General features: G+C 68.9%; 52 protein-coding genes (1 of these 52 running past the window's edge). 21 read left to right on the top strand and 31 right to left on the bottom strand.

What is annotated here, in order from left to right:
• From KHC28_RS22600 to KHC28_RS22580, 5 genes are all read left to right on the top strand, one after another.
• A protein-coding gene (locus KHC28_RS22600; protein WP_214010607.1) for an acetamidase/formamidase family protein crosses the window boundary here: on the top strand, positions 1-694 show its 3' portion. The gene continues 260 nt to the left of window position 1, outside the view; the window shows 694 of its 954 coding nt (coding positions 261-954); its start codon lies off the left edge, out of view; its stop codon occupies positions 692-694.
• A gap of 10 nt (positions 695-704) precedes the next feature.
• A complete protein-coding gene (locus KHC28_RS22595) occupies positions 705-1871 on the top strand; it encodes an LLM class flavin-dependent oxidoreductase (protein WP_214010606.1) in 1167 nt (388 codons plus the stop codon).
• A gap of 12 nt (positions 1872-1883) precedes the next feature.
• Positions 1884-2390, top strand: a complete 507-nt coding sequence (locus tag KHC28_RS22590; protein ID WP_214010605.1) for a hypothetical protein — start codon at positions 1884-1886, stop codon at positions 2388-2390.
• A gap of 26 nt (positions 2391-2416) precedes the next feature.
• A complete protein-coding gene (locus KHC28_RS22585) occupies positions 2417-3979 on the top strand; it encodes a GMC family oxidoreductase (RefSeq protein WP_214010604.1) in 1563 nt (520 codons plus the stop codon).
• Between the two features lie 89 nt (positions 3980-4068).
• Positions 4069-4788, top strand: a complete 720-nt coding sequence (locus tag KHC28_RS22580; protein ID WP_214010603.1) for a phosphoribosyltransferase — start codon at positions 4069-4071, stop codon at positions 4786-4788.
• Here the strand turns inward: KHC28_RS22580 and KHC28_RS22575 are convergent.
• On the bottom strand, positions 4785-7085 hold the full coding sequence (locus KHC28_RS22575; RefSeq protein ID WP_214010602.1) for a xanthine dehydrogenase family protein molybdopterin-binding subunit: 2301 nt from the start codon (positions 7083-7085) through the stop codon (positions 4785-4787). The genes KHC28_RS22580 and KHC28_RS22575 overlap by 4 nt on opposite strands.
• Positions 7086-7253: 168 nt before the next feature.
• Between KHC28_RS22575 and KHC28_RS22570 the strand changes: the two genes are divergently transcribed.
• The 3 genes from KHC28_RS22570 to KHC28_RS22560 are packed head-to-tail and all read left to right on the top strand — an operon-like array spanning position 7254 to position 11640.
• Positions 7254-9650 carry a xanthine dehydrogenase family protein molybdopterin-binding subunit gene (locus KHC28_RS22570; protein ID WP_214010893.1) on the top strand — a complete coding sequence of 799 codons (2397 nt, stop codon included), beginning with the start codon at positions 7254-7256 and terminating at the stop codon, positions 9648-9650.
• Positions 9647-10465, top strand: a complete 819-nt coding sequence (locus KHC28_RS22565; protein ID WP_214010601.1) for an FAD binding domain-containing protein — start codon at positions 9647-9649, stop codon at positions 10463-10465. The genes KHC28_RS22570 and KHC28_RS22565 overlap by 4 nt, the downstream gene beginning before the upstream one ends.
• Positions 10462-11640 carry a xanthine dehydrogenase family Fe-S subunit gene (locus KHC28_RS22560; RefSeq protein ID WP_214010600.1) on the top strand — a complete coding sequence of 393 codons (1179 nt, stop codon included), beginning with the start codon at positions 10462-10464 and terminating at the stop codon, positions 11638-11640. The genes KHC28_RS22565 and KHC28_RS22560 overlap by 4 nt, the downstream gene beginning before the upstream one ends.
• Positions 11641-11647: 7 nt before the next feature.
• On the opposite strand, the gene KHC28_RS22555 is transcribed toward KHC28_RS22560, so the two are convergent.
• From KHC28_RS22555 to pxpB, 3 genes are all read right to left on the bottom strand, one after another.
• Entirely contained in the window at positions 11648-12400 is a 753-nt protein-coding gene (locus KHC28_RS22555) for a GntR family transcriptional regulator (protein WP_214010599.1), read from the bottom strand.
• Positions 12401-12495: 95 nt separating this feature from the next.
• Positions 12496-13548 carry a 5-oxoprolinase subunit C family protein gene (locus tag KHC28_RS22550; RefSeq protein ID WP_214010598.1) on the bottom strand — a complete coding sequence of 351 codons (1053 nt, stop codon included), beginning with the start codon at positions 13546-13548 and terminating at the stop codon, positions 12496-12498.
• A complete protein-coding gene (gene pxpB / locus KHC28_RS22545) occupies positions 13545-14303 on the bottom strand; it encodes a 5-oxoprolinase subunit PxpB (protein WP_214010597.1) in 759 nt (252 codons plus the stop codon). The genes KHC28_RS22550 and pxpB overlap by 4 nt, the downstream gene beginning before the upstream one ends.
• Positions 14304-14466: 163 nt before the next feature.
• On the opposite strand from pxpB, the gene KHC28_RS22540 reads away from it, so the two are divergent.
• Both KHC28_RS22540 and cofH read left to right on the top strand, forming a co-directional pair.
• Positions 14467-15243 carry a LamB/YcsF family protein gene (locus KHC28_RS22540; RefSeq protein ID WP_214010596.1) on the top strand — a complete coding sequence of 259 codons (777 nt, stop codon included), beginning with the start codon at positions 14467-14469 and terminating at the stop codon, positions 15241-15243.
• Positions 15244-15248: 5 nt separating this feature from the next.
• On the top strand, positions 15249-17723 hold the full coding sequence (gene cofH, locus KHC28_RS22535; RefSeq protein ID WP_214010595.1) for a 5-amino-6-(D-ribitylamino)uracil--L-tyrosine 4-hydroxyphenyl transferase CofH: 2475 nt from the start codon (positions 15249-15251) through the stop codon (positions 17721-17723).
• Positions 17724-17790: 67 nt separating this feature from the next.
• Here the strand turns inward: cofH and KHC28_RS22530 are convergent, their stop codons facing one another.
• The 10 genes from KHC28_RS22530 to KHC28_RS22485 all read right to left on the bottom strand — a co-directional run bounded on the left by KHC28_RS22530 (position 17791) and on the right by KHC28_RS22485 (position 27487).
• Positions 17791-18180, bottom strand: a complete 390-nt coding sequence (locus KHC28_RS22530; RefSeq protein WP_214010594.1) for a hypothetical protein — start codon at positions 18178-18180, stop codon at positions 17791-17793.
• Between the two features lie 313 nt (positions 18181-18493).
• Entirely contained in the window at positions 18494-19438 is a 945-nt protein-coding gene (locus KHC28_RS22525; RefSeq protein WP_214010593.1) for an LLM class flavin-dependent oxidoreductase, read from the bottom strand.
• Between the two features lie 33 nt (positions 19439-19471).
• Positions 19472-20284, bottom strand: a complete 813-nt coding sequence (locus tag KHC28_RS22520; protein WP_214010592.1) for a CoA-transferase subunit beta — start codon at positions 20282-20284, stop codon at positions 19472-19474.
• A complete protein-coding gene (locus KHC28_RS22515) occupies positions 20274-21251 on the bottom strand; it encodes a CoA transferase subunit A (RefSeq protein WP_214010591.1) in 978 nt (325 codons plus the stop codon). The genes KHC28_RS22520 and KHC28_RS22515 overlap by 11 nt, the downstream gene beginning before the upstream one ends.
• A gap of 3 nt (positions 21252-21254) precedes the next feature.
• Entirely contained in the window at positions 21255-22748 is a 1494-nt protein-coding gene (locus tag KHC28_RS22510) for a pyridoxal-phosphate dependent enzyme (RefSeq protein WP_214010590.1), read from the bottom strand.
• Positions 22749-22849: 101 nt separating this feature from the next.
• Positions 22850-23566 carry an ABC transporter ATP-binding protein gene (locus KHC28_RS22505; RefSeq protein ID WP_214010589.1) on the bottom strand — a complete coding sequence of 239 codons (717 nt, stop codon included), beginning with the start codon at positions 23564-23566 and terminating at the stop codon, positions 22850-22852.
• Positions 23559-24332: an ABC transporter ATP-binding protein gene (locus KHC28_RS22500; protein WP_214010588.1), complete on the bottom strand. Its 774-nt coding sequence runs from the start codon at positions 24330-24332 to the stop codon at positions 23559-23561. The genes KHC28_RS22505 and KHC28_RS22500 overlap by 8 nt, the downstream gene beginning before the upstream one ends.
• The gene (locus tag KHC28_RS22495; protein WP_214010587.1) at positions 24329-25276 is read right to left on the bottom strand and encodes a branched-chain amino acid ABC transporter permease; all 948 of its coding nucleotides are present in this window, start codon (positions 25274-25276) and stop codon (positions 24329-24331) included. The genes KHC28_RS22500 and KHC28_RS22495 overlap by 4 nt, the downstream gene beginning before the upstream one ends.
• The gene (locus tag KHC28_RS22490; protein ID WP_214010586.1) at positions 25273-26136 is read right to left on the bottom strand and encodes a branched-chain amino acid ABC transporter permease; all 864 of its coding nucleotides are present in this window, start codon (positions 26134-26136) and stop codon (positions 25273-25275) included. Before KHC28_RS22490 ends, KHC28_RS22495 begins: the two co-directional genes overlap by 4 nt.
• 115 nt (positions 26137-26251) lie before the next feature.
• Positions 26252-27487 carry an amino acid ABC transporter substrate-binding protein gene (locus KHC28_RS22485; RefSeq protein ID WP_214010585.1) on the bottom strand — a complete coding sequence of 412 codons (1236 nt, stop codon included), beginning with the start codon at positions 27485-27487 and terminating at the stop codon, positions 26252-26254.
• Between the two features lie 421 nt (positions 27488-27908).
• Here KHC28_RS22485 and KHC28_RS22480 point away from each other — a divergent pair, with 421 nt between their 5' ends.
• The 4 genes from KHC28_RS22480 to KHC28_RS22465 all read left to right on the top strand — a co-directional run bounded on the left by KHC28_RS22480 (position 27909) and on the right by KHC28_RS22465 (position 30203).
• Positions 27909-28385 carry an SRPBCC family protein gene (locus KHC28_RS22480; RefSeq protein WP_214010584.1) on the top strand — a complete coding sequence of 159 codons (477 nt, stop codon included), beginning with the start codon at positions 27909-27911 and terminating at the stop codon, positions 28383-28385.
• Between the two features lie 105 nt (positions 28386-28490).
• A complete protein-coding gene (locus KHC28_RS22475; protein ID WP_214010583.1) occupies positions 28491-28988 on the top strand; it encodes a (2Fe-2S)-binding protein in 498 nt (165 codons plus the stop codon).
• A gap of 10 nt (positions 28989-28998) precedes the next feature.
• A complete protein-coding gene (locus KHC28_RS22470; RefSeq protein WP_214010582.1) occupies positions 28999-29820 on the top strand; it encodes an FAD binding domain-containing protein in 822 nt (273 codons plus the stop codon).
• A gap of 32 nt (positions 29821-29852) precedes the next feature.
• Positions 29853-30203, top strand: coding sequence for an ArsC family reductase (locus tag KHC28_RS22465; protein ID WP_214010581.1), 351 nt, complete (start codon positions 29853-29855; stop codon positions 30201-30203).
• 74 nt (positions 30204-30277) lie between these two features.
• Here KHC28_RS22465 and KHC28_RS22460 read toward each other — a convergent pair whose 3' ends face one another.
• Positions 30278-30568 carry a putative quinol monooxygenase gene (locus tag KHC28_RS22460; protein ID WP_214010580.1) on the bottom strand — a complete coding sequence of 97 codons (291 nt, stop codon included), beginning with the start codon at positions 30566-30568 and terminating at the stop codon, positions 30278-30280.
• 202 nt (positions 30569-30770) lie between these two features.
• Here KHC28_RS22460 and KHC28_RS22455 point away from each other — a divergent pair, with 202 nt between their 5' ends.
• Entirely contained in the window at positions 30771-32381 is a 1611-nt protein-coding gene (locus KHC28_RS22455; protein ID WP_214010579.1) for a peptide chain release factor 3, read from the top strand.
• On the opposite strand, the gene KHC28_RS22450 is transcribed toward KHC28_RS22455, so the two are convergent.
• From KHC28_RS22450 to KHC28_RS22440, 3 genes are all read right to left on the bottom strand, one after another.
• The gene (locus KHC28_RS22450) at positions 32353-33543 is read right to left on the bottom strand and encodes a GGDEF domain-containing protein (RefSeq protein ID WP_214010578.1); all 1191 of its coding nucleotides are present in this window, start codon (positions 33541-33543) and stop codon (positions 32353-32355) included. The genes KHC28_RS22455 and KHC28_RS22450 overlap by 29 nt on opposite strands.
• 85 nt (positions 33544-33628) lie before the next feature.
• Positions 33629-34069, bottom strand: coding sequence for a L,D-transpeptidase (locus KHC28_RS22445; protein ID WP_214010577.1), 441 nt, complete (start codon positions 34067-34069; stop codon positions 33629-33631).
• Positions 34070-34196: 127 nt separating this feature from the next.
• Entirely contained in the window at positions 34197-36893 is a 2697-nt protein-coding gene (locus tag KHC28_RS22440; RefSeq protein ID WP_214010576.1) for a tetratricopeptide repeat protein, read from the bottom strand.
• A 607-nt stretch (positions 36894-37500) separates the two neighbouring features.
• On the opposite strand from KHC28_RS22440, the gene KHC28_RS22435 reads away from it, so the two are divergent.
• From KHC28_RS22435 to der, 5 genes are all read left to right on the top strand, one after another.
• Complete coding sequence (locus KHC28_RS22435) at positions 37501-38073, top strand: NnrU family protein (protein WP_214010575.1); 573 nt, start codon at positions 37501-37503, stop codon at positions 38071-38073.
• A gap of 60 nt (positions 38074-38133) precedes the next feature.
• Positions 38134-38955: a 3-methyl-2-oxobutanoate hydroxymethyltransferase gene (gene panB / locus KHC28_RS22430; protein ID WP_214010574.1), complete on the top strand. Its 822-nt coding sequence runs from the start codon at positions 38134-38136 to the stop codon at positions 38953-38955.
• A gap of 145 nt (positions 38956-39100) precedes the next feature.
• Positions 39101-39808: a tetratricopeptide repeat protein gene (locus tag KHC28_RS22425; protein WP_214010573.1), complete on the top strand. Its 708-nt coding sequence runs from the start codon at positions 39101-39103 to the stop codon at positions 39806-39808.
• A 21-nt stretch (positions 39809-39829) separates the two neighbouring features.
• Complete coding sequence (locus tag KHC28_RS22420; RefSeq protein WP_214010572.1) at positions 39830-40135, top strand: hypothetical protein; 306 nt, start codon at positions 39830-39832, stop codon at positions 40133-40135.
• A gap of 99 nt (positions 40136-40234) precedes the next feature.
• Positions 40235-41584: a ribosome biogenesis GTPase Der gene (gene der / locus KHC28_RS22415; RefSeq protein ID WP_214010571.1), complete on the top strand. Its 1350-nt coding sequence runs from the start codon at positions 40235-40237 to the stop codon at positions 41582-41584.
• Between the two features lie 973 nt (positions 41585-42557).
• Here der and KHC28_RS22410 read toward each other — a convergent pair.
• On the bottom strand, positions 42558-43019 hold the full coding sequence (locus KHC28_RS22410; protein ID WP_214010570.1) for an Lrp/AsnC family transcriptional regulator: 462 nt from the start codon (positions 43017-43019) through the stop codon (positions 42558-42560).
• 115 nt (positions 43020-43134) lie between these two features.
• Between KHC28_RS22410 and KHC28_RS22405 the strand changes: the two genes are divergently transcribed.
• Positions 43135-44082, top strand: coding sequence for a DMT family transporter (locus KHC28_RS22405; RefSeq protein ID WP_214010569.1), 948 nt, complete (start codon positions 43135-43137; stop codon positions 44080-44082).
• Here the strand turns inward: KHC28_RS22405 and KHC28_RS22400 are convergent.
• From KHC28_RS22400 to rpsF, 12 genes are all read right to left on the bottom strand, one after another.
• On the bottom strand, positions 44057-44812 hold the full coding sequence (locus KHC28_RS22400) for an SDR family NAD(P)-dependent oxidoreductase (protein ID WP_214010568.1): 756 nt from the start codon (positions 44810-44812) through the stop codon (positions 44057-44059). The two genes, KHC28_RS22405 and KHC28_RS22400, sit on opposite strands and share 26 nt — an antisense overlap.
• Before the next feature lie 34 nt (positions 44813-44846).
• Positions 44847-45266 carry a VOC family protein gene (locus tag KHC28_RS22395; protein WP_214010567.1) on the bottom strand — a complete coding sequence of 140 codons (420 nt, stop codon included), beginning with the start codon at positions 45264-45266 and terminating at the stop codon, positions 44847-44849.
• A gap of 32 nt (positions 45267-45298) precedes the next feature.
• Positions 45299-46825 carry an amidophosphoribosyltransferase gene (purF, locus tag KHC28_RS22390; RefSeq protein ID WP_214010566.1) on the bottom strand — a complete coding sequence of 509 codons (1527 nt, stop codon included), beginning with the start codon at positions 46823-46825 and terminating at the stop codon, positions 45299-45301.
• Positions 46826-46994: 169 nt separating this feature from the next.
• Entirely contained in the window at positions 46995-47573 is a 579-nt protein-coding gene (locus KHC28_RS22385; protein ID WP_214010565.1) for a CvpA family protein, read from the bottom strand.
• Between the two features lie 205 nt (positions 47574-47778).
• Entirely contained in the window at positions 47779-49209 is a 1431-nt protein-coding gene (gene radA, locus KHC28_RS22380; RefSeq protein ID WP_214010564.1) for a DNA repair protein RadA, read from the bottom strand.
• A 79-nt stretch (positions 49210-49288) separates the two neighbouring features.
• Positions 49289-50404 (bottom strand): alanine racemase, encoded by a 1116-nt coding sequence (alr, locus tag KHC28_RS22375; protein WP_214010563.1) that lies wholly within the window; start codon positions 50402-50404, stop codon positions 49289-49291.
• A gap of 8 nt (positions 50405-50412) precedes the next feature.
• Positions 50413-51900 (bottom strand): replicative DNA helicase, encoded by a 1488-nt coding sequence (locus KHC28_RS22370; RefSeq protein ID WP_214010562.1) that lies wholly within the window; start codon positions 51898-51900, stop codon positions 50413-50415.
• Between the two features lie 150 nt (positions 51901-52050).
• A complete protein-coding gene (locus tag KHC28_RS22365) occupies positions 52051-53310 on the bottom strand; it encodes a cyclopropane fatty acid synthase (protein ID WP_214010561.1) in 1260 nt (419 codons plus the stop codon).
• 209 nt (positions 53311-53519) lie between these two features.
• Positions 53520-54086 carry a 50S ribosomal protein L9 gene (gene rplI, locus KHC28_RS22360; RefSeq protein WP_214010560.1) on the bottom strand — a complete coding sequence of 189 codons (567 nt, stop codon included), beginning with the start codon at positions 54084-54086 and terminating at the stop codon, positions 53520-53522.
• Positions 54087-54123: 37 nt separating this feature from the next.
• Positions 54124-55080, bottom strand: a complete 957-nt coding sequence (locus tag KHC28_RS22355) for a DUF2232 domain-containing protein (protein ID WP_214010559.1) — start codon at positions 55078-55080, stop codon at positions 54124-54126.
• A gap of 147 nt (positions 55081-55227) precedes the next feature.
• Positions 55228-55491, bottom strand: a complete 264-nt coding sequence (gene rpsR / locus KHC28_RS22350) for a 30S ribosomal protein S18 (RefSeq protein WP_213363885.1) — start codon at positions 55489-55491, stop codon at positions 55228-55230.
• Positions 55491-55961, bottom strand: a complete 471-nt coding sequence (rpsF, locus tag KHC28_RS22345) for a 30S ribosomal protein S6 (protein WP_214010558.1) — start codon at positions 55959-55961, stop codon at positions 55491-55493. Before rpsF ends, rpsR begins: the two co-directional genes overlap by 1 nt.
• Between the last annotated feature and the right edge of the window lie 316 nt (positions 55962-56277).

Here is a 56277-nt window from a genome sequence, read left to right as displayed (position 1 = left end):
GGGCGACGTGCTGGAAGTCCGGCTGTTGGACATCGCCTTTCGCGCGGACTGGGGCTGGAACATCCAGCTGCCTTTCCTCGGCACGCTGCCGGAGGATTTCCCCGAGCTGCGGCGCATGCACATCCCGCTCGACCGGGCCCGCAACATCGCCACCCTGCCTTGGGGGCAGGAATTGCCGCTCGAACCGTTCTTCGGCAATTTCGGCGTGGCGCCCAAGCTCGAATGGGGCCGGCTGTCCTCCACCGAGCCGCGGGTGTTCGGCGGCAACATGGACAACAAGGAACTGGGGGTGGGCACCACCACCTATTTCCCGGTCTTCGCGCCCGGCGCGCTGTTCTCGGCCGGCGACGGCCACGGCCGGCAGGGCGATGGCGAGGTGTGCATCACCGCCATCGAGACCGCGCTCACCGGCACCTTCGAATTCCATGTCCGCAAGGACATGAAACTCACCACGCCGCGCGCCGAGAAGGCCGATGAGTGGATCACCATGGGTTTCGATCCCGATCTCGACGACGCGGTGAAGGAAGCGCTGCGCGACATGATCGTGCTGATCTCCGAGCATTCCGGGCTTTCGGCGCAGGACGCCTATACGCTGTGCTCGCTCTGCGCCGATCTGCGCGTCACCCAGACGGTGGACGGCAACAAGGGCATCCACTGCGTGCTGCCCAAGAAATTCCTTCCCGCGCGGCGCTGAGGACCATCCGATGAAGAAGACGCGCTTCGGCATCTTCATGCCGCCGTGGAACTCGCCGCCGACGCAGAACATCACCACCTCGCTCCAGCGCAACATGGAGACGATCCAGTGGATCGACGCGCTCGGCTATGAGGAGGCGTGGGTCGGCGAGCACCATTCCGCCGGCAGCGAGATCATCGCCGACCCGATGGTGTTCCTCGCCCATGTCGGCGCGCTGACCAAGAACATCAAGCTCGGCACCGGCATCGTGCCGCTGCCCTATCACAACCCCTACCATGTCGCCGACCGGATGATCCTGATGGATCATTTGCTGCGCGGGCGCTTCATGGCCGGCTTCGGGCCGGGCGGGCTGCCGAGCGACGCCTCGATGTTCGGGCTCGACCCGCGCCAGCTGCGCCCGGCGCTCGACCACGATCTCGGCGTGCTGATGAAGCTGCTCACCTCGCTCGACCCGGTGAGCGCCGAGACCGACCGCTATAAGCTGGTCGACGCCTTCTGCCAGGTGGCGCCCTACAGCGACCCGGTGTTCGACGTCTGCGTCGCCGCCACCCGCTCGGAGGCCGGGCCGCGCATCGCCGGCAAGCACGGGCTGGGCCTGCTCTCCACCGGCGTGATCTCGCCGAAGGAAGGCATGCCGGCGCCGCCGCTGCACTGGGACGTCTATGCCGAGGAGGCGATCAAGCACGGCCATGTGCCGGATCCCTCGCGCTGGCGGCTCGTGGTCAATGTGCACGTCGCCGAGACCCGCGAGCAGGCGGTGGCCGACATGCGGCACGGCTTCGACGCCTTCTGCGAATACACCCAGAAGACCATCGCCATGCCTTCGATCACCGCGGTGGGCGACACGTTCGAGGAGCGCATCGCCTGGATGAACGAGACCGGCATCGGCGTCATCGGCACGCCGGACGACGCGGTCGCCTTCCTCAAGCGCCTCGCCGGGCGCGCCGGCGAGTTCGGCTGCTTCCTGATGCTGGCGCATGACTGGGCCAACCGCGAGGCGACGCTGCGCCATTACGAGCTGTTCGCCCGCCACGTCATCCCGCATTTCCAGCCGACCCGCGAGCGGCTGCTGATCGCCGAGGAGCGCTCGCGCGCCAGCCATGCCGCCGATCTCGTCAAGAATGCCGCCGCCATCAATGCCTGGCTGCCGCCGGGCGAGCAGCTGCCGGCGAACTGAGGAACCGTGCCGATGAGCGAAACCGCCCTGCCGACCGCCTACAAGGACCCGAAGATGCCGCCGCCGGTCGACGTGCCGGAGGGGCCGGAGTGGGTGGGCATGCTCAAGGTGTTCGACGCCCATGCCGCCGAGACGCTGGTCAGCGCGGCGCACACGCTCTACCCGCACCAGACGCTGCCCGAGCGGGTCTATCGCCGCACCATCGTTGCCTTCGACGCGCTGGCGGCCAAGATGCCGGCGGTGGCGCAGGGCTTCGCCGAATTCGTCGATCTGGTCGACGGCGCCATGCCGGTGCCGTTCCGCGAGCTGTCCGAGAGCTACCGCGTGAACACGCTGAAGGCCATCGAGGCGACGGCGGCCTTCCGGCTGGTGCAGCGCTCCACGGTGCGCTTCCTCTATGACGATCTCGAAGTGTGGCAGGCCTTCGGCTACGAGGGCGCCGCCGTGCAGCTCGGCGGCTATGTGAATCGCGGCTTCAACGATCTCGACTGGCTGCCCGAACCGCCTCCCGGCATCTGACGGCTCACCGCACACAGGTACGCATGATGACACAGTATGAGCTCGATGATTCCGGCGTCGTGGTGATCGTCGGTTCCGGCGCCGGCGGTGGCACGCTCGCCCATGAATTGACCAAGCGCGGCGTCAAGGTGGTGCTGCTGGAGGCCGGCAAGCACCTCACCCCGGACGATTTCGTCAATGACGAGTGGGGCGGCTACGAGATGCTGTCCTGGCTCGACAAGCGCACGGCGTCCGGCACCTGGCGCGCCGCCAAGGACCATCCGTTCTCCCCGAGCTGGAGCTGCCAGGTGGTGGGCGGCACCACCAGCCACTGGTCGGCCTGCTGCTACCGCTTCATCGAGGACGAGTTCCGCGCCAAGACGCTCTATGGCGAACTTCCCGGCACCAGCCTGATCGACTGGCCGTTCACCGTCGCCGACATCGAGCCCTATTATGAGCTCGCCGAGGCGAAGATGGGGGTGACGCGCACCAACGGCCTGCCCGGCCTGCCGGCCAACAACAATTTCAAGGTGATGTATGCCGGCGCCAAGGCGCTGGGGCTGAACATCTCCACCGGCCGGCACGCCATCAACTCCATCCCCTATGACGGCCGCCCGGCCACCATCCAGGACGGCTTCACCATCACCGGCGACAAGACCGGCTCGCGCTGGTCGACGCTGAATGTCGAGATCCCGCGCGCGCTCGCCACCGGCAAGCTGGAACTGCGCCCGCAGTCGCGCGTGACCTTCATCGAGCATGACGATGCCGGCAAGGCGTCCGCTGTCGTTTATGTCGACGCCGCCGGCGTGACGCATCGCCAGAAGGCGCGCGCGGTGGTGGTGGCGGGCAATTGCGTCGAGAGCTCGCGGCTGCTGCTGCACTCGAAGAGCGCGCGCTTCCCGGACGGCCTCGCCAATGGCTGGGGCCATGTCGGCCGGCACTATCTGCGCCACATCATCCAGACCGTGTGGTCGATCTTCGACAAGCCGGTTCACATGCACCGGGGCGAGATCATGGCCGGCATGATCGACGACTATGTCCGCCACGATCCCGCGCGCGGCTTCGCCGGCGGCTACTATATCGAGATGAACTCGATGGGCCTGCCGACCACCGCCGCCTTCCTGGAGCCCGGCTGGTGGGGCCGCGACTTCGTGTCGGTGATCGAGCAATACCGCAACATGGCCGGCATCTTCATGTCCGGCGAGGACATGCCGCAGCCCGGCAACCGCATTACCCTGACCGACGAGCTCGATGCCTTCGGCGTGCCGGTGGCCAACATCCACTATGACGACCACCCCAACGATTTGAAGCTGCGCTCGCACGGCTACAAGACGCTCTCCGCCATCCACGCGGCGGCGGGGGCGAAGCGCTCCATCGAGGCGCCGTCCTATCCGGCGAGCCACAATCTCGGCTCCAACCGCATGGCGGCCAAGGCCGAGGACGGCGTGCTCGACAGCAATGGCCGGGCGTGGGAGGTGCCGAACCTGTTCATCTCCGACGGCTCGACCTTCTCCACCGGCGGCGCCTGCAACCCGACGCTCACCATCGTGGCGCTGGCGATCCGCCAGGCCGACTTCATGGCGAAGCAGATGGCGGCCGGCGAGCTGTGAGGCGTCGGACGGCTGCCCTGCGGCCGGCGACGATGTAATGAGACCCACGGCCCCGGCACGCAGCCGGGGCCGTTTGCATGAGGCGCGACGTGTCCGAGACCTTCACCGAACCGACGCTGGATTACTGGCAGGAACTGACGCCGGACGTGCCGCCGCGCTTCTCGGCGACGGCGCCGCATCGCTTCGGCTATCCCGTGCGCCTCGCCGATGGCCGCGTGCTGGTGCTGCCGCTGCGCGCGCTGCCGGACGGCGCGCATGCCGTGGCCTCGCTGATCGCCAACCAGGCCTCGCATGCGGTGGTGAATGCGCTGGCGGACGCGATGGCGGAGGCCGCGCGGGACCTCGGCGCCGAAATGGTAGCCGGCCTGCCGACGCTCGGCCTCGCCTTCGCGGCGCTGGTGGCGGAGCGGCTGGGGCAAGCGCGCTACGTGCCGCTCGGCTATTCCCGGAAGTTCTGGTACCGCGACGAGCTGTCCGAGCCGGTGAGTTCGATCACCACGCCGGAGGCCGGCAAAAGGCTGCGGCTCGATCCCAACCTGTTGCCGTTGATCGAGGGCCGGCGGGTGCTTTTGGTGGACGACGCCATCTCCTCCGGTGGCACGGCGGTGGCGGCGTGCCGATTGCTCGCGCGGGCAGGGGCGCAGATCGCCGGCATGGCGGTGGCGATGAAGCAGACCAATCGCTGGGTGGAGGCGGTGGCGGCCGTGCTGCCAGCGGAGCGGGTGAGGGCGGCCTATGGCTGCCCGCTCTTCGCGCGCCGGGAGGGCGGCTGGTGGCCGGTGGAAGGCACGCTGCCGACGGTACCCTAGGCGGCCTTCGCCGCCTTCGCCGCCTCGATCGCGTCCCACACCCGGAACGGGGTGAGCGGCATGTCGAGTTCGGTGATGCCGAGCGGTGCGAGGGCGTCGATCACCGCGTTCACGAAGGCCGGCGGGGCGCCGATGGCGCCGGCCTCGCCCGCACCCTTGATGCCGAGCGGGTTGGTGGTGCAAGGCACGTTCTGCGTCGAGACGTCGAAGAACGGCACGTCCTCCGCGCGCGGAATGCCGTAATCCATGAACGAGCCGGAGAGCAGCTGGCCGGTGTCGGGATCGTAGACCACGCGTTCCAGCATCGCCTGGCCGAGCCCCTGCGCGATGCCGCCATGCACCTGGCCGGACAGCACCAGCGGGTTGAGCGTGCGGCCGAAATCGTCGACCACCGTATAGCGCTCGACCTTGATCGAGCCGGTGTCGGGATCGACCGCCACCTCGCAGATATGCGCGCCATTGGGGAAAGTGCCGATCATCTGCTCGAAATCGCCGACGCCGGTGAGGCCGCCGGCCTTCGCCGCCACCTCCAGAAGGCCGACATGGCGGTTGGTGCCGGGCACGTGAAAGGCGCCGTCCTCGAATTCCACCTCGCGGATGTCGCTGTCGAGCAGCTTTGCCGCCTGCTCATGCGCCTTGCCGATGAGGTCGCCATTGGCGAGGCGCAGCGCGCCGCCGCCATGCACCATGGAGCGCGAGGCCACCGTGCCGCCGGCCGAGGGCAGCGGCTGGTCGGTGTCGCCGGTCTTCACGGTGATGCGCTCGACATCGAGGCCCAGCGCCTCGGCGGTCATCTGCACATAGGTGGTCTCGTGGCCCTGGCCGGTGGACTGGGTGCCGACATGCACGGTCACCGCGCCGTCGACTGAGATCTCCACCACCGCGCCTTCCTTGCCGGGCACGCCGGTGCGCTCGATGTAGTAGCCGAGGCCGATTCCGCGCATCAGCCCGTCCGACTGCGCCCGGCGGGCGGGGAAGCCGGCCCAGTCGGCCGTCTGCATCGCGGTCTTCATCACCGCGGCGAAGTCGCCGGAATCATAGGTGACGCCGGCGCCGGTCTTGTGCGGCATCTCCCCGGGGGCGATCATGTTGAGCTCGCGCAGCACTTCCGGGGCGAGACCGAGTTCCCGCGCGGCCTTGTCGACGATGCGCTCGATGAGATAGGCGGCCTCCGGCCGGCCGGCGCCGCGATAGGCGTCCATCGGCGCGGTGTTGGTGTAGGCGATGCGCACATCGGTGGCGACGACGGGAATGCGGTAGACGCCCGGCGCCATGGGCGGGCCGGACAGCGTCGGGCAGTAGACGCCGAAGGCCGACAGCGCGCCGCCGCAGGGCGCCATGGTCTCCACCAGCAGCGCGGTGAAGCGGTTGTCGGCGCCAATGCCGAGCCGGGCGCGCGAGAGGTTGTCGCGGCCCTGCGTATCGGAGAGGAACGCCTCGGTGCGGCTCGACTGCCAGCGCACGGGACGGCCGAGCTTGCGGGCGGCGTAGAGCACGAGGCCCTGCTCGGGATAGGGGATCGCCTTCATGCCGAAGCCGCCGCCGACATCCGGGGTGATGACGCGCAGCTTGGTCGCCGGCTCGCCGAACAGCTGCTCGAACAGCCAGCCGCGAATCATGTGGCTGCCCTGCGAGCCCGTCACCAGCGTGAAGTCGCCGGTTTCGGCGTCAAAGAGGCCGATGGCGTTGCGCGGCTCCATCGAGGCGACAATGATGCGGTTGTTCACCACCTCCAGCTCGACGACGCGGTGCGAGGCCTCTAGTGCTGCCTGCGTGGCGGCGACGTCGCCATGCGCCCAGTGGAGCGCGACATTGCCGGGTGCTTCCGGGTGAAGCTGCGGCGCGTCCGCGGCAAAGGCCGCCACAGGGTCGATCGCCGCCGGCAGATCCTCGATGTCGAGCGCCACCGCCTCGGCGGCTTCCAGCGCCTCGATGGCGGTCTCGGCGACCACGAAGGCGACCGGCTGGCCGAGATAGGTGACCTTGCCCTGCGCCAGCGGGTGATAGGGCGGGGTGGGCATGCGCCCGCCCTCGACATTGTCGAGCACGATGACGGCGGGCAGCGTGCCGATATTGTCGGCCGCCAGATCCGCGCCGGTATAGACGGCGAGCACACCGGGCATCTCACGCGCCGCCTCGGCGTCGACGCCGTTGAGGATGCCGTGGGCGACCGGGGAGCGCACCACGAAGCCATAGGCCTCGCCGTCATAACGGATGTCGTCGGTGTAGCGGCCGGTGCCGGTGATGAAGCGCTGGTCCTCGACGCGCCGGAACGGCTGGCCCACACCGAATTTCATCGCGCTGATCCCCTTGTGTCGCGTCGATCCAGCTTAGAACGCCTCTGCGCTCTTGCCAATGATACTGTTTATGCAAAGATCAGCACATATCGTGTGATAATCTCGATAATCGAATAGGATAGTGCGCCAGATAGGGCGCTTCCATCAGGGGATCGATCGGTCGTGATCATGCAGGAATCGAGCCATGGGGCGCGGGAGGGGCGCGGGGTCGGCGCCTCGGTGCGCCGCAAGGAGGATGCGCGGCTGCTCGCCGGCCGCGGGCGGTTCGTCGGCGACATGCGCTTCCCCGGCCAGCTCGAAGCCGCCTTCCTGCGCGCCCCGCTCGCCCATGCGCGGATCCGGGCGATCCACATTCCCGCGCATCTGAAGGGCCGTGCCTTCACCCATGCCGACATGGTCGGCGTGAAGGACATCCTCGCCAAGACCGGCCTGCCGGGCTTCCGCGTCTCCACCCAGCCTTCGCTCGCCAGCGGCAAGGTGCGCTTCGCCGGCGAGCCGGTGGTGATGGTGCTCGCCGAGACCCGCGCCGAGGCGGAGGACCTCTGCGAGGAGATCCGCGTCGACTATGAGGAACTGCCGGCCAATCACGACATGCTGCGTGCCGCTCAGCCCGGCGCGGCACTGGTGCATGACGAGTGGCCGGACAATGTGTTCCTCGTCTCGCAGACCGACAAGTTCTTCGATGCCGAGAAGCTCGCGAGCGCTCCGGTGAAGGTGACGCGCGAGGTGCGTACCAGCCGGCAGTGCATGTCGCCGCTGGAGGGCAAGGGCTGCATCGCGGTGTTCGAGCGCTATCTCGAACAGCTCACTTTGTGGACGGCGACGCAGATGCCGCACATCGTGCGCTCCGGCCTCGCCGAATGCCTCGGGCTCGATACGCGCAAGATCCGCGTGGTGGCGCCCGATGTCGGCGGCGGCTTCGGCTGGAAGGGCCTGTTGCAGCCGGAGGAAGTGTGCTGCGCCTGGGCGGCTCTGAAGCTCGACCGGCCGGTCAAGTGGCTGGAGGACCGCCGCGAGCACCTGATCGCCGCCGCCAATTGCCGCGAGCATCACTATGTGATGACCGCCTATGCGGATACGGACGGCACGCTGCTCGGCTTCGAGGCGGTGGCGCATGTCGATGCCGGCGCCTATTCGGTCTACCCGTTCTCCGCCTGCCTGGAAGGCGCGCAGGTGGTGTCGAACCTGCCGGGGCCGTACAATTTGCCGGCCTATCGCTGCCGCACCTATTCGGTGTGCTCGAACAAGCCGCCCATCGTGCCCTATCGCGGCGTCGCCCGCACCGGCGTGTGCACGGCGATGGAGCTGATGATCGACGCGGTCGCCCGCGAGGCCGGGCTCGATCCCTACGACGTGCGCATGCGCAACCTCGTCCGCCCGGATCAGATGCCGTTCACCTCGATCACCGGCAAGGATTTCGACATGGGCGACTATCCCGAGAGCCTCAGGCGGGCGCGGGAGATGATCGGCCATGACGCGGTGCGGGCGCGCCAGCTCGCGGGCGAAAAGGACGGCCGGAAGATCGGCCTGGGCTACGCCACCTATTGCGAGCAGGGCGCGCACGGCACCTCGGTCTATCACGGCTGGGGCATCCCTATGGTGCCGGGCATCGAGAGCTGCGGCGCCCGACTGACGCCGGACGGCACGCTGGAGGTGCGCATCGGCGCGCAGAGCCACGGCCAGTCCATGGAGACCACCATGGCGCAGGTCGCCTGCGAGGTGCTGGGCATCGACCCCGAGCAGGTGAACGTCGTGCATGGCGACACGGCGCTGACGCCCTATTCCACCGGCACCTGGGGCTCGCGCTCGGCGGTGATGTCGGGCGGCGCGGTGGCGAGCGCCTGCGAGCGGCTCGGCGAGCGCATCAAGCGCATCGGCGCGCATCTGTTGCAGGCGCCGGAGGACGCGGTGGCGATCCGCGACGCGCAGGTGGTGGGGCCGCACGGCTCGGTGAGCTTCGCCGAGGTGGCGAAGACCTGGTATCTCGCGCCGCAGAACCTGCCGGCCGACATCCACCCGGACGGGCTGGACCTCGTTGCCGGCTACAAGCCGACGGTGGATACCGGCACTTTCTCCTATGCCAGCCACGCCGCCGTGGTGGCGGTGGAGCCGGAGACCGGCGAGGTGGAGATCCTCGACTACGTCATCGTCGAGGATGGCGGCGTGCTGCTCAACCCGATGGTGGTGGACGGCCAGATCTATGGCGGCACCGCGCAGGGCATCGGCACTGCGCTCTATGAAGAGATGACCTATGACGAGCATGGCCAGCCATTGGCCTCGACGCTCGCCGACTACCTGCTGCCCGGCGCTGGCGAGATGCCGAATGTGCGCATCGACCACATCCAGACGCCCTCGCCCAATACCCGCTTCGGCCAGAAGGGCATCGGCGAGGGCGGCGCCATCGCCCCGCCGGCGGCGCTGGGCAACGCCATCAACGACGCGCTGAAGGGTATGGGCGTCGAGCTCTCCATGTCGCCGATGACGCCGCGCCGGGTGCGGCAGGCCGTGACGCAGGCGCAGGTGACGCAGGCGAAGGCGACGCAGGCGGGGGAGGCGGTGTCGTGAAGGCGGCGCGTTTCGATTATCTGCGCCCCGCCACGGTGGCGGCGGCGGTGGCGGCGCTCGACGAGGATCACGGCGCCAAGCCGGTGGCCGGCGGCCAGAGCCTCGGGCCGATGCTGAATTTGCGTCTCGCGCGGCCTTCCTGCCTCGTCGATGTCGCGAAGATCCCCGAGCTGCGCCGGGTCGAGGAGCGGGCGGACGGCGTGCTCTATGGCGCCGCCATCACCCATGCCGAGTTCGAGGACAGCGCGGTGCCGGACCCGACGCCGGGCTTCCTCGCGCGGGTCGCGCACGGCATCGCCTATCGCGCGGTGCGCAATCGCGGCACGGTGGGCGGCAGCCTCGTCCATGCCGATCCCGCCGCCGACTGGCCGACGACGCTGACCGCGCTCGGCGCCCGCGTGGTGCTGGTCGGTCCAGACGGTAGCCGCGAGCTGGCGCTGGAGGATTTCCTGCTGGGGGCGTTCTCCACCGCGCTGATGGAGGGCGAGCTCGTCACCGGCGTCTTCGTGCCGCGTGCGTCGACCTCCGCGCGTTTCGGCTACCGCAAGTCCTGCCGCAAGGTCGGTGAGTTCGCCGAAGCCATGTGCGCGGTGCTGGCGGATGACGCGCGGGGCATCCACCGCCTTGTCGTCGGCGCCACCGAGGGGCGGCACATCGTCGTCACCGAGGCGAAAGCCGTCCTCGTCGACCCGTCGCTGCTCGACGTCCGGCTGGTCGCCGCCGGGCTCGATGCCGAGCCCGCCACGCTGCGCCTGCACCGGAAAGTCATCCGCCAGGCTATCGAGGCTCTGGAATCCGAAAGCCTGCCCGCATGATCCCGATCAAGCTCGAAGTGAACGGCCGCGCCATCGAGGCCAGCGTCGAGCCGCGCACGCACCTCGCCGATTTCCTGCGCGAGGAGATGCTGCTCACCGCCACCCATCTCGGCTGCGAGCACGGCGTGTGCGGCGCCTGCACGGTGCTGATCGACGGCGCACCGGCGCGCTCCTGCATCGCCTTCCCCGTGAGCCTCGACGGCGCCCGCATCACCACCGTCGAGGGACTGGCCGACGACGCGGTGGTCGGCGAGCTGCGCGAGGCCTTCATGGACGAGCACGGCCTGCAATGCGGCTTCTGTACCCCCGGCATGCTGGTGATGGCGCGCGACATCGTGCTGCGCCACCCGCATGCCGATGAGGACACCATCCGCCACGAGCTGGCGGGAAATCTCTGCCGCTGCACCGGCTATGTCGGCATCATCCGGGCCATCCGGAAGGTGGCCGCTTCCCGCGCGGAGGCCGTCGTGACGCGCGGCACGATGCTGGCGCCGCCGTCCTATGCCTCGCCGCTCGCTCTGCCGGTATCGCCGGCGCGGGTGGCAGTCGAGGCGACGTCGGTGCCGCCGGCGACCGCGGCGGCGGTTGCCGTGGAGGCGGTCGCCGATGACGAGCCGCTGCGCAATCCGGTCGAAATCCGCGAGAGCTTCGAGGTGCCGGCTCCGCGCGCGGAGGTGTGGGCCCTGTTTCAGTCGCCGGAGCAGGTGATCGCCTGCCTGCCGGGCGCGCGGCTGACCGCGCCGAGCGACGGGCGCTCGCTCGCCGCCGAGATGGTGGTGAAGCTCGGGCCGATGCAGGCGGCGTTCGGCGGCACCGGGCGCATCGCGCCGAACCCGGCCGACTGGTCCGGCAGCATCGACGGCCGCGGCGTCGACGCCCGCAGCGCCACGCAGGTACGGGCGCGGCTCGCCTATCGGCTCGCCGAGAACGCGGATGGTGCGGCGACGCGGGTGAGCGTCGACGTCGCCTATGTGCTGCAGGGGCCGCTGGCGCAGATGAGCCGTGGCGCCATCGCCCGCGACGTCGCGGCGCGGCTGACGCAGACTTTCGCCGCCAATCTCGCGTCGCGGCTCCGGGGCGAGGCGCCGGCGGCGTCGGCCGCCTCGCTCGATGCCGGCGCGCTGGCGTGGGGCCTGGTGAAGGGCTGGCTGGCGCGGCTGTTCGGGCGCGGGTGAGGGCGCGTCAGCGCAGCAGGTCGACGTCCAGCTGCACGCAGTCGCCGCGATAGATGATGTCGGCGACGTAGATCACCGTGTCGCGGTCGTCGGTGACGACGAGATGCGCCTCCACCGTCGGGAAGCCGATGCCGATGGCCAGCAGGTTGGCGACGCGCGGCTCCACCGTGCCGACGATGAAGGACTGGCGCGCCTTGTTCACCTTCAGCCCTTCCAGCGTGCTGATCACGCTGATGGTCGGCTCGCGGTCGAAGCGGGCGGGCGCGAGCTCGTAGAGCTCGGCGTCGAAATGCACCCGCGCGAAGGAATAGGGCTGGCCGCGCCGCGACTGCACGCTTTCCAGATAGCGGTACTGTGCCGCCGGCGTGCCGTCCTCGGGACGGATCTGCGGCGGCCCGGCCGGGGCGGCGCCGGTGACGAAGCGCGGCACGTTGGCGCCGATGATGCCGGCGATGGAATGCCATTTCAGGTCGAGCTTCAGCCAGCGCTTCTCTTCCACCGCGCCGGAGACGAAGGTGCCCTTGCCCTGGATGCGGCGCACCAGCCCCTCGCCCTGCAGCACCTCTACCGCCTGGCGGACGGTGACACGGGCGACCTGGAACTCGGCTTCCAGCTCCTGCAGCGTGGAGATCTTCTCGTTCGGCCCCCAGACGCCGTCTTCGATGCGGCGGCGGATCACGCCGGCGATCTGCAGATAGCGCGGCACCGGGCTGCGACGATAATCGGGATTGGCCAGCGCGGCCGCGTTGTCCTTCAGCATCGGCTCGTGTCGTACCCATCGCGGCCGCTTCAACCTGCGGCAGAATCAACGAATGATCTTATCTTCAGTATCACATAAACTTATTCGCACGCCTGTTACTCGGGATCGCACGCTGTCACCACCCCGGAAATGAGATTGGTCGCGTAAAGCGCCGCGAGATCGATCTCGGCGGCGGCGCGCACCGGGGTCAGCGAGGCGACGAGCGCGGCGATCTCGCGTTCCAGCGCCCGGCGCGCCTCCTCCGCCTCCGTGACGCTCACCGCCCTGAAGCGCAGCTCGGCACCCGGGGTGAGCCGGCCGGCGCGCGGCAGGTCGGCGGAGATCACCGTGGCGATCTTGGCGTAGCCGCCGACCGTCTGGTGATCGGCGAGCAGCACGATGGGCAGCCCCGAGCCGGGCACCTGGATGGCGCCGGTGGCGATGCCGTCGGAGGTGATGTCGGCCGAGGTGTGGAAGGCGAGCGGCGCGCCCTCGAGGCGGATGCCCATGCGATCCGCCTCGCGCGAGACGCGGTAGGTCGAGCCGAGGAAGGTGGCGAGACCGTCCTGCGTGAAGGCGTCGTCCTGAGGGCCGGGCACCACGCGCAGCATGCCGTCGAAGGCGAGCGATGGCGGGCGCGGCAGTTCGAGGCAGGGTCCTTCCGGCGCGCCGGTGCCGACCGGCAGCCGGTCGCCCGCCGTCAGCGCCCGGCCGCCCAGCCCGCCGAAGCCGCCCTTGAGGTCGGTGGCGCGGGAATTGAGCACTACGGGAACATCGAACCCGCCGGCCACCGCCAGCACCGCCGCGCCGCTGCCGCGCAGCGTGCCGATGCGCACGCCGGCGCCCTCGGGCACGTCGATGGCGCGCCAGGCAGGGTAGGAGCGGGTCTCGTCGCCGCGCGCGACCTCGCACGTGACTTGGATCGTCGCCTCGGCGCCGGCGAGCGCCAGGCGCACCGGCCCGCCCTCGACGGTGAAGGCGGGGCCGATGAGGCGGCATTCGAGCGCGGCGGCGCCCGGCTCGTTGCCGACCAGCGCATTGGCGAGGCGCAGCGCCACCATGTCGAGCGCGCCGCAGACCGGCACGCCATAGGCCTGCGCGCCGACGCGGCCGAGATCCTGCACCGTGGTCTGCGGGCCGGGCTGGGTGACGAGGAGGCGGGCGCTCATCGACCGGCCTCCTGCTCGGGCGCGTAGTCGCCGCGCGCGACCGCCGCGCGGATGGCGGCATGCTCGCCGGCCTCGACCGGGCGGAAGCGCACCCCGTCGCCGGGAGCGAACAAGGTGGGCGGCGTCATCGCATGGTCGAAGAAGCGCAGCGGCGTGTTGCCGATGAGCCGCCAGCCGCCGGGCGATTCGACCGGATAGACGCCGCTCATGCGCTGGGCGATGGCCACCGAGCCGGCCGGCACCCGCACGCGCGGGGTGGTGAGGCGCGGCAGCTCCAGTTCGGGCGGCAGCACGCCGAGATAGGCGAAGCCGGGCAGGAAGCCCTGCACATAGACGCGAAACAGCGTATCGGCATGGCGGGCGACCACCTCCGCCGGTGATAGGCCGGTGGCGCGGGCGACCTCGTCGAGGTCCGGCCCGGCCTCGCCGCCATAGAGGGTTGGGATGACCCACACCCGCTCCGGCGCGCTCACCACCGCCTCGCCGAGGTCGAGGCCGGCCATCGCCTCTTGAAGCGCGGCGGCGCCGGTGGCGAGCGGATCGTAATGCACCAGTAGCGAGCGGAAGCTCGGCACCGTCTCGACCACGCCGGGGAAGGTCGCCTCGCGGATCAGCGCCGCGGCGCGATGCACCCGGGCGTTCAGCACTGGGTCGATGCCGGTGCCGAACTCGATGGCGAAGGCGGTGTCGCCGACGCCGAGGAAGCGGGCGAGGCGGCCGAGACGGTTCTGATCCGGCGAGGGGGTCGCCACCATGGCACTCCGATGCTGCGGTCATCAGCTAGGGACGTCGCCTTGCGGCAATCATCCTAATGTTAGGATGTTTCATCTTGAAAGGCATGATTATTTAATGCCTTAATAGCGTAGCTGTCGAGAGGGCAGGGGCTCTCCATGGGCTCAATCGGTTAAGGAGGCGTCTTTGGCTACCCGCATCAACATCAACGCCGACATGGGCGAAGGCTACGGCCACTATGACATCGGCAACGACGCCGCCATCCTCAAGATCGTGCAGAGCGTGAACGTCGCCTGCGGCCTGCATGCCGGCGACGCCACGGTGATGCGCGACGTCTGCCTGAAGGCGAAGGAGAACGGCGTCTCCATCGGCGCGCATCCCGGCTTCAACGACATCTGGGGCTTCGGCCGCCGGCAGATCCGCATGAACGCCAACGACCTCGAATATCTCGTCGCCTACCAGCTCGGCGCGCTCGCCGGCATGGCGGCCTATGCCGGGACGAAGGTGACGCATGTGAAGCCGCACGGCGCGCTCAACAACATGGCCGCCATCGACAAGGACTACGCGCTGGCCATCGGCCGGGCGATCAAGACCGTCGATCCCAGCCTTTATTATCTCGCGCTGTCCAATTCCGAGATGGAGAAGGCGGCGCTGGCGCTCGACATTCCGCTGTCGCGCGAGGCGTTCATCGACCGGCTCTATGACGACGAGGGCAACCTGCTCACCCGCACCGACCCGCGCGCGGTGATCAAGGACCCGCAGGTGGCGGCCGAGCGCACGGTGCGCATGGTGCTCGACGGCGAAATCATTTCGGTGAACGGCAAGAAGATGCCGACGAAATTCGATTCGCTGTGCGTACATGGTGACGAGCCGACCGCGATCGTGGTGGCCGGCGCGGTGCGCGATGCGCTGAAGGCGGCGGGGGTCGAACTGCTCACCCTGCCGGAAGTGATGGAAGGCTGACGATCATGGACGACGCGGCGGCGCGGTGGGACGAACTTGCCCGGCAGGTGCTGGGGACAGGCGGCCTCGACCGCGACGCCGCGCTGGCGCTGGCGGGAGAAGGCGACACCGCCGGGCTGATGCGCGCGGCCGCCTCGGTGCGCGACGCCGGCTTCGGCAGCGTGGTCACCGTGTCGCGCAAGGTGTTCATCCCGCTCACCCAGCTGTGCCGTGACGTCTGCCATTACTGCACCTTCGCGCATCCGCCGCGCAGGGGGCAGCGCGCCTTCCTCACCCCCGAGGAGGTGCTGGAGATCGCCCGCGCTGGCGCGCGCGTCGGTTGCGACGAGGCGCTGTTCACCCTCGGCGACAAGCCGGAGCTGCGCTACAAGGTGGTGCGCGAGGAACTGGCGGCGCTCGGCTACGCCACGACGCTCGACTACCTCGCCGCCATGGCCGAGCTGGTGCTGAAGGAAACCGGCCTGCTGCCGCACCTCAATGCCGGCGTGCTGACGGTCGAGGACCTGCGCATGCTGCGCAAGGTTTCCGCCTCGCAGGGCATGATGATCGAGACCACCTCCGAGCGTCTGTCGGCGCGCGGCGGCCCGCATTTCGGCTCGCCGGACAAGCTGCCCGCCGCTCGGCTGGCGACGCTCGAGGCCGCCGGCGGGGCGCAGGTACCGTTCACCACCGGCCTGCTGATCGGCATCGGCGAGACGCGGGCCGAGCGGGTGGAGGCGCTGCTCTCCATCCGCGATTCGCATGCCCGCCACGGCCATGTGCAGGAAGTCATCATCCAGAACTTCCGGGCCAAGGCCGGCACGCGGATGGCCGAGGCGCCGGAGCCGAGCCTCGACGAGCATCTGTGGACCATCGCGCTCGCCCGGCTGATTCTCGGCGCGTCGATCTCGATCCAGGCGCCGCCGAATTTGCGCGCCGCCGAACTGGCGCCGCTGATCGCCGCCGGCATCAATGACTGGGGCGGCGTGTCGCCGGTGACGCCGGATCATGTGAACCCGGAGGCGCCGTGGCCGGCGCTCGCCGCGCTCGCCACCGCCACCGCCAAGGCCGGCAAGGTGCTGAGCCCGCGTCTCGCGGTCTATCCGGCCTATCTGTTCGACGCCTCGCGCTGGCTCGACAAGGCGGTGACGCCCTTCGTGCTGCGCCGCGCCGATGCCGGCGGCCTCGCCCATGAAAGCGGCTGGCGCGTCGGTGAGGGCGAGAGCTTCGACAGCACCGTGGTCGAATGGCCGGCAAATCCCGTGATTGCTCGCCCCGCCATCGCGGGGGAGGGGCACGAGCTCGACGCCCTGTTCGACAAGGCGTTCGCCGGGCGCGGGCTGGAGGAAGCCGAGATCGTCCGGCTGTTCGACGCGCGCGGGCACGAGGCGCAGCGCGTGGCGGAAGCGGCGGACGCGCTGCGGCGCGAGGCGGTGGGCGACACCGTCTCCTATGTCGTCACCCGCAACATCAACTACACCAATGTCTGCTCCTATCGCTGCGGCTTCTGCGCCTTCTCCAAGGGGCGGCACAATGAGCATCTGCGCGGCAAGCCCTATGAGCTCGACCTCGGCGAGATCCAGCGCCGGACCATCGAGGCGTGGGAGCGCGGCGCCACCGAAGTATGCATGCAGGGCGGCATCCACCCGGATTTTTCCGGCGAGACCTATCTCTCCATCGTCCGTGCGGTGAAGCAGGCGGTGCCGGACATGCATGTCCACGCCTTCTCGTCGCTGGAGGTGCGGCACGGCGCATCGACGCTCGGCCTGTCGGTGACGGAGTTTCTGATCGCGTTGAAGGAGGCCGGCCTCGGCACGCTGCCCGGCACGGCAGCGGAGATCCTCGACGACGAGGTGCGGGCGATCATCTGCCCGGACAAGCTGAACACCGCCGAATGGCTGGAGACGATCGGCGCCGCCCATCGCGTCGGGCTGAAGACCACCTCGACCATCATGTTCGGTCATGTCGACCATTACCGGCACTGGGCGCGGCATCTGATCCGGCTGCGCCATTTGCAGGAGGAGACCGGCGGCATCACCGAGCTGGTGCCGCTGCCCTTCCTGCACATGGAGGCGCCGCTCTACCTCAAGGGCGGCACGCGGCAGGGACCGTCGCGGCGCGAGGCGCTGCTGATGCACGCGGTGGGGCGTCTCGCCTTGCACCCGGTGATCCCGAACGTGCAGGCGAGCTGGGTGAAGCTCGGCGAGGGCGGCATCGTCGCCGCGCTGCGCTCGGGCGCCAACGACATTGGCGGCACGCTGATGGACGAATCGATCAGCCGCGCCGCCGGCGGCATGCACGGGCAGGAATTCCCGCCCGACCGCATGGAGGCGGCGGTCCGCGCGAGCGGACGCCTCGCCCGCCAGCGCACGACGACCTATACCGACGCGCCGTCGCGGCAGAAGCAGCGCTCCTATGCCGCGAACGCGCTGACCCCGCGCGTCGAGGCGGCGGCGGGCAAGTTCGCCAAGGTGGGGAGCCTCGCCGCGCGGCGGGGGTGAGCGGCCGCATGAAGCGGCCGCTGATGCCGTCGGCAGTCAGTATAGCGACGTTCAGTACAGTCGACGGTCAGTACATGGGCATCATCGGTCCCCAGGGGCCGAAATCGAAGGAATCGGCGGCCTGCTGGTTCATCATGGCCGTCATCTGCTGCTCGTTCGCCAGCCGCTGCTGGTACTGCATCTGCTGATAGGCCTGGAAATTGTCCTGGGTGCCGTAATAGATGCAGCCGCAGACGGTCGGGTCGGCATAGAGGTAGACCGGCTGGCCGTTCTGGTTCTGCACGGTGAATTTGTGCGGCGGCAGGCTCTTCAGCGAGGCGACCTTGTCCGGCGTGTCGGCGAGGCGCATGCGGAAGCCGGCGGCGGAGAGCATGTTCTCCTTGTCCTGCGTGGCGGTCACGCAGCCGGCGGCGGTGATGCTGACCAGCGCCAGCACGGCGATCGAAGACAGTTTCACGGCAGGCTCTCCTGAGGCGATAGTCGAAATCCCGGCGCCGCAACGTAACAGCGCATAGCCGGGAGTCGAGCGGGAGAGCGCCGTCGCGCGCCACGGCCATCGCAAAATAACCGACATACTTTCCGGGAACTTGCAGGTGGCAACTGTCGGTTGGGCGGGTGGACGCAGAGCGCGTCGCCGCCCGCCCGCCATCCGCGCTCACCTGACCGATGACACGCGACGGCCCGCCCTTCGCGAGAGGGGCGGGCCGTCGCTCTTATCCATGGACGATGCAGCGCCAGAAGGCGTGCTGAGCCCTAGATGTTTTGCCGGCTCACTTCCGGAGCAGCGGCAGCACTTCGTGGGCGAGCAGGTCGATCTGCTCCTTCTCGTAGCGCCACGGCACGAAGACGATCTTCTTCACGCCGGTCTCGATGTGGCGGGCGATCTGCTCGGCGCATTCGGCGGGGGTGCCGACGATGGCGCTGTCGAAGGTGGAGAGCGAGCCCTTGGACAGGTCCCACTCCGAGTTGAGCCACTCGTTCATCTTCGGCAGGCCGACCTCGCGCGGGCCGACATAGATCGGCAACTGGTTGAGGCTGTAGAGCGAGGCCGGATCGCGGCCTTCCTCCTCGGCGAAGGAGGAGATCTTGGCCCAGGCCTCGTTATAGCCTTCCGGCGTGTAGAAATAAGTGAGCCAACCGTCGCCGCGCTTGGCGACGCGCTTCAGCACCGCGTCGACATAGCCGCCGATCAGGATCGGCGGGTGCGGCTTCTGCACCGGCTTGGGGAACATCACCGCCTTGCGCAGGCTCAGCTCGTCCCATTCGCCGGTGACGCTGTCCTCGGTCCACAGCCGTTTGATGATGTCGAGGTTGCGGTCCATGATCTTGCCGCGGCGGTCATGGGCGATGCCGATGGCGTCGAATTCCCGCTTGTACCAGCCGACCGCGGCGCCGAGCATCAGCCGGCCGTTCGACAGGAGGTCCATCGAGGCGAGCTGCTTGGCCAGCACGACGGGATTGCGCAGCGGCAGCACCAGCACGCCGGTGCCGATCTTGATGGTCTTGGTGCGCGCCGCAACCGCGGTGAGCAGGGTCAGCGAATCGATGATCGGGAAATGCGGGTCGGTGCCTAGCAGGATGTGATCCCACACCCAGAGCGACTCGAAGCCGAGCTCCTCCATCCGCACCCCGTAATCCACCAGCGCCGGTGCGTCCGGCAGCTCGGGGAAACGGGTGAAGTTGCGCATGGCGATGCCATAAGCCGGGCCGGTCATGTCAGTCTCCGCTGGGAACGCGTCGGAAGGGGGTCACGCCGTGTAGAGGCGCTGGGGGTCGAGCTCGCGCAGGATGGCAAGCTCGACGTCGCTCGGCGGCTCGGTCACCGGCACGTCGGCCGGTACCGGCAGCTCGAAGCCGGTATTGTCCTTGATCGCCTGTGGCGTGACGCCGGGATGCAGCGCCACCACCGTCATCGCCTTCGTCGCCTCGTCGAAGCCCATGATGCCGAGATCGGTGACGACGCGGAACATGCCGCCCGCCGGCAGGCCGGCATCCGCGCGGCTGGTGCCGCCTTCAAGGAAGCCGGGCGAGGTGATGAAGTCCACCTTCTCCACGAAGCGGCGCTTCTCGTGCTTCATGGCGACGATCATGTCGGCCAGCGAGGCGATGTCGTTGCCGCCGCCGGTGCCGGGCAGGCGGATCTTCGGGTTGTCGGCATCGCCGATGAAGGATGAGTTGAGGTTGCCGTAGCGGTCGATCTGCGCCCCGCCCATGAAGCCGACATCGACATAGCCGCGCTGGAGCATCAGCAGCACTTCGGTGATCGACACCAGCATGTTGGCGCGCCGCGTGCAGCGCTGCTCGTTGGTGGACGGCGGCAGCTTGCCGGCCTCGACGAAGGGACCGATCACGCCGCCCTCGAACAGGATGGTGAGCCCCGGCGCGTGGGTCTTCTGCGCGAGGATGGCGGCGAGCAGCGGGATGCCGACGCCGGCGAACACCGTCTGGCCGTCCTTCAGCAGGCGGGCGCTCATCACCCCGAGAAGTTCGGAGGCCGTGTAGGCGGGCACAGCCTTGAGCGGGCTTTCCGTCAACGTCGCGCGGGTGAGTTCAGTCGTCATAAATGCCACTCCCGCGACGCTGGGCGTCGAGCAATTCGGCCATGCCGATGCGGCTGAGATAATCGGCCCAGTCCTTCGGCTCGTAGTGGAAGCGCTCGAGATAGTCGGCCGCGCCCTTGTCCGGGTCCTTGGCGGTCATCTGCGCATAGAGGTCCATATGCGAATAGAACGGCTCGTAGAGCCCGTAGCATTCGTGCGGTGCCGAGCCGAACGGTACTTCCACCACCGCGTCGACGGTGAAGAAACCGATCTTGGTCTGGTCGGGGTGGCGGCGGATCTGGTCGTTGGAGACGATGCGCTCGGTGGTCAGGATCACCTTGTTCGCCGCCATGGCGATGTCGATGTCCATGAAGGTCAGGCCGTCGAGCTGGGCATTGCCATAGGCGTCGCAGCGCTGGACATGGATCAGCGCCACGTCGGGATTCAGCGCCGGCACCAGCAGCAGCTGCTCGCCGGTGAACGGGCACTCCATCGTCTTGGCGCCCGGCGCCCGGTCGACCACGCCAGAGCCCATCATCGAGCGCATCGGCATGAACGGCACGCCCATGGCGCCGGCGCGGTAGCGCAGGCCCATCGCCATGTGGCTCCATTCCTCGAAGGTGGCGCGCTTGCTCTCGGTATAGGCCCGCATCACCTTCGACACGCCCCAGACGATGCCCTGGCTGAACCAGCTCGTCTGGATGTGCGTCGACAGGCCGGAGGCGTAGAGCAGGTCGCCCTCGGTCGACATGATCGAGCGGGAGACGGTGAGGCCGGTCTTGCGGGCGCGGATCAGTGCCCACAGCATCGCCATCGGGGTACGCGAGGCGGTGCAGCCGCCCAGCGCCACCGAGGCGCCATTGTCCACCAGCTTCGCGGCTTCCTCCAGCGACATCACCTTGTCGCGCAGGCTGCGGTCGCGCTCGCGGGTCTTCTGCCGCAGGTCGAGATAGGACTGGGTCACGCCTTCGCTCTCCTCACGCGGCATTTCTCAAGCGGCCTGGGCGATGCCGACATCGCGGTTCAGGCGGGCGATCAGCTCGTCGAAGCCGGCGAGGTGGTCGCGCAGCCCCTTCCAGAACGACTGGTGGCGGCGGCGCTCGAAATCCTCCACCGAGACGCCCTGCTGCTCGACCCAGGTGTAGTAGCCGAGGTTGAACACGCGCTGGCGGTCGCGGTGGTCCAGCTCCAGCACATGGTCGGCGCCGGCGCCCAGCAGGTGCTGGCCGAAGGCTTCCGCCGCGTCGACCTGGTCGAAGCGGCCGCCCTTGCGGGCGAGATGGCCGGCGAGTTCGCTCGGATAGAGCTCCGAGCCGTCGGTGGCGACGGTGATGATGACGTCGTCCTCGGAGAGATCGAGCCGCCGTGCGGTCTTGATCGCGGCGAGCACGTTGCCGATGCCGGACAGGCCGAGCGAGGCGAGGCCCTTGATGGTCGCCTCGTCGATACCGCGCCGCGTCGCCAGATAGGCGCGGCCTTCCTCGGAGCCGAACAGCAGCGCGAGGTCGTCGGACGCCTTGTCGGAGACGCCGGCGACGATGTCGGTGTTGGTGACGTTGTGGATCAGCGGCACGTGCTTGTCGCCGATGCCCTGGATGTTGTGCTCGCCGAAGCCGTTATACAGCAGCGTCGGGCACTCGACCGGCTCCATGGCGACGATGCGGGCGCCGAACTCTTCCTTCAGCCTGTCGCCGGCGCCGAGCGTGCCGGCCGAGCCGGTGCCGGCGACGAAGGCGGCGAGGTTCAGCTTGCCGGATGCGTTCAGCCCCTCGAACAGCTTCGCCGCCGCCGCGCCGGTCACCGCGTAGTGGCCGAGATAGTTCGGGAACTCGGAGAACTGGTTGAGGATGAAGTTGCCGGGGTCCTTCGCCATCTCGGCGCAGGCGTCGTAGATCTCCTTGACGTTCGATTCCGTGCCCGGCGTGCGCACGATGTCGGACGGGTCGGTGACCCACTTCTCCAGCCAGTTGAAGCGCTCGGCGCTCATGCCACCCGGCAGCACCGCGACGCCGTGGCAGCCGAGGATGCGCGAGATGGCGACGCCGCCACGGCAGTAATTGCCGGTGGAGGGCCACACGGCGCGGTGATGCGTCGGGTCGAAGGCGCCGGTGGCGAGGCGCGGCGCCAGGCAGGCATAGGCCGCCAGTACCTTGTGCGCGTGGATCATCGGGAAATGCCGGCCGAGCATCACCACGATGCGCGCCGGCACGCCGGTGACGGCGCTGGGCAGCTCGATGAAGTCCGGCACGCTCAACCCGCCGAGGTCGCAGGCGTTGTTGTACCAGTGCACGCCGAACAGGTTGCGCGCGTCCGGGGCGTCCTTGTCGGCGGCGTCGGACGCCGCGCGGGTGGCGGCGGGGATGGTCTCGGGCGCCGCAAGCTCGGAGAAGCGCGGCAGCACGATGCCGCGCTCGCGCAGATGCGTGACGGTGCGGGCATAGATGCTGGAATCGACGACGGCGGACGGAAGCTCGAAGGGGTTCATTCTCACGACCTGGTTGGGGCCGGCGCCGGGCGCCATCACCATATTTTCCATGATACTAATGATAGTATCACTTTGGCAAATTCTTCTTTAGATCGCAGTCATTAAATCGACAGGTAGGCCTCACCTACCGTCGGGTCGGCCATAAGTTCGACGGAGGCGCCGGCGCGGGCGACCCGGCCGTTCTCGACGATGTAGGCCCGGTGCGAGAGTTCGAACGCCGTCATCACGTCCTGTTCGACCAGCAGGATGGTCTGGCCGGCCTTGTTGAGCTGCACCAGCGCCTCGCCGAGATGCTCGACCATGCGCGGGGAGAGGCCGAGCGACAGTTCGTCGATCATCAAGAGCTTGGGTCGCGACATGATTCCGCGTCCGACCGCGCACATCTGCTGCTCGCCCCCGGACAGGGTGGTGGCGTCCTGGCGCTGGCGCTCGGCGAGGATGGGGAACAGCTCGAACACGAAGGCGAGGTCACGGGCGATGTCGTCCTTGTCCGAGCGCAGATAGGCGCCGAGCAGCAAATTGTCGCGCACGGTGAGGCCACGGAACAGCCGGCGCCCTTCCGGCACATGGGCGATGCCGGCAGTGAGCACCGCGTCGGGCCTCGCTCCGCCAATGTCGCGGCCGTCGAAGCGGATGGTGCCCGCGCGCGGCGCCAACTGCCCCGAGATGGTGCGCAGCAGCGTCGACTTACCGGCGCCGTTGGAGCCGACGAGGGCGACCACCTCGCCCTGACGCACCGCGAGGTCCATGCCCCACAGCACCTGGATCTGGCCGTAGCCGGAGGTGACGCCGGAGAGTTCCAGCAGCGGTTCAGCCATGGTGCCGCTCCTTCAGGCGCGCCGCGAATTTGTGGCCGAGATAGGCCTCGATGACCCGCTCGTCGGCGACGATCTCGGCGCTCGGGCCGTCGGCGATCAGCCGACCGTGGTGCAGCACCAGAAGGCGCTTCGACAGCGACAGCACCACCTTCATCAGGTGCTCGATGATCAGCACGGTGACGCCGCGCTCCGCGATCTTGCGGATCAGCGCCAGCGCGCCGTCGATCTCGGAGGAGTTGAGGCCGGCATTCACCTCGTCGAGCATCAGCACCTTCGGGCCCATGGCGAGGCTTTTCGCCAGTTCCAGCCGCTTGCGGGCGGCGAGCGCCAGCTGTGCCGCCGGCCGGTCGGCCAGCGGGGCGAGGCCGACGAAGTCGAGACTCTCGCGCGCCATGTCGCGGGCATCGCCCACCGAGGCCGCGCCGCCGCCGAACAGCGCACCGGCGGTGACGTTCTCCAGCACGGTCATCTGCGGGAAGGGCTGGACGATCTGGAAGGTGCGGGCGAGGCCGCGCCGCGCCGCCTCATAGGGCTTCTGCGCCGCGACATCCTTGCCCTCGAACAGGATCTTGCCCGAGGAGGGGGGCAGGTTGCCGGTGACGACGTTGACCAGCGTGGTCTTGCCGGCGCCGTTCGGACCGATCAGCCCGACCACCTCGCCGGGGGTGAGCGCGAAGGAGACGTCGGTGAGCGCCTTCAGCCCGCCGAAGGTCTTGGAGACGCCTTCCAGCCTGAGGATCGGCTCCGCGGTTTGCGACGTCTTCATGCCGGGCCTCCCGAGCCCGCCTTGGCCTTCGCCTTGCGCGCGAGGCTGAGCAGCCCGCCGGGCAGGAAGAACACCAGCAGCACGATGACGACGCCGAGAATGGCGCGGTTCCAGTCGAGGAAGTTGGCCCAGAACACCTCTTCGAGCAGCACGAAGGCGGCGGCGCCGAGGAAGGGGCCGGCCAGCGTGCCGGCGCCGCCGAGCATGGCCATCACCGGCACCTTCACCGTCATCAGGATCTGGAAGGATTCGGTCGGGTCGATATAGCCGGTCCATGACGCATAGGCTGCCCCGGCGGCGGCGCAGAACACCGCCGACAGCGTGTAGGCCGCCACCTTGTAGAGCGTGGTGTTGATGCCGACCATGGCGGCGGCGTCCTCGTTCTGGTGGATGCAGCGCAGCCCGAAGCCGAGCCGCGCGCGATCGACCAGTGCGGTGGCGATCAGGCTGAGGACGAGGATGCCGAGCATCACGAACAGGAAGAACCGCATCACCTGTTCCGGCGCCCAGGTGAGCAGCGGCAGGTTCAGCCCGTCGCCGCCGCCGGTCAGGCTCGACCAGGACGAGACGACGAGCCGGCACACCTCGACCACGGCGATGGAGCCGATGGCGAAATAATGCCCGCGCAGCCGCAGGATGATCGCCCCGAGCAGGCAGGCGAAGGCGCCGACCATCAGCGTGGCGACCAGCCAGGCCAGCATCATCGGCACGCCGGCGCGCTGGCAGATGGCGCCGACATAGCAGCCGAGGCCGAAGAAGGCGGCGGTGGAGAAGGACGGGTAGCCGGTGAAGCCGCCGATGAAATTCCAGGAGGTGGCGAGCGCACCGTACATGGCGACGATGGCGGCGGTGCGCACCACGTAATTGTCGGCCCAGAGCGGCGTCGAGGCCAGCACGAGGAGGCCCGCGGCGAGGAGCGCGTAGGCGAGGGGACCGGATTTCATTCATACCCCCTGACGCCGACGAGGCCGGTGGGACGGGTGAGCAGGATCACCAGCATCAGCACGAAGCCGGCGGTGATCGCCTGCTGCGGGCCGAACCAGTGGCCGGCGAGGCTTTCGACGAGGCCGAGCACCAGCCCGCCGACCAGCGCACCCGGCACCGAGCCGAGGCCGCCGACGACGCAGACCACGAAGGCCTTGCCGAGATAGGTGCCGGTGACGTTGGTGGTGATCGGGAACACCGACGCGAACACCACGCCGGCGACGCCGGCCATCAGCGCGCCGATGCCGAAGGTGATGGCGTAGATGCGCTCGGTGCGGATGCCCATCAGCTCGGCGGCCGAGCGATCCATGCGCACCGCGACGATGGCGCGGCCGATATTGGAGCCGCGCATGACCAAATACAGCATCAGCGTCAGGACCAGCGCCAGCCCGGTGCCGACCAGGCGGTCGACCGGCAGCGTCACCGGCCCGAGGCTCACCGAGCCGAGGTCGAGCTGCACCCGGCGCGGCGTCGCCGTGAACCAGTAGGTCATGACGTTGTAGAGGATCATGTCGAGGCCGAAGGTCAGCGTCAGCGTGGTGAGCACGGGGGCGCTGACCACGCGGTTGATCACCGTCTTCTGCAGCGCGTAGCCGAGCGCGAACATGAAGGCGCCGACCACCGGCAGCATCACCACGGGGTGGATGCCCCAGCTGTGCCAGGCGAAATAGGTGAGGTAGCCGCCGAGGATGATGAAGGAGCCGTGGAGCATGTTGATCACGTTCAACACGCCCCACACCAGCGAGAAGCCGACGGCGAGGCAGGCATAGAGCGCGCCCAGCATCAGCCCGTTGGCAAGGATCTGCGAATAGATGGCCATGATGTCCCGGTCGTCCGTGGACGCGTCGCGCCTCGATGGGCGAAGGCGACAAGGGGCCGGCGGGCGAGACCGGTCCGGTCTCAGGGCGCCCGCCGGCAAGCTGCAGCGCGCCGCCTTATTTCGGCATGGCGATGAGGTCGGCGTTCTTGATGTCCGCCGGGGCGAGCACCTTGATGGTCTCGTCCTGCACCTGGATGATCGGCAGCTCGCGCGGCAGGTTCATGCCGGTCGGGCCGAACTTGATCGGGCCGTAGAAGGTCTGGATGTCGGTGGCCGCGATGGCGTCGCGCAGCTTGGCCTTGTCGAGCGAGCCGGTGCGGGCCAGCGCGTCGGCGATCACCTCGCCGGCGGCGGCGCAGGAGCCGTGCACATAGTCCGGATCGGCGCCGTTGGTCTTGGCCTGGAAGTCCTTGTAGAAGTCCGCCGTCGCCGGCCACACGCCCTGGCCGGTGTAGTTGGTGGCGTGGTGCCACCAGCTCGACGAGGTGATGCCGTTGGCGAGCTTGCCGAGGCCCTCGGTGTATTCCTTGTAGGACGGGCCGGTGACCATGGTGACGATCGGCGCGGTGACGCCGAGGTCCTGCATCTGCTTGCGGGCGAGGATCAGGTCCTGGGTGTAGCCGGTGATGTAGATCCAGTCGGGCTTGGCCGCCTTGATCGAGGACAGCGCCGCGGCGTGGTCCATGGTGCCGACCGGATAGAGCTCCTTATAGGCGACCGTCAGGCCCTGCGCTTCCGCCGCCTTGGCGATGCCCTCGGCCATGGACTTGGGGAACACGTCGTCGCGGCCCAGCACGGCGATGGTCTTGGTGTCCGGGAACTTCTCCTTGAACATCTTCACCATGGCGGTGGTCATGCCGCCATTCGGCGACAGCGTGCCGAACAGGTGCTTCAGGCTCTGGTCGAACACGCTCTCGGAGGAGGCGACGCAGGCGATGGTCGGCACCTGGTAGCGCTCGCCGACGCCGCCGACGATCTTGGTGTGGCCCGAGCCGAACGGCGCGAACAGGAACTGCACCTTGTCGTCGTTGATCAGCTTCTCGGCGAGCTGCGAGGCGCGCTGGCCTTCCGACTGGTAGTCGTACTCGATCAACTCGACCTTCATGGTCTTGTCGCCGACCTTCAGCCCGCCGGCGGCGTTCACCTTCTCGACCCACATCTTCCAGACGAGATCCTGCTTGTGGCCCTCGTCGGCGAGGCCGCCGGTCAGCGCCAGCGGCGCGCCGATCTTGATCGTCTCCTGCGCCAGCGCCGGGGCGGCGGCCGTGCCGGCCAGCGCGGCGAGCAGCGCCGCGGCCAGAAGGCCGCTGCGGCGCGGGGAGGAGGTGCGGCGGGAGTCTCGTTCGAACATGTGCCTGTTCCTGTGCTCTGGACCGTGAGTTCTCTGGACGGCGTGGGCCCGCAGGGCCGTGCCCGGATCGACGGGCATTCATGCGCGGCGCGATCGGAGGAAAAGCCGGCTTCCGACCTGATGGTATGGTGTGCTATGTGACCATACCAATCGAGGTGGATTCCTCAATCCGTAACGTAACTTAAGTGTGCGCGAATTTTATGCGGCCGCTGCCTGTCCTGACGGCAGTTCCCACTGCCGACCCGGCCTGTCCCGCCATGGACGGCGTCGTCGCGGGCATGGCATGGTCGTTGCTCGCCGGAGCGCCGGCGCCGCCGCTGCCGCTGCGCCGATCCGACCGGGCGCGCGGCACGTCCTGCCTCTCCGTCGGCCTCGCGGCCGGTGTCCTCGTTTCAGGTGACTTAAGTCTTCAGGTGACTTCATGGAATTTTCCGGCTCGCACCGCATCAAGGCCCCCCGCAGCGCCATCTGGGCGGCGCTCAACGATCCCGAGGTGCTGCGGCAGTGCACGCCCGGCTGCCAGGAGGTGGTGCGGGTCTCGCCGACCGAGTTCACCGCCAGGATGGTGCTGAAGATCGGGCCGATGAAAGTCTCCTTCGCCGGCAATGTGACGCTGACCGAGCTCGACCCGCCGGCCTCCTGCCGCATCGTCGGCGAGGGGCAGGGCGGGGTGGCCGGCTTCGCCAAGGGCTCCTCGCTGGTGCGCCTCGACGAAGAGGGCGACGAGACGGTGCTGACCTATCAGACCGAGGCCAAGGTCGGCGGCAAGATCGCCCAGCTCGGCGCCCGGCTGATCGACGGCACGGTGAAGAAGCTGACCGGCGAGTTCTTCACCGCCTTCGCGGCGGTGGTGGCGCCGGAGGCCGAACCCGCCGAGGGAGCGGCGAGCGAGGCCTGATCCTGCCGCGTGCCTACACGTTCTGCGCGCCCACGAGTTCTGCGTGGTTACGAATTCCGCGTGCCTGCCTGCCAGCCAGCGTCGCCTGAATCCGGGAGAGGTTCGATGCGAGACCTGACTTTGACCATCAACGGCGCGCCGGTGCGCGCCGCCGTCGACGAGCGCACCTTGCTGGTGCAGCTGATCCGCGACGATCTGCGGCTCACCGGCACCCATGTCGGCTGCGACACCAGCCAGTGTGGCGCGTGCAACGTGCTGATCGACGGCGAGGCGATCAAGGCCTGCACGGTGCTGGCGGTGCAGGCCGAGGGCACCGAGGTCGTCACCGTCGAGGGGCTGGCGGCGGGCGAGGCGCTGCACCCGATGCAGGCGGCGTTCCGTGAGCATCACGGCCTGCAATGCGGCTTCTGTACGCCCGGCATGATCGTCGCCGGCATCGACATGGTGCGCCGCCTCGGCCCGCATCTCGACGAAGCGACGGTGCGTGCCGAGCTGGAGGGCAATCTCTGCCGCTGCACCGGCTACCACAACATCGTGAAAGCCATTCAGGCCGGCGCGCTCGCCATGGGCGGCGTGACCGCCCCCGCCGTCGCGGCCGAGTGAGGAGCGGGTCATGTTCGCCTTCGCCTATAGCCGTCCCACCGACCTCGCCGAGGCGCTGGCCACGCTTGCCGGCTCGGAGGAAGCCAAGCCGCTCGCCGGCGGCCAGACGCTGATCCCGACGCTGAAGCAGCGCCTCGCAAGCCCGTCCGATCTCGTCGACCTGTCGCGCCTCGCGGCGCTCAAGGGCATCGCGCTCGCCGATGGTGCCCTCGTCATCGGCGCCATGACCCGCCATGTCGAGGTGGCGACCTCGCCATTGGTTGCCGCCCACCTGCCGGCGCTGGCGGCGCTGGCCGGGCTGATCGGCGATCCGGCGGTGCGCAATCGCGGCACGCTCGGCGGCTCGGTCGCCAATAATGATCCGTCCGCCGATTACCCCGCCGCCTGTCTGGCGCTCGACGCCGTCATCGTCACCGACCGTCGCGAGCTGCCGGCCGGCGCCTTCTTCACCGGCCTGTTCGAGACGGCGCTGGAGCCGGGTGAGCTCGTCACCGCCGTGCGCTTCCCGCTCGGCGGCGAGGGAACTTACGAGAAATACCCCAACCCCGCCTCGCGCTACGCCATGGCCGGCGTCTTCGTCTGGCGGGGCCAAGGAGATGCCGAAACCCCGGAGGTGCGCGTCGCGGTTACCGGCGCCAGCCAGGGCGGCGTGTTCCGCTGGGCGGAGGCCGAGGCGGCGCTGGTGGCGGAGTTCTCGCCCAGCGCGCTCGCCGGCCTCAGGCCGGAGGCCGACGACATGATCGCCGACATTCACGGCTCCGGCGCCTATCGCGCCCAGCTGGTCGCGGTGATGGCGAAGCGGGCGGTGGCGGGTCTGGCCGCGGCGCGGTAGACCGCCTCGCATCATTCGAGGAGGAACGCGCCATGGCCGCGACGATCTACGGCATCAAGAACTGCGACACCATGAAGAAGGCGCGCGCCTGGCTGGAGGCGCATGGCGTCGCCTACGGCTTCCACGACTACAAGGCGGTGGGCGTCGAGCCCGAGCGGCTTGCCGGCTGGGTGAAGGAGCTCGGCTGGGAGGTGCTGCTGAACCGCGCCGGTACCACCTTCCGCGCGCTTCCCGACGCCGACAAGCAGGGGCTCGACGCGCAGAAGGCGATGGCGCTGATGCTGGCGCAGCCCTCGATGATCAAGCGCCCGGTGCTGGAGGCCGGCGGAAAGCTGATCGTCGGCTTCAAGCCGGAGATCTATGCGTCCGAATTTGGCAAGTAGCGACCGGAAGCCGCCGCGGGTGTAACCGTGACGCTCTCCCCGACCGGACGGGGAAGCTTCCCCGGCTCGGCGATCTAAAGCCCGAAGCCGCCCACCGGCTCGGTTTCGTGCCGGTTGTCGAAGCCGGCGATAAGAGGGCGGGCTTTGGCGATCGCGGCCTGCACGCCCGGCAGGGCGAGCGAGGCCTGATGGCTGTCCCGGCTGTCCCACGCCTCGGTGATCCAGAGCGCGTCGTCATGCGCGGGATCGCGGGCGATGACATAGCTGAGACATCCCGGCATGGGCGGGATGTCGGCGAGGAGGATGCCGAGCAGTTCCTCGCGCTTGCCGGGGGCGGCGATCATCCTGCCGATCAGGCCATACATGACGGGATCTCCCTGGACGCGACATAAGGATGACCGGTGCCCGTCCGATACGCGCCAATCCGATACGCGCGAGGAATAGCGGGTCGGCCGGGCCGCCGGAAGCCCTGTCGGCAGCCCGGAACAGGCCCGTCGGCCCGATGAACGGGCCGGCGAGGTGCGCCGCCTCTTGATAAGCCGCGCCATCCCTGCCACATCGGCGCGCATGAACGCGCTCTCCAACTCCGCCGCCTCGCCCATCGCGCTCGAAGTCGCGCGCCGGCGCACCTTTGCGATCATCTCGCACCCGGACGCCGGCAAGACCACGCTGACCGAAAAGCTGCTGCTGTTCGGCGGCGCGATCCAGCTCGCCGGCCAGGTGCGCGCCAAGAAGGACCGCCGCTCCACCCGCTCGGACTGGATGGCGATCGAGCGCGAACGCGGCATCTCGGTCGCCACCTCGGTGATGACCTTCGAGTTCGACGGCCATGTGTTCAACCTGCTGGACACGCCGGGCCATGAGGACTTCTCGGAAGATACCTATCGCACGCTGACCGCCGTCGACGCGGCGGTGATGGTGATCGACGCGGCCAAGGGCATCGAGGCGCGCACGCGCAAGCTGCTCGAGGTCTGCCGGCTGCGCGACATCCCGATCATCACCTTCATCAACAAGATGGACCGCGAGAGCCGCGATCCGTTCGAGATCCTCGACGAGATCGAGAAGACGCTGGCGCTCGACACCACGCCGATGACCTGGCCGGTGGGACGCGGGCGCGATTTCGTCGGCACCATGGACATCGCCACCGGCGGCATGCGGCTGCTCGACGGCGACGAGGGCAAGACCGGCCCCTTGCGCGACATGAGCATGGCGACCATCGCGGCGCTGAACAAATCGCTCGACGAGGCGGCGCTCGCCGAGGAACTCGGTCTGGTGCGCGAGGGCTGCAACCCGTTCGAGCTCGACAGCTTCCTCGAAGGCCATCTGACTCCGGTCTATTTCGGCTCGGCGCTGCGCAATTTCGGCGTCGGCGACCTCCTGGAAGGCCTCGGCAAATATGCCCCGCCGCCGCGTGCGCAGGATGCCGACAAGCGCCGGGTCGAGGCCGAGGAGCCGCGCATGTCGGCCTTCGTGTTCAAGATCCAGGCGAACATGGACCCGAACCACCGCGACCGCATCGCCTTCGCGCGGCTGTGCTCGGGCAAGCTGACGCGCGGCATGAAGGCCAAGCTGGTACGCACCGGCAAGCCGATGAGCCTCGCCACGCCGCAGTTCTTCTTCGCGCAGGACCGCCAGCTGGCGGAGGAAGCTTATGCCGGCGACGTGGTGGGCATCCCCAACCACGGCAATCTGCGCATCGGCGACACGCTGACCGAGGGCGAGGAGCTCAACTTCGTCGGCGTGCCGAGCTTCGCGCCGGAAATCCTGCGCCGGGTGAAGCTGCCTGACGCCATGAAGGCCAAGAAGCTGAAGCAGGCACTGCAGGAAATGGCCGAGGAAGGCGTGGTGCAGGTGTTCCGTCCCAATGACGGCTCGCCGGCGCTGGTCGGCGTGGTCGGGCCGCTGCAGCTCGACGTGCTGAAGAACCGGCTCGACGCCGAATACGGCCTCGAGGTCGGCTTCGACATGTCGGAATTCCAGCTGGCGCGCTGGGTGTCGTGCGAGGAAGCCAAGAAGCTCGAGGATTTCTCCACCGCCAACCGCTCCTCCATGGCGGAGGACCTCGACGGCGACCCGGTGTTCCTCGCCCCGTCCGCCTTCATGGTCGGCTATACCGGCGACCGCTGGCCGGGCATCGTCTTCACCGACATCAAGGACGTGAAGAAGAAGGCTGCGTGAACAGGGCCTGCTGCGACTCCGGCCAGCCGGAAACGAGGCCGTCGACCACCGCCCGGTCGCGGCCGGAGCGCTTGGCGCGATAGAGCATCTGGTCGGCGGCGTTCAGCGTCGCCTCGAACGGACCGGCGTCGGTGCGGCCGAAGGCGATGCCGGCGCTCACCGTGCAGGTGAACCCTTTCGCGGCCTGCACCGACTTCGTGAAGCTCGCCCGCACCGCCTCGGCATGGGCGAGCGCGGTGTCCGGCCCGGTATCGCTCAGCACCAGCGCGAATTCCTCGCCGCCGAGCCGGGCGGCCAGCTGGCCCTTGCGCAGGTGCTGGCGCAGCGCGCGGGCGAAATGCACCAGCACCCTGTCGCCGACCGCATGGCCGTAGGTGTCGTTGACCACCTTGAAGCGGTCGAGGTCGAAGACGATGACGGCCATCTCGCTGCCCATCGCCATGGCCTCGACCATGTCGAACAGCGCCCGGCGGTTGAGCAGGCCTGTCAGCGGATCGGTCATGGCGTCGTGCTTGTGCGCCTGCGCGAGGCGGGCCTGCTTGAGGGCCAGCGTGATCGCGCCGATGCCCGGCACCGCGACGATCACCGTGAGGATGTTGAGGTCCTCCGCCCAGTTCGACGGCGGGCCGGTCAGCACGGCGTTGCCCTCGATCGCCAGCGCCAGCGTGCAGAGCAGGAAGGAGACCGCGACCAGCAGATAGAACAGGCAGAGCCCGGCAATGGCGATGCGCGCTTCCCGCCGGCCCTTCCAGTATTCGCGGGCGGTGGCGATCAGCAGCCCGCCGGCACACAGGTTGATCAGGCCAAGGCCGATGCCGTCATAACCCAGTGCCGCTGGCGGCAGGGCTATGGGCAGCGTCAGCGCGCCGAGCAGCGCGGGCCGGATGGGCGATATGCGGCGGCGGAACTGATGGGCGGCGCCATAGAGCAACGAAAGACCGGCGAGCATGGGGGCGAAGGCCATCGCCAGCCGGGCCGGCGTCGGTTCGATGAAATAGAAGCGATAGAGAGCGAGCGTGCCGACGATAAAGGCGACGGCGATGGAGCAGGTGAGCAGGAACCCGTCGCTGCGGGTGCTTACCCAGGCTCCGAAGAACAGGGCCGTCACGCAGAGAGTGGAAAAGCCGGCCGAGACGAGCAGCGAAGAATAGTCGAGCAGCATGACCTTCCCAGGGACCGCCACGCGTCGAGCCCCGCCGCCGGCAATGGCACGCTAGCATCTTCCGCAGTCCTTTGGCAGCCGGCCCTCAGCGGGTGATCACGATGCGCGTACCGGCGCGGCCATGGGCGCCGACCAGCCGGTAGAAGGTCGCGGCATGGCCGGGGGAAAGGCGGATGCAGCCATGCGAGGCCGGGCGCCCGAGCCGGTTGAGGTCGTTGGTGCCGTGGATCGCCCAGCCGCGATGGAAGAACACCGCATAGGGCATCGGCGCGTTGTCATATTTGCGCGAGAAGTAGCGCTGGTGCGTGCGCTGGGGGCGGAAGCTGCCGGTCGGGGTAAGGTAGCCGCGGCGCGCGGTGGAGACCGGCCAGCTGAACTGCCGCGCGCCGGCTACCCACACATCCATCCGCTGCGCGCCGATATCGACATAGGCGACCACGCCGCTGGCCCTGGCAGGCGATGCCAGGCCCGGCAGGCCCATGCAGAGCGTCAGTGCGCCGAGCAGCGCGGCGAGCACCGGTTTCATCTGTCCCGCACCCCCGGAGGAGCGACCTCGAAAGGTCACTCTGCCATGGCGTCGCGTGCGGCGGCAGTGTGGTTGCTACGCATGGTCGGCGGTGCGGCCACCGGCGCAACCGCCGGCGGTACCGCGCTCAGGCGGGCGAGACCGCCGGATCGGCGGCCGGTGCCGCCATCGCCAGGGCGGCGGGGGAGCCGGACGGGCGCTGCGCCGTCTGCGGCAGGGTGTTGAACTCGCCGGCCTGCCAGTAGCGTTCCGAGCTCTTGTAGGAGGCCCGGCATCCCGAGGCGCAGAAATGGGTGATGCGCGGCTGGTCGCACACCAGGATCTCGCGGCCGAGCGTCTCCAGCCGGCGCGGGTCGTCGACGAGATAGGAAGCCAGCACGCGGGTGATGAGGCCGGGCCCGCTCGACAGCCAGATGGATTCGCGGTCGCCGCGCAACACCGAGGTGATCGCCTCCTCCAGCGCCTGCCCGATGACCGGATGGCCGGGCCGCACGGCGAGGAAATTGTTGCCGATGGTGCCGTAATGCTCCTGCCGCAGCACCATGTCGTGCCCGGCCAGGAACGGGTCGAGCGGGGCGAGGCAGCGGTCGTCGGCATCGGCATAGACGCCGCCCTCGACATGGAGGATGGCGAGGCGCAGCAGGTCGGCCTTGCCGGCGATGGCCGGCATGTGCCGGAAGGCGCGCAGCAGACGCTCGTCAGGGTAGTGCTGGACCCATTCCCGCGCCGAGGCGAGGGTGTGCCGGGTGTATCCCCATTCGGGGTTGCGCCCGCGCCAGCTGCCCATCAGCGCGGCGACGTCGTCGGGGAGCTCCGGCGTGTCCCAGAACTGGTGGATATGGCGCGGGATGGGCCGGTGGTCGGGATGGACGGGCTTCTCGTCGAGGAAGCCAGTCTGCCGCAGATGGATGAGGAAGCCGAGGGCGCAGCCGGTATGATGCCGGTTCGCGTTGACGGTCTCGACCCATTGCCGCAGGGAGCCGCGCTTGCGGGCCTCCTGCGCGGCGGCGAGGGCCTGCGCGTCGGTCCAGAAGTCGTTGACGATCTCGCCGGTGAGCCCGCGCGAGACATTGCGGCCCTGAAGCCGCCGGATCAGGCGGTGCGAGTGGCCGATGCTCTGCCGGGCGCCGGCGACGTCGAGCGCCATCAGCTGGATCGACGACAGGGTTCGGTATTCCTGCCCGTCCAGTTCCCGCATGTCCGGCTGCCGGAAGACGTCGAGCGCCTCGTCGACCCGCCATTGCGCCTTCAGCAGTCCTGCGGCCATCCGCGTCTTGAGCCGCTGGTCCGGCCGCTTCTTCTCGGGCATCGCCTCCAGGGTGGCGTGGGCCTCGTCATAACGTCCGCGCAGCGTGGCGAGCATGACGGCCAGCGCGGCGAGATTCGCGTCGCCGGAGAACCGGCCGACCGCGGCGGCGACCAGCTGCTCGGCTTCCGTGATGTAGCCCATCGACAGGAGATGATGGCCCAGCGCGCAATGAATGGCCGGGTCGTCCTTCTTGGCGGCCAGCGCCTGCACCAGTATTTCCAGCGTCTGCCGGGCGGAGATCTGGCGCCCCAATGTGTTGGCCAGCCCGATCCAGGCCTCCGCCGGTGATTCCGGCGTCGCGATGGCGCGCTTGAACGTCGCGACGGCGTCTTCTTCGTGACCTTCCACCGCCTGCCGGTGTCCCAGCGCCAGCAGCAGCTCGGGATGCTCGGGCAGCGACTCCAGCCCTTCCAGCAACACGGTGCGGGCCTGTTCCGTCTGCCCGGCGAACAGGAACGTCCTCGAGAGTTCGAGCACGAAGATGACGGCGTCGGGCTGCAGGGCCCAGCCCTGGCGGAGCACGGCTTCGGCCTCCGCCACGCTTCCGCGCCGCCGCAGCAGGGTGGCGAGCTGCAGGCGGAGGTCGAGCTCGTTCGGGGTACTCTCCAGGCTGCGCTGCAGGACAGCCTCGGCTTCTTCCGTTCGCTGGTCGAGCAGCAGCAGCTTCACCAGGTCGAGGGCGATGGCGGTGGTGCCGGGCTGGGCGCTCCATGCCTCGCGCAGCAGCGCCTCCGCCTCGGTCCGGTCGTCCCGCCGCCGCAGCTCGGCGAGCTGCAGCCGGACTTCGGTCTCGCCCGGGGCGGCCTCCAATGTCTGGCGCAGGACGGTTTCGGCGTCGTCGGTGCGCTTGCCGCGAATCATCAGCTTGGCGAGGTCGAGGGCGACGGCGGCCGCGGCGGGCTGAACGGTCCAGGCACGACGCAGCAGGGCTTCCGCCTCTGCCGGATCGTCCTGCCGCCGCCGCAGCTCGGCGAGCTTCGCCAGCACGTCGACCTGCTTCGGCGCGCCCTCCAGCGCCTGGCGCAGCACGGCCTCGGCTTCCGGCAGCTGCTTCTTCGCCAGGAATCGGTCGGCGAGGGCGAGGGCGATCAGCGGTTCGCCGGGACGCAGCGACCAGCCCTGTTCGAGCAGCGCGTCGGCATCGGCGACGTCGCGCTGCCGCCGACGCAGCCCGACCAGCTGCAGGCGCGATTCCGCGTGTTCGGGGGTGACCTCGAGCAATTGCCGCAGCACCGTTTCGGCTTCGTCGGGCTGCCTCATCAGCATCAGCAGCTTGGCGTAGCGGTGTCCCACTCTCGGGTCCCGGTTGCCGGCGGCCCATGCCCGCTGGAACAGTGCCCGGGCCTCGTTGCGGTCGCCGGCCTTGCGCCGCAGATCGGCGAGCAGCACCAGCGATTTTTCCTGCTGCGGATGGGATTCCAGCGTCTTGCGCAGAAGGGCTTCGGCTTGATCGTTCTTGCCGGCGGCGGCGAGCGCCTTGGCCTTGCTGAACCGGTCGGTGGACTCGGACGTCATCGCGTCACCTGCACTGGTGTTTCGGGTCGGCAAGCCGCGCGCGAAGTGCCCCGGCGTCCGGCGGGAAGGGCGGTCACGCCCGCCGCGACGGGCACGGCAGCACCCCTTCCGGGATGCGGATCCGTGCCACCGTCGGGCGTCGGTCTTGGCGCGCACGCTCCGGTATCTCTCTCGAGACGCTCAGGCACGGCAGCTTCAACGAAGTTGTGTGGTTAACCCGTGTAGTGTGGCGTTTCAAGGTCAAAGCGCCACGGCATCGCTCCAATAATCGGCGCGCGGGACGGGCGCGAGGCATGTAAGAGGCCCTGCGCGCGAGCGTCTCGGGCGTGTCGCGCCGCCGGTCTGCTGCCTCGGCGGCAAGGCATCGTCCGGCACAATATTGGCTAATATTTGCGGCGCATCGAGGTGTTCGAGGTCTGCGCGGCGGGCGGTCGCGATGAGCCGATGGCTATGCGTTCGCGCTAGGTGGATTTTCCTGCGGCCGCCATGGCGAACTTCGGGGAACACCCCGGGAGGCGTCGGCCGCGCGGTTTCCACTTTGGACACGTTCAAATTCACTCGCGCTTGCTCTAGCGTGGCGCCGCTTCGCTGAAGAGGGGATCGCGACATGCTGCTGATGCTGGCCGGGCTGGTGCTGTTTCTCGCCGCTCATATCTTCACCACCTTGCGCGAGGCGCGGGCACAGGCCGTGGCGCGGCTGGGGCTGCTGCCCTACCGGGCGATCTACTCGCTGGTCTCGATCGCCGCAGTGCTGATGATCGCCTATGGCTATGGCGCCTGGCGCGCCGCCGGTCCGGCGCAGCTGTGGGAGCCGCCGGTGGCGATGCGCCACATCGCGCTGACGCTGATGCTGTTCTCCACCATCGCCATCGGCGCCTATCTGGTGCCGAGCCATCTGCGGGCCCGGCTGAAGCACCCGATGCTGGTCGGGGTGAAGATCTGGGCGCTGGCGCATCTCCTCGCCAATGGCGATGCCGCCACCATGGTGCTGGCCGGCGTCATCCTCGCCTGGGCGGTCTATGACCGCATCTCGGTAAAGCGGCGCGGCGTGCCGCTGCCGGTGGCGCCGAAGGGCTGGGGCGGTGACGTCGTTGCGGTGCTGGTCGGGCTCGTGCTTTATGCGGCGCTCGCATTCTGGTTCCACCCCTATGTGGTCGGGGTACCCGTGCTGATGCACTAAGCCTGCTGCCCTAAGATCGACGCCGGGCGCCCAAGTCCCGGCCGAAACGAGGAAGTGCCCATGTCCGTCCAGTCCGCGGTCCGCCGGCTCACCGCTCCCGACATCCGTGCCCGCAAGGGCGGCGATCCCATCGTCTCGCTCACCTCCTACCATGCCCATACCGCCCGGCTGATCGACCCGCATGTCGACTTCATGCTGGTGGGCGATTCGCTGGGCATGGTGATGCACGGCATGGAGACCACGGTTCCCGTCACCGTCGAGATGATGATCCTGCAGGGCCAGGCGGTGATGCGGGGCTCCTCGCGCGCGCTGGTGGTGGTCGACCTGCCGTTCGGCTCCTATGAGGGCTCGCCGCAGCAGGCCTTCGCCACCGCCTCGCGGGTGCTGAAGGAGACCGGCGCCGGCGCGATCAAGCTGGAAGGCGGCCGTCGCATGGCCGAGACGGTGCGCTTCCTCGCCGATCGCGGCGTGCCGGTGATGGGCCATGTCGGCCTGACCCCGCAGGCGATCAACACGCTCGGCTCCTTCAAGGCGCTGGGGCGCGACGAGGCGAGCGCCCAGCTCATTCTCGACGACGCCCGCTCCATCGCCGATGCCGGCGCCTTTTCCATCGTGCTGGAGGCGATCTCCGAGCCGCTGGCCCGCCAGATCACCGCCGAGGTCGCCCCGCCCACCATCGGCATCGGCGGCTCGCCGGCCTGCGACGGGCAGATCCTGGTGCTGGAGGACATGCTCGGCCTTTCGGACCGGGTGCCGCGCTTCGTCAAGAAGTTCGCCGAGATCGGCCCGGCCATCGGCGCCGCGGTGGAGGCCTATGCCAGCGAGGTGCGCGCGCGCTCCTTCCCGGCGGCCGAGCACGTCTACGCGCCCAAGAAAGTGTGACCGGCGGACTGGCACGCGGTTTCGGCACGCATTTGCCTTGCTGAAGCCGCATCGCTAGTTTACGCGGCCTTCTCAAGGTGCCGGATTGCCGCCGCTTCCCGCGCGGCGCCGGCATTTCCCGACCTTTTTCCCCACGGATCGCGACATGGCTGACATTTTCCACGAAATCGACGAGGACCTTCGTCGCGAGCGGTTCGCCCGCTTGTGGAAACGCTATGGCGTGGTGGTGATCGGCGCCGCGGTGCTGGTCGTCGCCGGCGTCGCGGTCTGGCGCGGCGTCGAATGGTGGAATCTCCAGCAGCAGCAGGAATCCAGCGCCCGCTTCGAGTCGGCGCTGAAGCTCGCCGCCGACGGCAAGAGCGGCGACGCGGAGACCGCCTTCGCCGCGCTGGAGAAGGACGGCACCGCCGGCTATGCCACGCTGGCGCGCTTCCGCGCCGCCGCCGCGCTGGCGCCGACCGACCGCGCCGGGGCGGTGGCCGCCTATGACGCCGTCGCCAATGACAACCGCATCAGCCCGCTGATGCGCGACCTTGCCCGGCTGCGCGCCGGCCTGTTGCTGGTGGACAGCGCCTCGGTCGCCGACATCACCACCCGCATGCAGCCGCTGGCCGATCCGGCCGGCCCGTTCCGCAACTCGGCGCGCGAGATCGTCGGCCTCGCCCAGTACAAGGCCGGCGACTACGCCGCCGCCGCCAAGAGCTTCGAGGCGATCCTCTCGGACGGGCAGGCGGCGCCGGGCCTGCGCCAGCGCGCCGATCTGATGCAGAAGCTCGCCAGCGCGAGCGCTCCCGCCGAGGCGGCCCCGGCCGCGACGGCGCCTGCCGCCCCGGCGGCACCGGCCGTGCAGTAAGGAGACCCTGGGATGCTGTCGATGAAGCGTGATTCCGCGCGTGTGGCGCGCCGTGCCGGGCTGGCGATCGCCGCGCTGTCGCTCGCCCTCGCCACCGCCGGCTGCGGCTCGATGGATATCGACAAGCTGAACCCGTTCCAGGAGCGGGAGAAGAAGCTGCCGGGCGCCCGCACCGCGGTGTTCCCGGAAGGCGTGCCGGGCGTCGACTACAACGCGGCACCGCAGCAGCCGGCCAATTCTGGCTATGATTATTCCGCGCAGTCCGCCGGCTCGTCGGCCACCGGCCAGACGGGCACCACCACATCGGCCGCCAAGCCGACGCAGTAACTCGCCGGCGCAGTAACTCGCCGACGCAGTGACGTCGATCCAGTAACGCCGTTCAGTAACTTGCCGGCCCACTAATTTTCGGCGCGGGGGCGCCACGCAATGACCATGACCGTCGCCATCGTCGGCCGCCCGAATGTGGGCAAGTCGACGCTGTTCAACCGCCTCGTCGGCAAGCGCCTCGCGCTGGTCGACGACCGCCCCGGCGTGACCCGCGACCGGCGCGAGGGCGACGCGCGGCTCGGCCATCTCGAGTTTCGCGTCATCGATACCGCCGGCCTCGAAGAGGCGAAGGCGGAAAGCCTCGAGGGCCGCATGCGCGCCCAGACCGAGGCGGCGATCGACGATGCCGACGTGCTTTTGTTCCTCATCGACGCCCGTGTCGGCCTGACGCCGACCGACCGCGCCTTTGCCGAACTCGCCCGCCGCTCCGGCAAGCACACCATCCTCATCGCCAACAAGAGCGAGGGCCGCGACGCCGCCGCCGGCGCGCTCGACGCCTATTCGCTCGGCCTCGGCGACCCGGTGGAGCTCTCCGCCGAGCATGGGGAGGGCATGGGCGAACTGGTGCGCGCGCTGATGCCGTGCTTCCCCGACGATGCCGACGAGGAGGAGGAGCCGGAAGCGGAGGAGGGCAATCGCCGCATCCGCGTCGCCGTGCTCGGGCGCCCCAATGCCGGCAAGTCGACGCTGATCAACGCGCTGCTCGGTGAGGACCGACTGCTGACCGGCCCTGAGGCCGGCATCACCCGCGATTCCATCGCGGTCGATGTCGAGCGCGCCGGGGTGCGGCTGAAGCTGTTCGACACTGCCGGCATGCGCAAGCGCGCCCGCGTCGAGGACAAGCTGGAGAAGCTCTCGGTCGCCGACGGCCTGCGCGCCGCCCGCTTCGCCGAGGTGGTGGTGGTGATGATGGACGCCACCCATCCCTTCGAGGAGCAGGACCTGCGCATCGCCGACCTGGTGGTGCGCGAGGGCCGGGCGCTGGTGCTGGCGATTTCCAAGAGCGACCTCGTCAAGGATCAGGCCGGCATCGCCAAGAAGATGCGCGAGGAGGCCGATCACTGGCTGCCGCAGGCGCGCGGTATGCCGGCGGTGATGGTCTCCGGCCTCACCGGCGAGGGCCTCGACCGGCTGGTGCGGGCGATCAGCGAGGCGCACGAGGTGTGGAACCGCCGCGTCGCCACCAACCCGCTCAATCGCTGGCTGATCGAGACGACCACCGACCATCCGCCGCCGGCGGTGTCGGGGCGGCGCATCAAGCTGCGCTACATCACCCAGCCCAAGAGCCGGCCGCCGAGCTTCGTGCTGTTCTGCTCGCGCGCCGACGCGCTGCCGGAGAGCTATATCCGCTATCTGGTGAACGGGCTGCGCGCCACCTTCGACCTGCCCGGCGTGCCGATCCGGCTGACGCTGCGCGAGAAGGACAACCCCTACGCCGACAAGGACTGAGGGGAACCGCCGGGGCGTTCTCTTGCGGGCCGCGTGCTTCCTCTATCCATAGGGAGGCCGGAGGGTCCTGCTCCGCCAGATGAACGCCGCTCCCTCTCCCGAGGGGGCTGGGGTGAGGGGGCCTCAAGGCTCCCCATGTCGTCGCCCTCTCCGAGCCGCTGCGCGGGCCACCTCTCCGCAAAGCCGGCCATTGCCGGCTTTGCCCTCGTCAGAACCGAACCCAGCAGCAGCCGGGTGCGGGCGGGGAGAGGGAGTGTGCCGATCCCGTCCGCGGCGCACAGCTTCGAGAAACGTGCGGCTGAAACGACGAGCTCCCTGTCCCGCTCGGGAAAGGGAAAGTGTGCGATTTCCGTTGCTGAGTCGGACGACGAAGGTCCTCGTCACATCCAGAGCGACAGGCTCCGTCTCCCCGACGGAGAGAGGGTTGGGGTGAGGGGGCTTCAAGGCTCCCCATGTCGTCGCCCTCTCCGACCCGCTGTGCGGGCCACCTCTCCCCAATGGTGAGAGGGAAAGTGCGCATCCCCCGTTCGCGACTTATCGCTGCGAGAATCGTCAGTCTGGAGCGACGGACTTCCGGTCCTCAATGCGAGAGGGAGAGCGCGCGATGTCGCGTTGTCGCGTGGGACACTGAAGAACGACGAGTCCCGCCCCACCCGGCGCGCCAAGGCCCCATCTTCCCGAAAGGGAGAGGGGCGGGGTGAGGCGGCTCTGAGGCTCCCTATCATGTCGCCCCTCACCGACCCGCTGCGCGAGCCACCTCTCCCCGAGGGGAGAGAAAACGACGATCCCCGCCGCCGTGCCGTCCGCGCCGTCTCGGTCCCGGCGGAGACCGGAGGCTTCGATCCATGAGAGGACGGCTCCTCCTCTGGCCGGCGGGGAGAGGGATGGGGTGAGAGGGCTCCACGCCGCTCCCACCCGGAACGCCGGCTGTCTCTCCAATGGCGAGAGGGGGGCGGGGAGACGGCTCCACCCCTCACCGCAGCGGCGGCAATCTCCGGCGCACCGCCTGCGACTTGATCACCGCCGTCGAGGTTACGGCGTGCTCGGCCAGCGCCTCCAGCACGGTGTCCATCTCCTCGACGTCGCGCACCACCAGCTGCGCGAGGAACGGGTCGTCGCCGGTGATCTTCAGGCATTCGACGATGTGCGGGCAGTCGTCGATCAGCCGCTCCACCAGATGCAGCTTGCCGGGCAGCGGCCGGATGCGGACCATGGCGCGGATGGCATAGCCGATCGCGCGCGGGTCGATCTCGGCGGAAAACCCCTTCAGCACCCCGGCCGCCTCCAGCCGCCGTACCCGTTCGGCGACGCCGGGGGCGGACATGCCGACCAGCCGGGCGAGCTCGCTCATCGGAAGGCGCGCGTCGCGGTCGATCTCGCTCAGGATGCGGGCGTCGAGCGCGTCGAGCCCCGAAGCCGCGGGTTGCAGCCGCATCGCCGGTTTCTCCTTTGAACCGGAGCCATCTTCGACGAATTGCCTTCGATCCTCCATTCGAATCGACGCAAGCGGGTGGCATTCTCGCCGCCTCTCGAATCGGATCCTCCGACACATGCTCATCGGTATCCTCGCCGGGCTCGCCACCGGCGCGCTGTGGGGCCTGTCCTTCGTGGCGCCGCGGGCGGTGGCGCCGTTCTCCGCGCTGGAGCTCTCGGTCGCCCGCTATCTGCTGTTCGGCGTCGTCTGCGTGCTGCTGATGGTGGATGCGCGCTTCCGGCCGCTCGGGCTCACCCGCCGGCAGCTGCTGACGGGCTTCGGGCTCGGCATGCTCGGCTATTTCGGCTATTTCCTCGCCATCTCCTATGCCGTGCTGCTGGCCGGGGCGGTGGTGCCGCCGCTGATCGCCGGCACCGCGCCGGTGGTGCTCGCCGTGGTCGGGAATCTGCGCGAGCCCGCCGTCCGCTGGCGCCGGCTGCTGCTGCCGCTCGGCCTCGTCGCCGCCGGGCTGGTGGTGGTGAACGCCGCCGGACTCGGCGAGGCCGGGCCAGCCGATAGCGGGGCGATGCTGGCCGGCATCGGCCTGGCGGTGGTGTCGCTCGCGGTCTGGGTGGTGTACGGGCTGATCAATGCCGCCGTGCTGCGCGGCGAGGGCGCGCCCTCGGCCTTGCGCTGGACCGGGCTGCAGGGCCTCGGCGCCGGCACCGCCTCGCTGCTGGCGCTGCCCTTCATGCTGCCCGGCGCGTCGCCGGCGGCGGGCGGGGAGGACGTGCTGCGCTTCGTCACCTGGGTGCTGGTGATGGGCGCGGTGGTGTCGTGGTTCGGCACCTATTGCTGGGTGGTGGCATCGCGCCTTCTGCCGCTGGCGCTGTCGGGCCAGCTCATCGTCGCCGAGACGGTGTTCGGCCTCGGCTACGGCCTCGCCTATGAGCACCGCCTGCCGACCTCGCCCGAGCTGGTCGGCACGCTGCTGCAGCTGGTCGGCGTGGCGCTGGCGGTGGCGATCTTCGCCCGCCGCGCCGGGCCGGGTCGTCCGGTCACGCCGGAACCGGGAATTCCTTGAGCGCGCGGGTCGGGAAGTCGTAGAGCTTGCCGGTCTCGGTGAAGCTCGGCAGGCACAGGGCGAGGATCGCCTGCGCCACCTCTTCCGGCGCCGGCAGGGTGTTCGGATCCTCGCTGGGGAACGCCTTGGCCCGCATGCGGGTGCGGATCGGGCCGGGGTTGATCAGGTTCACCTTCAGCGCCGAGACGTTGGCGGTCTCCGCCGCCCAGGTGCGGGCCAGCACTTCCAGCCCCGCCTTGGTCACCGCATAGACCCCCCAGAAGGCGCGCGCCTTGTGGGCGGCGCCGGAGGAGACGAACACGGCGCGGCCGGCGTCGGAGAGGCGCAGCAGCGGGTCCATCGAGCGGATCAGCCGCCAGTTGGCGGTCAGGTTGACGTTGAGCGGGCCCTCGAAATCCTTCGGATCGATCTGGGCGAGCGGTGTCATCGGCCCGAGCACGCCGGCATTGCCGACCAGTATGTCGAGCTTGCCGAAGCGCTCGAACAATGCGCCGCCGAGGCGGTCGATGCCGGCGAAGTCGAGTATGTCGAGCGGTACCAGCGTGGCGGTGGAGCCGGTGGCGACGATGGCGTCGTCGAGTTCCTCCAGCGCGCCCTGGGTGCGGCCGGTGGCGACCACATGCGCGCCGGCGGCGGCCAGCGCCAGCGCGGTGGCGCGGCCGATGCCGCGGGTGGCGCCGGTGACGAGGGCGAGGCGGCCTTCCAGCGGCCGCGCTTGGGGGTCGGTCATCCGGCGTTCCTCGGCAGATCGTTGTCGGGAGAGGTCAGTGGCTGTCGTCGGTCAGCACCACGGAAGGTGCCGAGCGCTTGGCCGGGCCGTGGGTGACGGCCTCGATATTATTGCCCTCGGGGTCGAGGACGAAGGCGGCATAATAGCCCGGATGATAGTCGCGCGGGCCCGGCGCGCCGTTGTCGCGCCCGCCATGGGCAAGCGCCGCCTCGTAGAAGCGCTCGACCGTCTCGCGGTCCGCCGCCTGGAAGGCGAGGTGGGCGCGCCCGGTTGTCGGCTCGCCGGGCGAGACGAACAGCTCGTCGGCGAAGAAATAGCCCTCGCCCTCGACGACCGGCACGCCGATCACCGCCAGCACCGCCTTGTAGAAGCGCTTGCACGCCTCATAGTCGGCGACCACCAGCGAGACATGGTCGAGAAGCCGCCCGCGGTGCCACTGGTTCAGCTCGACCATGCAACTCCTCCTGTTCCGGGTCTCCCGCCCGCTCAGCTGGCCTCGGCCAGCAGCGACAGCTGGCGCGACGGCACTTCGCCGGTGCGGTCGGTCAGCGGGGTGGGGTACTCGCCGGTGAAGCAGTGGTCGGTAAACTGCGGCGTCACCGGGTCGCGGCCCTCATAGCCCATGGCGCGGTACACGCCGTCGATGGACAGGAAGGACAGGCTGTCGGCACCGATATAGCGGCGCATGCCCTCGACGTCGTGGGTGGCGGCGAGCAGCTTGTCGCGGTCCGGCGTGTCAATGCCGTAGAAGTCGGGATGGGTGATCGGCGGCGAGGAGATGCGGAAATGCACCTCGCGGGCCCCGGCCTCGCGCATCATGCGCACGATTTTGACCGACGTCGTCCCCCGAACGAGGCTGTCGTCGAGCAGCACGATGCTCTTGCCCTCGACCACCGAGCGGTTGGCCGAGTGCTTCATGCGCACGCCCTGGTCGCGCACCGACTGGGTCGGCTGGATGAAGGTACGCCCGACATAGTGGTTGCGGATGATGCCGAGCTCGTAGGGGATGCCGGCGGCCTGCGCGTAGCCGATGGCGGCGGGCACGCCGGAATCCGGCACCGGCACCACGACTTCCGCATTGGCCGGCGACTCCAGCGCCAGCTGCAGGCCGAGCTGCTTGCGCACCTGGTAGACGCTGCGGCCGCCGACGAAGGAATCCGGCCGGGCGAAATAGATGTACTCGAAGATGTCCGGGCGCGGCGCCACCGCCGGGAAGGGCCGCAGCGTCTCCACCTTGTCGGAGGAGAACACGATGACCTCGCCGGGCTCGACGTCCCGCACGAAACGCGCACCGATTATGTCGAGAGCGCAGGTCTCGGAGGTGAGGATCGGGTGGCCGTCGAGCTCGCCGAGCACCAGCGGGCGGATGCCGAGCGGGTCGCGCGCGCCGACCAGCTTCTTGTTGGTGAGGCCGACAAAGGCGTAGGCGCCCTCGATCAGCTTCAGCGCGTCGATGAAGCGCTCGGTGAAGCGCGGGCGCTTGGAGCGGGCGACGAGGTGCAGCATCACCTCGGTATCGGAGGTCGACTGGCAGATGGCGCCGTCGCGGATGATCTGCCGGCGCAGCGTCAGGCCGTTGGTGAGGTTGCCATTATGGGCGATGGCGAAACCACCACCGTCGAGCTCGGCGAACAGCGGCTGCACGTTGCGCAGGATGGTTTCGCCGGTGGTGGAATAGCGGACATGGCCGACCGCGATATGGCCGGGCAGGCGCTTGATCGCCTCGCCGTCGGAGAAGGCGTCGCCGACGAGGCCGAGCCGGCGTTCCGAGTGGAAGCGCTGGCCGTCGAAGGTGACGATGCCGGCGGCTTCCTGGCCGCGATGCTGCAAAGCGTGCAGGCCGAGCGCGGTGATGGCGGCGGCGTCGGGATGGCCGAACACGCCGAACACGCCGCATTCCTCGCGCAGCGTGTCGCCATAGGGGTCGAAAGTGTCGGTTCCCGGCGCGCGCAAAGCGGCTCGTCCACTGCCCGCGAGGTCGATGGCCGAATTCTCAAGGGTCCTATGGGTCATGTGACCTTGCTCCGCTTCACGCAGTCCCGGCTGCGCACGCATCCGCGTGGTGGGTTCCGAAGCACTTTTTGTTGAACGGAAACGGGTTCCCGCTCGCCAAAACGCTCCGGCGTCTTGATCCGAACGCCACAGCGCCGGAAACGATCCCGTCCCGGCGCTGCGTACGAATTCACTGTGCCGGAGGAGCGGCCGGTCCCGGTGCCACGGGCTCCGGGGGAGGTTCGGTCGGTTCGGCGTCCTTCGGGCTGCGAATGTCGCGTATCAGCTTCTCGGGATCTTCCGGCAACACGGAAATGAGCCAGTCGCCCGCACTTTGCAAGACCACCCGCGAATGCGCGTTGCGAATCCAGTCGGGCTGCCCCTGTTCGTTCTGGACCAGCCAGTTGAAGAACAGGAAGGCAACCACCATTATAAGGAATCCGCGTGCGAGACCGAACAGGAAACCCAGCGTGCGGTCGAGCGCGCCGATGCGGCTGTCGAGGATCGCATCCGAGATGCGCACGGTGATGATCGAGACGATCAGCAGCGTCACCAGGAACAGGCCGCCCACCGTCGCCGCCATGGCGAAGGTATCGTTGTTTATGTATTGCTTGGCGTGGGGCAGCAGGTGCGGATAGCCGTACAGTGTCACCACCGCCGCCGCGATCCACGAGGCGATGGCGAAGACTTCGCGCACGAGGCCGCGGACCATGGCCAACAGGCCAGAGATCACCATCACGGCGATGAGGATGATGTCGAGCAGCGTCAAATCTAGCACACCGTGATCGAAGCGATGGCCCGCAGGCAAGACCGCGGGGGCGAATCTGCAAAGTCGGCACCCTGCATGGGCCGGCGAGGTATAGCGCGGCCGGCCTGTCGCGTCATCCCTGTTGCGGCGTCGCGCGGCGCCTGTCCCCGCTCATCGCGCGAAAGGGGCGGCAGAGCGGCGGCGGAGCGGCGTCCGCCACCGTGTGTCACGCCTCCTCCACTGCCCGCGCGTTGCGCCGCGGGCCCCGCGCGGCGATGCCGGCGACGAGGTCGGCCAGAGAGCCGATGACGTCGAGCGGGATCGGCGGGGCGCTGTCGCGCTCGCGTTCCTTGCCGCCGCGTTCCTTGGCCTTGGCGTCCGGCACCACGGCGCGGGCGAAGCCGAGCTTGGCGGCTTCCTTCAGCCGCGCCGGGGCGTGCGGCACCGGACGCGCGGCGCCGGTGAGGCTGATCTCGCCGAAATACACGCTGTCGGCCGGCAGCACCGCGCCCGACAGCGAGGAGACGAGCGCTGCCGCCACGGCGAGGTCGGCGGCCGGCTCGGAGATGCGGAAGCCGCCCGCGACGTTGAGATGCACGTCGTGGCCGCCGAGCTTGATGCCGCAGCGCGCCTCCAGCACCGCCAGCACCATGGAGAGCCGCGAGGGATCCCAGCCGACCACCGCGCGGCGCGGCGTGCCGAGGCTGGTCGGCACCACCAGCGCCTGGATCTCCACCAGCACCGGGCGCGTGCCCTCCATGCCGGCATAGACCGCCGTGCCCGGCGCGCCGCGGTCGCGGTTGGAAAGGAACAGCTCGGAGGGGTTCGGCACCTCGGAGAGACCGAGCCCGGTCATCTCGAACACGCCGATCTCGTCGGTCGGCCCGAAGCGGTTCTTCTGCGCCCGCAGGATGCGGAACTGGTGCGCGCCGTCGCCCTCGAAGGAGAGCACCGCGTCGACCATGTGCTCGACCACGCGCGGACCGGCGATCTGCCCGTCCTTGGTGACATGGCCGACCAGGATGACGGCCGCGCCGGCCTGCTTGGCGTAGCGGATCAGGATCTGCGCCGAGGAGCGCACCTGCGTCACCGTTCCCGGCGCCGATTCGGCGGTGTCGGTCCACATGGTCTGGATCGAATCGATCACCACCAGCACCGGGGTGCGGCCCTGCGACAGCGTGGCGGCGATGTCCTCGACATTGGTTTCCGCCGCCAGCTCCACCGGCGCGTTGGCGAGGCCGAGCCGGTCGGCGCGCAGCCGCACCTGCTCGACCGCCTCTTCGCCGGAGACATAGATGACGCGGTGGCCGGCGCGGGCCAGCGTTGCTGAGACCTGGATCAGCAGCGTCGACTTGCCGATGCCGGGATCGCCGCCGATCAGCAGCACCGAGCCGGGCACGATGCCGCCGCCGGCGACGCGGTCGAATTCGGCGATGTGCGTCTGGGTGCGCGGCGGGCTGTCATTGGTGCCGGCGAGCGATTGCAGTTCGATCAGCCGCCCCTTGCGGCCGGAGCGGTGCGCTGCCGGCAGGGTGACGGCGGCGGGGGATTCCTCGGCGATGCTGTTCCAGGCGCCGCAGGATTCGCATTTGCCCTGCCAGCGGGAATGCAGCGCGCCGCAGGCCTGGCAGATGAAGGAGGTGGTCTTCTTGGCCATGGACTGCGGACACCTGTCGGCGAGGAACAATGTTCCCCTTATGTCTCATCCCTGCCGTCCGGCGCAAGGCGGGCGGCGGTCAGGCCCAGCGCCGATGGAAGCGCCGGCCCAGCGAGGTCAGCACCTCATAGCCGATGGTTTGCGCATGACGGGCGAGGTCGTCGACGCCGATGCCCTCGCCGATCAGCGTCGCGACATCGCCGGGGCGGACGGCATCCTCCGGCAGGTCGGTGATGTCTACCGTCATCAGGTCCATGGAGATGCGCCCGGCGAGCGGGCAGCGCCGGCCGGCGATCACCACCTCGGCGCCGACCTGTGTATCGGAGGAGCCGGCGAGGCGGGGAATGCCGTCGGCATAGCCGGCCGCGAGGACGGCGACGCGGGTGGGCCGCCGCGCCGTCTGCGCCGCGCCATAGCCGATGGTCTCGCCCTCATGTACCTCGCGGATCTGCGCGATCCGCAGATCGAGCCGCACTACCGGGCGCAGCGGGGCGCGGTCGCTGCGGAAGCGTCCGCCATAGAGCGCGATGCCGGGCCGGACCATGTCGAAATGCAGCGCCTTGTCGCCCAGCGCGCCCGCCGAATTGGCGAGCGAGGCTCGCACCCCGGGGAACAGCGCCGCGACGGCGCGGAAGTCCTCCAGCTGGCGCGCGGTGAGCGGGTGGTCGAGCTCGTCGGCGCAGGCAAGGTGGCTCATCACCAGCACCAGCGGGAAGCCGAGCTCGTCGCGTGCCTCGGCGAGGCTGATTGCTTCCGCCGGCGAGACGCCGAGCCGGTTCATGCCGGTATCCACATGCAGCGCGGCGGGGAGGGGGCGACCGACCCCGGCACAGTAGCTCCGCCAGCGCTCGATTTCGTCCTGACTGCCCAGGACCGGCCTGAGATCGTACTCATCGTACACCTCATCGGTCCCGGCGAAGAGGCCGTTGAGCACGAAGATCTCCGCCTTGGGGAGCAGGTCGCGCAGCCGTCGCGCCTCGGCGAGCAGGGCGACGAAGAAGCTGCGGGCGCCGGCCTCCCACAGTGCCGCCGCCACCGGCTCCAGCCCGGTGCCATAGGCGTCGGCCTTCAGCACAGCGGCGCAGGCGGCGGGGGCCACACGTGCGGCGATTTCTGCGTAATTATCTGAAATCGCTCGCAGATCGATGGTAAGCCGGCCGCCGGCCGCGCCGCTCGACAGGGAGGCATCAGCCATGGCGCACCTCAGTCATGCGCCGGCAGGCGGTCGCTCGACGCCAGCGTCGAGAAGCGCGTGTACTGGGCTTCGAAGGCGACCTTGACCGTGCCGGTGGGGCCGTGACGCTGCTTGCCGATGATCACCTCGGCGACGCCCTGGGCCGCCTTCATGTCCTGGTCCCACTTGAACCATTCCTCGGTGCCTTCCTTCGGCTCCTTGCTCTTCAGATAGTATTCCTCACGGAAAACGAACATCACCACGTCGGCGTCCTGCTCGATCGAGCCGGATTCACGAAGATCTGAGAGCTGGGGGCGCTTGTCGTCGCGCGATTCAACCTGACGCGACAGCTGGGACAATGCCATGATCGGTACGCCGAGTTCTTTGGCGAGCGCCTTCAGGCCAGTAGTGATCTCGGTGATTTCCTGCACACGATTTTGCGACGAGCTCTTGGAGGAGCCGGTTAGCAGCTGCAGATAGTCCACCACCATGAAGTCAAGGCCGCGCTGGCGCTTCAATCGGCGGGCGCGGGCGCGCAATTGCGCGATGGAGATGCCGCCGGTGTCGTCGATGTAGAGCGGGATAGTCTGCATCATCTGGGCGCAACTGGCGAGCTTGTCGAACTCGTGCTCGGAGATGTCGCCACGGCGGATCTTGTAGGAGGCGATCTCGGCCTGCTCGGCGAGGATACGGGTGGCCAATTGTTCGGCCGACATTTCCAGCGAGAAGAAGCCGACCACCCCGCCGTCCTTCGCGCGGATGGAGCCGTCCGGCAACGTCTCGGACTGGTAGGCGGCGGCGACGTTGAAAGCGATGTTGGTGGCGAGCGAGGTCTTTCCCATCGCCGGGCGGCCGGCGAGGATGATCAGGTCGGAGGGCTGTAGTCCGCCCATCATCTGGTCGAGATCGTCGAGGCCCGAGGCGGTGCCTGACAGGTGCCCGTCGCGCTGGAAGGCGCGGCTCGCCATGTCGACGGCTTCCTTCAGCGCGTCGTTGAAGCGCAGGAAGCCGCCATCGTAGCGCCCGGTCTCGGCCAACTCGTAGAGGCGCTTTTCCGCTTCCTCGATCTGCTGCTGTGGCGTCGAATCGATAGGCGCGTCAAAGGCTTCGTTCACCACCTCCTCGCCGATGGAGATGAGGTCGCGCCGCACCGCGAGGTCGTAGATGGTGCGCCCGTAGTCCTCGGCGTTGATGATGGTCGTCGCCTCGGCGGCGAGGCGGGCGAGATATTGCGGCGCCGTGAGGCCGCCAATGTCGAGTTCGGCCGGCAGGAAGGTCTTCAACGTCACCGGGGTCGCCACCTTGCCGGCGCGGATCAGCGCGCCGGAGGTCTCGTAGACGGCGGTGTGCACGGGATCGAAGAAATGCCGGGGCTGCAGGAAGTCGGAGACGCGGTAGAACGCCTCATTGTTCACCAGAATGGCGCCGAGCAGCGCCTGCTCAGCCTCGATATTGTGAGGGGCCGTGCGGTAATGCGGTTCGGACGCGACGGCGGGGCGCGCGGGGGAATCGAGCATGACGGCTCCGGGTACGGCTGAACGAGCAGGGGAAGGTTAACGCATCCTTAACCCGACATCGCCCTCAAACTGCGACGTGGGTACCGGCTGCGCCGCTCGTGTGCCCGTCCAGACGTAAATGCGGGGATAACGGGGACGCGTCGTCCCCGCCTATTCACCCGCCAGCCGCAGACCCGGCCGATTCTGCCGCTCCATCGCCTTCAGGTCCGCCTCGGCCTCGGCGATATAGTTGCGGGTCATCGGCACCGCTCCCTCGCGCTTGGCGAGCTGGATCTGGAAGATCATCATCCCCTGGTGGCGGAACGCCATCTCGGAGGCGGCGAGGTAGAATTCGAACATCCGCACGAAGCGCTCGTCATAGATGCGCTCGACCTCCTCGCGATGGGCGAGGAAGCGCTCGCGCCAGGCCTTCAGCGTCTCGGCATAATGCAGGCGCAGCAGTTCGATGTCGGTGACGAGCAGGCCGGCCCGCTCGATCGCCGGCAGCACCTCGGAGAGCGCCGGGATGTAGCCGCCGGGGAAGATGTATTTGGCGATCCACGGATTGGTGATGCCCGGTCCCTCGGAGCGGCCGATGGAGTGGATAAGCGCCACGCCGTCGTCCTTCAGCAGCCCGGCGACCTTGGAGAAGTACTCGTCGTAATGGCCGATGCCGACATGCTCGAACATGCCGACCGAGACGATGCGATCGAACGGGCCGGGGACATCGCGATAATCCTGCAGCCGGAATTCCGCGCGATCGGCGAGGTTACGCTCGTCGGCCCGGCACTGGGCAACGCCGAGCTGCTCTTGCGAGAGCGTGACGCCGGTGACGCGGGCGCCGGCGTTCTCGGCGAGGTAGAGCCCCATGCCGCCCCAGCCGCAACCGATGTCGAGCACGCTGAGGTCGGCGCGATTGAACAGTAGCTTGGCAGCGATGTGGCGCTTCTTGGCGAGCTGGGCATCGTCCAGCGTCTGGTCGGCGCGCTCGAAATAGGCGCAGGAATATTGCCGGTCGGCGTCGAGAAACAGCGAATAGAGCCGCCCGTCGAGATCGTAGTGATGCGCTACGTTCTTCTGAGAGCGGTCGCGGGGATTGAACTGCGCGAGGCGACGGAACAGAAAGCGTAGCTTCATCAATGTCTTGGCGGGAGCGCTCGGCACCTGGAGGCCGACCTGCGCCATCAGCAGCGCCAGAAGGTCGGCGATGTCGCCGTTATCGACGACGATGCCGCCTTCCATATAGGCCTCGCCGAACTTGAGCTCGGGATCGAGAGCGACCTGCTTTTGCCAGTTGGGGGAGGTGAAACGCAGCACCAGCGGCTTGCCGGTCCCATCACCGAAGACGACCTTTTCGCCGGAGGCGAAGACGACAGTAAGCGAACCGCTACGGACGACGCGGGCTAGCGCGCTCCTGAGCAACCGTTCCATCGGCCAGCTCCACAATACCAGCAGTCCCGCAGCCGAGACTGCTTGCCCAATCACAGGGCATGTCTGGATTTGATGCTTTTCATTGCATCACAACATCGCCACCCTCGCAACACGCAGATTTTCCATTCAGAACGCAAAAAAGCCCGGTCGCGAACGACCGGGCTACATATTTAGGCCGATAACGTAAGGTTACTTACGCGGCGTCAGCTTCAGGCCTGCTCGGCCTCTTCGGTCTCAGCCGATTCGTCCGCCTCGGCGACTTCCTCGTCCTCGTCCTCGTCGTCGCGGACGATCGACAGGTCTTCGCCGCGCGACTGGCGAGCGGCCTCTTCAGCGCTGCGGGCGACGTTCGCCTTGACCGTCACTTCGACTTCCGGGTGCAGGGTGACCGGCACGCTGTGGACGCCGATGGTCTTGATCGGGTGGTTGAGCACGATCTGCGAGCGGGCGACGGTGAAGCCGGTGGCGGTCAGCGCGTCGGCGAGGTCGCGGCTCGACACCGAGCCGTAGAGCTGGCCGGTCTCGCCGGCCTGGCGCACCAGCACCACTTCGGTGCCGCTGAGCTTTTCGCCGACCTTGGCCGCCTCGTTCTTCAGTTCGAGGTTACGGACCTCGAGCTGGGCCTTCATGGTCTCGAAGCGGGCCTTGTTGTCCTTGGTGGCGCGCAGCGCCTTGCCTTCCGGCAGCAGGAAATTGCGCGCGAAGCCGTCCTTCACGCGGACAACTTCACCCATCTGGCCGAGCTTGGCCACGCGTTCCAGCAGAATCACTTCCATCTTGGTTCTCCTTCAGTGCAGTCGATTTCGAGAGGGTTCACATGTCGTTGGCGGCGGGCGGTCCGCCACGGCCGCCCTTGCGGGGAAACCGGGCGCGCACGCCGAACAGGGTCTCGGCGAGGCCGAGCAGGGCGAGGGCGGCGAAGGGCCAGCCAAGGGCGAGCGCGGCAAGCCACACCGTGCCGATGACGAGGCCGCGCCCCGGTGCCCCGCGGGTGACGGCGTGCACCACCGCCATGCCGAGCAGGCCGAAGGCCAGCAGCAGCGTCGCGGCGAGCAGTTCCACCAGCAGGCCGACAAAGCCGGAGGTGATGGCGGCGCCGAGGAAGGTGCCGACCAGCAGCACCGCGGCGGTGCGGGGCAGCACCATGGCGGAGAGGTCCGGCCAGGGCCGCATCAGCCGGCCCGACATCCGGGCGACATGGGCGGCGAGCCAGAGGTTGACCAGCTGTGTCGCCATGGTCACCACCGCCGCGGCCGGCGGCATCACGGCGACGAGAAGATCGGCAAGGCGTTCGGCATCCGGGCCGGCTTCCCCGGCCCGCTCGGTGAGCATGGCCTGGAACAGGCTGCGCAGCGCCGCTTCATAGTCAGCGAAATCGCCGGCGATGAGCGGGATCAGCGAGGCGACCGCCAGCGAGCCGAGCACGGCCGCCGCCAGCACCAGCCGGCCGACCGGAAACCATTCCAGCGGGGCGTCGGGCGCCTCATGCCGCGCCATCAGCGCGAGATAGGCCATGACATAGGCCGGCAGTCCGACGCCGGCGACATAGGCCAGCATCAGTTCGAGCCCGAAGAACACGCCGGCGAGCACGGCTGCGGTGGAGGCGGCGACCAGGGCGGCCAACTGCGACCAGCCGAGGCCGGCGATCAGCACCGGCAGGGGGGCGAGATAGAACAGCGGCACGGCCAAAGCGCTGCCGGTCGCGACCGCGGCGACCATCAGGGCGGACGCCGCACCGGCGCCGAACGCTATGAGCAAGATCATCATCATCGACGAGCTGTCCCGCTCCTTGGGGCGGTTAGAAGCGGAGCAAAGGTCCGCCTCAGCTGTGGGCCGGCGGGACAATCCCGTGGGCCGGTCGGAAACATTTCAGGCGAAGACCCCCGGCATGGCTGCCGGGGGTCGAAGGTCACGCGATCAGCGGATCACGAAGGGCAGCAGGCCGAGGAAGCGGGCACGCTTGATGGCAGCCGCGAGCTCGCGCTGCTTCTTGGCGGAAACCGCCGTGATGCGGGACGGAACGATCTTGCCGCGCTCGGAAATGTAGCGCTGCAGCAGACGTACGTCCTTGTAGTCGATCTTCGGGGCGTTGGCGCCGGAGAACGGGCAGGTCTTGCGACGACGGAAGAAAGGACGGCGAGCGCCGCCCGCGGCGGAACCGCCGGTGCTACCGAAAGCCATCATTCACTCTCCACATTGGCGTTGGCTTCTTCACGGTCACGGCGCGGGGGACGATCGTCCCGGCCACCGCCGAAGCCGCGCCCACCGCCGCCGAAGCCGCGGTCGCCACCGAAGCCGCGGTCGCCACGCTCGCCGCGATCGTCACGATCGCGCTTCTGCAGCATGACCGACTGGCCTTCCTCGAGTTCCTCGACCCGGATGGTGAGGAAGCGCAGGACGTCCTCGTCGATGCGCATCTGGCGCTCCATCTCGGCGACCGCCGGAGCCGGGGCGTCGATGTTGAGCAGCGAGAAGTGAGCCTTGCGGTTCTTGCGGACGCGATAGGTGAGCGTCTTCACGCCCCAATATTCGGTCTTGGAGACCGAACCACCATTCGCCTCGATCACGCCCTTGAAACGGGCGGTCAGTTCCTCGACCTGCTGCGCCGTTACGTCCTGGCGCGCGAGGAACACATGCTCATAAAGAGCCATGTCTCGTGCCTTTCCTTTTGTTTCCGCACTATTGCGGCTATCGTCCCGACGCCGAGCCCTTCGAGCCCCGGAAAGGCTCGAACAATCTCGAAGGCGGGGACACGGGACGCGCGGAAATCTCGTGAATTCCGACGTCGCGACGAGCGCGACCGTCCGTTCAGCCCCCGGCCGGGACCGACAGTGCGCGCGCTTATACGCGAAAATGCCGGGAAATCAAGGCTGGCGGCCGCGCGGGCCCAATGCCTATCCCGGTGCCGTCACGCTCTTCGCCACGGTCTAGTCTGTGGGCGAGCGGCGACTTCCGGTTGCTTTCGGC

It is taken from the genome of Ancylobacter sonchi, assembly GCF_018390695.1.
Taxonomy (GTDB): domain Bacteria; phylum Pseudomonadota; class Alphaproteobacteria; order Rhizobiales; family Xanthobacteraceae; genus Ancylobacter; species Ancylobacter sonchi.
Note: the sequence above shows the minus strand (reverse complement) of the source record. Positions and strands in the feature narration are given on the sequence as shown.

Coding starts and splice junctions, on each gene's coding strand:
- KHC28_RS22485 (WP_214010585.1), bottom strand. CDS start 27,487: ATGTTCGAACGAGACTCCCGCCGCACCTCCTCCCCGCGCCGCAGCGGC.
- KHC28_RS22480 (WP_214010584.1), top strand. CDS start 27,909: ATGGAATTTTCCGGCTCGCACCGCATCAAGGCCCCCCGCAGCGCCATC.
- der (WP_214010571.1), top strand. CDS start 40,235: ATGACCATGACCGTCGCCATCGTCGGCCGCCCGAATGTGGGCAAGTCG.
- KHC28_RS22435 (WP_214010575.1), top strand. CDS start 37,501: ATGCTGCTGATGCTGGCCGGGCTGGTGCTGTTTCTCGCCGCTCATATC.
- KHC28_RS22465 (WP_214010581.1), top strand. CDS start 29,853: ATGGCCGCGACGATCTACGGCATCAAGAACTGCGACACCATGAAGAAG.
- KHC28_RS22420 (WP_214010572.1), top strand. CDS start 39,830: ATGAAGCGTGATTCCGCGCGTGTGGCGCGCCGTGCCGGGCTGGCGATC.
- alr (WP_214010563.1), bottom strand. CDS start 50,404: ATGGCTGATGCCTCCCTGTCGAGCGGCGCGGCCGGCGGCCGGCTTACC.
- KHC28_RS22400 (WP_214010568.1), bottom strand. CDS start 44,812: ATGACCGACCCCCAAGCGCGGCCGCTGGAAGGCCGCCTCGCCCTCGTC.
- KHC28_RS22410 (WP_214010570.1), bottom strand. CDS start 43,019: ATGCGGCTGCAACCCGCGGCTTCGGGGCTCGACGCGCTCGACGCCCGC.
- KHC28_RS22560 (WP_214010600.1), top strand. CDS start 10,462: ATGATCCCGATCAAGCTCGAAGTGAACGGCCGCGCCATCGAGGCCAGC.
- KHC28_RS22470 (WP_214010582.1), top strand. CDS start 28,999: ATGTTCGCCTTCGCCTATAGCCGTCCCACCGACCTCGCCGAGGCGCTG.
- KHC28_RS22450 (WP_214010578.1), bottom strand. CDS start 33,543: ATGCTGCTCGACTATTCTTCGCTGCTCGTCTCGGCCGGCTTTTCCACT.
- KHC28_RS22500 (WP_214010588.1), bottom strand. CDS start 24,332: ATGAAGACGTCGCAAACCGCGGAGCCGATCCTCAGGCTGGAAGGCGTC.
- KHC28_RS22525 (WP_214010593.1), bottom strand. CDS start 19,438: ATGACCGGCCCGGCTTATGGCATCGCCATGCGCAACTTCACCCGTTTC.
- KHC28_RS22365 (WP_214010561.1), bottom strand. CDS start 53,310: ATGGAACGGTTGCTCAGGAGCGCGCTAGCCCGCGTCGTCCGTAGCGGT.
- KHC28_RS22595 (WP_214010606.1), top strand. CDS start 705: ATGAAGAAGACGCGCTTCGGCATCTTCATGCCGCCGTGGAACTCGCCG.
- KHC28_RS22490 (WP_214010586.1), bottom strand. CDS start 26,136: ATGGCCATCTATTCGCAGATCCTTGCCAACGGGCTGATGCTGGGCGCG.
- KHC28_RS22555 (WP_214010599.1), bottom strand. CDS start 12,400: ATGCTGAAGGACAACGCGGCCGCGCTGGCCAATCCCGATTATCGTCGC.
- rpsR (WP_213363885.1), bottom strand. CDS start 55,491: ATGGCTTTCGGTAGCACCGGCGGTTCCGCCGCGGGCGGCGCTCGCCGT.
- KHC28_RS22510 (WP_214010590.1), bottom strand. CDS start 22,748: ATGAACCCCTTCGAGCTTCCGTCCGCCGTCGTCGATTCCAGCATCTAT.
- KHC28_RS22515 (WP_214010591.1), bottom strand. CDS start 21,251: ATGCCGCGTGAGGAGAGCGAAGGCGTGACCCAGTCCTATCTCGACCTG.
- radA (WP_214010564.1), bottom strand. CDS start 49,209: ATGGCCAAGAAGACCACCTCCTTCATCTGCCAGGCCTGCGGCGCGCTG.
- KHC28_RS22585 (WP_214010604.1), top strand. CDS start 2,417: ATGACACAGTATGAGCTCGATGATTCCGGCGTCGTGGTGATCGTCGGT.
- KHC28_RS22590 (WP_214010605.1), top strand. CDS start 1,884: ATGAGCGAAACCGCCCTGCCGACCGCCTACAAGGACCCGAAGATGCCG.
- cofH (WP_214010595.1), top strand. CDS start 15,249: ATGGACGACGCGGCGGCGCGGTGGGACGAACTTGCCCGGCAGGTGCTG.
- KHC28_RS22395 (WP_214010567.1), bottom strand. CDS start 45,266: ATGGTCGAGCTGAACCAGTGGCACCGCGGGCGGCTTCTCGACCATGTC.
- KHC28_RS22460 (WP_214010580.1), bottom strand. CDS start 30,568: ATGTATGGCCTGATCGGCAGGATGATCGCCGCCCCCGGCAAGCGCGAG.
- KHC28_RS22550 (WP_214010598.1), bottom strand. CDS start 13,548: ATGAGCGCCCGCCTCCTCGTCACCCAGCCCGGCCCGCAGACCACGGTG.
- rplI (WP_214010560.1), bottom strand. CDS start 54,086: ATGGAAGTGATTCTGCTGGAACGCGTGGCCAAGCTCGGCCAGATGGGT.
- panB (WP_214010574.1), top strand. CDS start 38,134: ATGTCCGTCCAGTCCGCGGTCCGCCGGCTCACCGCTCCCGACATCCGT.
- KHC28_RS22520 (WP_214010592.1), bottom strand. CDS start 20,284: ATGACGACTGAACTCACCCGCGCGACGTTGACGGAAAGCCCGCTCAAG.
- KHC28_RS22505 (WP_214010589.1), bottom strand. CDS start 23,566: ATGGCTGAACCGCTGCTGGAACTCTCCGGCGTCACCTCCGGCTACGGC.
- KHC28_RS22575 (WP_214010602.1), bottom strand. CDS start 7,085: ATGAAATTCGGTGTGGGCCAGCCGTTCCGGCGCGTCGAGGACCAGCGC.
- KHC28_RS22355 (WP_214010559.1), bottom strand. CDS start 55,080: ATGATGATGATCTTGCTCATAGCGTTCGGCGCCGGTGCGGCGTCCGCC.
- KHC28_RS22405 (WP_214010569.1), top strand. CDS start 43,135: ATGCTCATCGGTATCCTCGCCGGGCTCGCCACCGGCGCGCTGTGGGGC.
- KHC28_RS22440 (WP_214010576.1), bottom strand. CDS start 36,893: ATGACGTCCGAGTCCACCGACCGGTTCAGCAAGGCCAAGGCGCTCGCC.
- pxpB (WP_214010597.1), bottom strand. CDS start 14,303: ATGGTGGCGACCCCCTCGCCGGATCAGAACCGTCTCGGCCGCCTCGCC.
- KHC28_RS22370 (WP_214010562.1), bottom strand. CDS start 51,900: ATGCTCGATTCCCCCGCGCGCCCCGCCGTCGCGTCCGAACCGCATTAC.
- KHC28_RS22495 (WP_214010587.1), bottom strand. CDS start 25,276: ATGAAATCCGGTCCCCTCGCCTACGCGCTCCTCGCCGCGGGCCTCCTC.
- KHC28_RS22455 (WP_214010579.1), top strand. CDS start 30,771: ATGAACGCGCTCTCCAACTCCGCCGCCTCGCCCATCGCGCTCGAAGTC.
- rpsF (WP_214010558.1), bottom strand. CDS start 55,961: ATGGCTCTTTATGAGCATGTGTTCCTCGCGCGCCAGGACGTAACGGCG.
- KHC28_RS22445 (WP_214010577.1), bottom strand. CDS start 34,069: ATGAAACCGGTGCTCGCCGCGCTGCTCGGCGCACTGACGCTCTGCATG.
- KHC28_RS22425 (WP_214010573.1), top strand. CDS start 39,101: ATGGCTGACATTTTCCACGAAATCGACGAGGACCTTCGTCGCGAGCGG.
- purF (WP_214010566.1), bottom strand. CDS start 46,825: ATGACCCATAGGACCCTTGAGAATTCGGCCATCGACCTCGCGGGCAGT.
- KHC28_RS22570 (WP_214010893.1), top strand. CDS start 7,254: ATGCAGGAATCGAGCCATGGGGCGCGGGAGGGGCGCGGGGTCGGCGCC.
- KHC28_RS22475 (WP_214010583.1), top strand. CDS start 28,491: ATGCGAGACCTGACTTTGACCATCAACGGCGCGCCGGTGCGCGCCGCC.